Consider the following 55,798-nt stretch of genomic DNA (forward strand, 5'->3'; position numbering starts at 1 on the left):
GCGTTCGTTCAAACGGTCCCAAAGGTGAGGGAGCGTTTGTTCAAACGGCCCCAGAGGTGAGCGAGCGTTTGTTCAAACGGCCCCAAAGGTGAGCGAGCGTTTGCCGGAACCAACGCTCGCTCACATATCCCGCACTTCGGAACAAAAAAACGACGGCGACGCTTCCCAGCACGGAAGCGTCGCCGTCGTCGGCTCTTCGGGTATTGCGCGCGCGCTATTCAGCCGCCGCGGCAACCGCCGCCGTGACTGCAGGAGCGACGCGGGGGTCCAACGGGCTGGGCACGATGTAATCGGCGGAGAGTTCTTCCTCGGCGAGGGCGGCGATGGCGCGGGCCGCGGCGATCTTCATGGCCGGAGTGATCCGACGTGCCCCGGCGTCCAAGGCTCCGCGGAAAATCCCGGGGAAGGCCAGGACGTTGTTGATCTGGTTCGGGAAGTCGCTGCGGCCAGTGGCCACGACGGCCGCGTACTTCACGGCGACCTCCGGCAGGACTTCGGGGTCCGGGTTGGACAGCGCGAACACGATCGAATCCTGGTTCATGAGCTTCAAGTGTTCCTCGGCCAGCTTGGACGAGGAAACGCCGATGAACACGTCGGCGCCGTTCAGGGCCTCTGCGGGTCCTCCGGAAAGGCCGCGGGGGTTGGTCCGCTGGGCGAAGCGGGCCTTGACGCTGCCCGAGTCGGCCACGAGGTCCGCGCGCTCCGCGTTGATCACGCCCTTGGAATCCAGAAGGACGACGTCCTTGACGCCAGCGGTCAGCAGGATCTCGGAGACGGCGATGCCCGCGGCGCCCGCACCGGACACCACAACTTTCAGTCCCTCAAGTTCGCGGCCGGTCACCTTTGCGGCATTCGTCAATGCTGCGAGAACCACGACGGCGGTGCCGTGCTGGTCATCGTGCATGACGGGGCAGTCGAGGGCTTCGATGAGGCGCTCTTCGAGTTCGAAGCAGCGGGGCGCGGAGATGTCTTCGAGGTTGACGGCGCCGAAGCTGGGACGCAGGCGGACCAGGGTCTCGATGATTTCGTCCACGTTGGTGGTGTTGAGGACCAAGGGGATGGAGTCGAGATCGCCGAAGGCCTTGAACAGCGCCGATTTCCCTTCCATGACCGGGAGGGAGGCGCTGGGTCCGATGTCGCCCAGGCCCAGGACGGCGGTACCGTCGCTAACGACCACCACGAGGCGCTCGGCCCACGTGTGCGTCCGTGCAAGCTCAGGGTTGGCGTGGATCGCGCGGCTCACCTCGGCGACGCCGGGGGTGTACGCAATGGAAAGATCCCGCTTGTTCAAGAGCGGCACGGTGCTGGAAACGGAGAGCTTGCCGCCTTCGTGGGCGGCGAAGATTTCCTCTTCGCTCAGCGCCAGGGCAGTCAGATTCTGTTCAGGGGTGATGGTCTCGACGGACACGTCGTTGTCTCCTCAGGCTAGCCGTGAACCCACGGCACAATTCGGGCAGGTATAGAGGCTTCGGTGCCGGACCAAGGGTGGCTGGTCCGTGCTGTGAAGCTCCTGCGGATATGGGCTGCTAGCCGCTTGGCTCCTGTCTTCGTAGACAAGGGCTTGATAGGAAGACTAGAGACATCCAGCCATAAACTCATACTTTTGGTCGTAGTGGTCTAGACCAATTACGTTGATTCCCGTAAAAGCTACGCGTCCGCAATCAACTTGCAGGCGTTCTTGAGGTCCTTCTCCGCGTCGAAAAGTGAGATCCGGCGGCAGTTGACGGACTGGACCAGACCACTGACGACGTGGAGCAGAATCCGGGCCCTCCCAGCGTCACCGATCGCAGCAGCCACCATCTCGGCCGAGAGCGCTTCGATATCCCGCAAGAGCACGGGGATGTCGCCATCGCGGGTATCCCACGTGCGGGACAAGCAATGCTCGACGGCGGGTTGCATGACCCGCATGTGGAAAATCTCCATCCCGAGACCCGTGAGCTCTTGCTGGCTGCACCTCGAAGACGCCGGCTTGGAGTCGTTGAGTTCCCGCAGCTGCTGCCGGTAGACGGCAAGCATCAGGTGAACCGTGGACGGAAAGTATCGGTAGAGCGTCCCGAGCGGAACGTGGGCCCTGGTGGAGACGTCGGAAAGGCTCACAGTATCGAACTGGCGCTGGGCGAATCCGGCGGCAGTCTTCAGTATCCGGGCGTAGCGCAATAGCTGTCTCGGCGTCGTGGGAGCAGCCGCCATTTGGGGCAACCCCGCGGCCAGATCCAGCGAATACGGTTCCAAGGAGTTCGGTTCGGACATTTCCGGCGTTCTGTTGGTTTGGGCTTCGTTCGGGGAGATTGCGCGGCCCCCCAAAGACCGAGCGCGTCCTGACAATGATACGGCAGCAAGTTGTCAGTTCCCTGAGAACCGATTCCCGGAGGCTACGCAACGCCCTTGATCTTCACAACGAATACGGCACCCAGCAGACCGACGACAGCTGCGGCCACGTACAGCGAAACGTAGCCACCCCAGAACACAACGAAGACGGAGGCAATTGCCGGCGCAATCACTTGCGGCAAAGAGTTGGCCACGTTGATGACCCCAAGGTCTCTGCCCCGGTCCAACGCCGCAGGCAGCACTTGGGTAATGAGGGCGAAGTCGACCGCCAGATACGCACCGAAGCCCACGCCAAGCACCACGGCACCCGCAATGGCCCCTGTCCACGTGGGTTCGAACGCGAGGATCAACGCGGCTATCGAGATGACGACGGACGAGACAATGACCAACGGTTTGCGTTTGCCCATGCGGTCGCTGATGGCACCGCCCACCACGCTGGTGATGATCACCATGACGGCATACAGGCCCGTCAGGATAAGGACGCCGAACTCCGGCTTGATCCCCTGCGCTTCCTCGAGGTGCACGGCATCCTTGAGGAAGAACAGCAAGTACAACGTGACCATGTGGTTGCCGACATTGACCAGGAACCTCGTCAGCCAGGCCCACGCGAAGTCCGGGTACTTGACGGGCGAGATCCAGAACCCCTTGACGAATGTCCAGAGTTTGAACGGTGGCCTGGCCTCCCGAACGAGAGGCACGTCGTCATTCTTGAATAGATAGAGCACGACCCCGGCCAGCAGCGCGGCAGCGCACACGATGTAACCTAGGGCAAAGTTCCCGGAAACCACGGAAGCAATCACCGCGCCCGCGAGAATGCCCACGGTCTGCCCCATAGCCGCGAGCCCGCCGACCGCGCCGCGCTGAGGAACTGGTACTCGATCCGGAATAGCAGCTGTGATAGCCGCATAGGCTCCGTTACAGCCGGCCTGGACAAGGCACCACAGAATGGTCATGACCGCCACATTGGGAGCGCCCGCCAGGGCCACCAAGGCTGCGGTGCCGAGGATGGCACCGAAGAGTACCCACGGAACGCGTCGCCCAAGGCGTGACGTAGTGCGATCGCTGAACGCTCCGAAAAGGGGATTCGCAACCATCGATACCGCGGCGCCGCATCCCGTGACAAGCGCAAGGATGGCTTCCTTCTGTCCTTCGTCAAAGTGGATGGCCTGCTGTCCGAGCAACACCTGGATGGGCCCGAAGAAAGCGGCGTTGATGCCCACATTGACGAGCACCACTCCGGTGACCCACAGCGAGCGGACGCGCTCCACGGGCTCGGCGAGCGCCGTCGTCGGGCCGTGTGTTCGCGCAGGATCGAGGGCAGGATCCGTCACCGGTCCCTCAGGCAGGGAACCGGGCGGATCGGACGGGCTCATGACGGTTCTCCCCTGGCGTCTGGACGTGTGAATTCAGCCTAGCGCCAAGGCACGTCCGCGCACGTTAGGGTAACTCCAACGGACCGAGGAGGATCAACGATGAACAGCCCAGCGAACCCCATCAACACCGCAGATTTATACGACGAGCGTGCCGAGGATGTTGAGTCGATATCACTGCAGTTCCAGGACCTCGGCGGCGTCTCGCACTTCAACGGCCCCGTTCGCACCATCAAGTGCTTTGAGGACAATGCCTTGGTGAAGGCGGTTCTGGCGACCCCCGGCGAAGGCGCCGTGCTGGTGGTGGACGGCTACGGCTCGCTGCGCACGGCTCTCATGGGGGACATGATCGCCGAGAGCGCCGTCGCGAACGGCTGGTCCGGCGTCGTGATCAATGGTGCCATCCGCGATCGCGTGGCGATCGCGAGGCTGCCGTTGGGCGTCAAGGCCCTCGGGAGCAACCCCAAGAAGAGCTCCAAAGTGGGCCGCGGCGAAGTGGACATCGCGCTGCTGATTGATGGAGTTCACATCGAACCCGGCAACCTGATCTACTGCGATCCCGACGGGATTCTCGTGGAACGGTGACATATTTCTCTCCAATCGGGTAAGACAGGGAATAGAGGAGCCATTAGGATAGTTACTGAAAGCAACTATCCTGCTTAGTCCCCTTTTCATCCACCCTTGGAGAAGCAATGTCCAAAGCCACGCCTGTGCGGGCCGCCGGAGAGGTCCTGACACACCGTCAGACGCTCACCGTCATGGTGGGCCTCATGCTCGGCATGTTCCTGTCCTCCCTGGACCAGACCATCGTGTCCACGTCCATTTACACCATCGCCAACGACCTCGACGGCCTGTCCCTGCAGGCGTGGGCCACTACGGCCTACCTCATCACATCCACGGTAACCACCCCGCTGTACGGCAAGCTCAGCGACATCTTCGGGCGCCGTCCGCTCTACCTGGCCGCGATCCTGATCTTCCTCGCGGGCTCCTTGTACGCCGGTTCCGTGCACTCCATGACCGAGCTGGCCATCGCCCGCGGCATCCAGGGTATGGGCGCCGGCGGTCTGCTGGCCCTCGCGCTGACCATCATCGGCGACATCGTTGCCCTGAAGGATCGTGCCAAGTACCAGGGCTACTTCATGTCCGTCTTCGGCGTTTCCTCGGTCCTCGGCCCCGTGGTCGGCGGTGCTTTCGCAGGCTCGGCCAACATCCTTGGCTTCGACGGCTGGCGCTGGGTCTTCTTCATCAACCTGCCCATCGGCCTGGCCGCACTGGCCGTGGTGTTCTTCTACCTGCACCTGCCCGCGAAGCACGTCAAGCAGAAGATCGACTACTGGGGCGCAGGAGCCATCACGCTGGCCATCGTTCCGCTGCTCCTCGTGGCCGAACAAGGCCGCAGCTGGGGCTGGACCTCCGGCAACTCGTGGATCTGCTACGGGCTGGGCGTCATCGGCATCATCGCGTTCCTGCTGGTTGAGCGGCGTGCCGGGGACTACGCGCTGATCCCCCTGCGGCTCTTCAGGAACATCACGTTCGGCTTGTCTTCCCTCCTGAACTTCATCATTGGTATCGGCATGTTCGGGGCCATCGCGATGCTCCCGATGTACCTCCAGCTGGTCAAGGGCCTCACTCCCACCGAGGCCGGCCTCATGATGATCACCTTCACGGTGGGCATCCTCTTCGGTTCCATTACAGCGGGCCGTACCATCTCGTCGTCGGGCGTTTTCCGGATCTTCCCGATCCTCGGCACGGGCATCCTGACCGCGGCTGCCATCGTCATGGGACTGTCCCTCGGCGTGGACACCGGACTCTGGGTCCCCGGCCTGATCGCCGTGTTCTTCGGCATGGGCCTGGGCTTCTGCATGCAGCCGCTCACCCTGGCCATGCAGGTCTCCGTGCCGTCGAAGGACATGGGCGTGGGCACGTCTACCGCTGCGTTCTTCCGTTCCATGGGCGGTGCCGTGGGAACCGCCGTGTTCATCTCGATGCTCTTCAGCCTGGCCGCCGACAAGATCGCCTCGGGCATGAAGGACGCCATGGGCAGCGCCGATTACCTCAAGGTGCTCAAGGATCCCGCGGTTGCTGCGGATCCCGCCAACGCGAAGCTGTACGACTTCTTCAAGAACGGCGCCACGAACGATTCGCTGAACGACACCAGCTGGCTGCACCATGCAAACCCGGCGCTCACGCGCCCCATCCTTGAAGGCTTCGCACAGTCGATCGACACCGTGATGCTGACCGCCGCGGCCCTCACCGGCCTCGCGTTCCTCATCACGTTCGCTTTGCCGAACAAGAAGCTGACGGATCCGAAGACGGCTGCGAAAGAGTCCGTTTCGGCCCACTAGGCAATATCTCGAACCGCGCCACGGCAGGCAGTCTTTTGGACTGCCTGCCGTTGTCGTTTCCAGTGTTCGTGCGGGCAAGCGTCCGACGGCGGCGCAAAAGTCTGCGTGGCGTGACACCTCCTGCGTGGCCGGCCGCGTTGACTGGAAGTCACGCTGGCAGCGTGCCACACTGTGTAGCGCGAGTGCCCCGACGTCCCCGTCGGAACCAGGCGCCGACGAGGACCGCGCCGCACAGTCCACAAATTTTCCCAAGGGAGAGCCATGCCCGATTCCAGCTCAGACAGCCGCTCCGGCGTCCCACGCAAGGTAATCGGCCTGGCCGTTGCCGGGGCGGTAGGCGGTTTCCTCTTCGGCTTCGATTCCTCCGTCGTCAATGGGGCCGTCGATGCGATGAAGGACGAATTCATGCTGAGCGAGGCCGTCACTGGCCTCGCTGTGGCGGTCGCGTTGCTCGGCTGTGCAGCAGGGGCCTATCTCGCGGGCAAGGTGGCCGACCGATACGGCCGCATCCCCGCCATGAAGCTGGGCGCCGCTCTCTTCCTGGTCAGTTCCATCGGGACGGGCTTGGCTTTCGGCATCTGGGACCTGGTCTTCTGGCGCTTGGTTGGCGGCCTCGGCATCGGCCTCGCCTCCGTGATCGCGCCGGCCTACATCTCTGAAATCTCCCCGCGCCGGGTCCGTGGCCGGCTCGCATCGTTGCAGCAGCTAGCGATCACCACCGGTATTTTCGCGGCCCTGCTGTCCGACGCCGTCCTGGCAAACTCTGCGGGAAGCGCCCACCATGCGTTGTGGCTCGGCATTGAGGCGTGGCGCTGGATGTTCATCGCCTGCGCCGTGCCCGCCGCGGTATACGGCGTGATCGCCTTCCGGCTGCCTGAGTCCCCGCGCTTCCTGGTCCTCAACGGCAAGGAAGATACCGCACGCAAAATCTTCGACACCCTGATGCCCGGCGACGACACCGAACGCCACATCCGCGAGATCCGCGACTCGATCAAGGAGGACGAGCTCTCCACCAAGAAGGGCTCGCTGCGTGGAAAGGCCTTCGGCCTGCAACCCGTGGTGTGGATCGGCATCATCCTGTCCGTGCTGCAGCAATTCGTCGGCATCAACGTGATCTTCTACTACTCCACCACCCTGTGGAAAGCAGTCGGCTTCCACGAGCAGGACTCCCTGACCATCTCGGTGGCAACGTCCGTCACCAACATCCTGGTGACCCTCGTGGCCATCGCACTCGTGGACCGCATCGGCCGGCGGCCCATCCTGCTCGCGGGCTCGATCGGGATGGCCGTGTCCCTTGGCGCCATGGCGTTGGCCTTCTCCTCCGCCACCGGGTCGGGATCCTCGGTGTCCTTGACCGGAGCCTGGGGTCCGGTTGCCCTGGTAGCAGCCAACGTGTTCGTGGTGAGCTTCGGAGCTTCGTGGGGACCGTTGGTGTGGGTGCTCCTGGGAGAGATCTTCCCCTCACGCATCCGTGCCCGCGCGCTGGGCCTGGCCGCTGCAGCCCAGTGGATCGCCAACTTCGCGGTCACTTTGAGCTTCCCGGTCATGGCGGCCGGTTCGCTGCCGCTGACTTACGGCATGTACGCACTGTTCGCCGCGGCGTCGTTCTTCTTTGTCATGTTCAAGGTGCCCGAAACGAACGGCATGTCCCTCGAGCAGGCCGACACCTTGTTCGTCCCGAAGGGCTCCAAGCCCGCGGAGTTCGCGGTCACGGAACCCAAGTAGCCTCCCGGGCCCAAGTGACTCGCAGTTGTTGTCGTTTTGGAGGCTCATAACGACAACAACTGCGAGCTGATTGGGGCCGCCTACACGAGGTGCGGTTCGTGCGACTTCAGGTATCGGCGGCCACTTGCGGCTACGAGGATCGCGAACCCGAGGGCGACGGCGGCAGCGAAGAACGGGACCTGGGGACCGAAGTGCTCGCCCAGCTGCGCAGCGACAAACGGAGCCAGCGCGCCGCCCATCCAGCGCACAAAGTTGTACCCGGCCGAGGCCACGGGACGCGGCGAATCGGAGACCTCCATGGCCAGTTCGGTGTACAGCGTGTTGTTGATGCCCAGCAGGGCGCCCGCCACAATGACGAGCACGACGACGGCAGTCACCGAGTGCCCCGCAGCCAGTCCCAGCCCTACGAGGTCCAGCAAAAGCGCCCCGAGTGTGCCGACCAGGACGTTGGTGGTGCCGAAGCGACGCTGCAGCAGGGGTGCGACGAAGACCGAGAACACGGCCACGGCTACGCCCCAACCGAAGAACACGGCACCGATACCGTAGGCGTCCATTCCCAGGATGAAGGGCGTGAAGGCAAGGATCGTGAAGAAGCCGTAGTTGTAGAACAGGGCACTGGCCGCAGTGGTGCGAAGGCCTTTGTGGCCCAGGGCGAGGAGCGGGTCACGCAAACGGGCCTTCGTGGCCGGCTTCGGCGTCTTGGGCAGCAGGGCCAGCAAGGCGATGAAGGAGACGGCCATGAGGACCGCGGTGCCGAAGAACGGTGCGCGCCACTGCCAGCCGCCGAGCAGCGCGCCGAGCAAGGGGCCGAGGGAAATGCCCAGGCCAAGGGCGGCTTCGTAAAGAATAATCGCGGTTCCGGTTCCACCGCTTGCGACGCCGACAATCACTGCGAGCGCGGTGGCCACGAAGAGAGCGTTGCCAAGTCCCCAACCAGCGCGGAATCCGACCAGCTCACCCACGCTTCCGGACAAGCCGGACAGCGAGGCGAAAACGACAATCAGGGCCAGGCCGATCATCAGCGTCTTTTTGCCGCCGATCCGCGACGAGACGAAACCGGTCACGAGCATCGCGACCGCGGTCACCAGGAAGTAGCTCGTGAAGAGCAACGACACCTGGCTGGGGCTGGCCTGGAGGTTCTTGGCGATGGCCGGCAGGATCGGGTCCACCAGGCCGATACCCATGAAGGCGAAGACGGCGGCAATCGCCGTGGCCCAGACAGCTTTGGGTTGCTTGAGGAACGAAGCCTTCTCGGCCTCGAGGGTTTCTTCCGCTGGCTGCAGTTGCTCTGCGAGCTGGCCTTTCATGGACTGCTCTCCTAGTTCTTGGGCTTCTTCAGTTGGGTTTGTTCAGTACTGGACTGAGTGGTTGATCTTGTCGAACACCGGAAGTGCGGCTTCCACGGCGTGGCGTTCTGCTTCGCTCAGCGTTCCGAGGATCCCGGCGATGAATTCGTTGCGGCGGCGGTCTGCGTTCTCGACGGCGGCACGTCCCGCCGCGGTCGCGGCGACGCGGACGGCACGGGAGTCGTCCGGATCCGCTTCCCGTTTGACGAGGCCCGCGCGCTCAAGCTTGATGATCTGCTCGGTGGCGCTGGGGACCTTGACCCCCAGGTTCCGGGCGATCCCTCCGACGCGGGCAGCGCCGTCGAGCGCCATCTTGAGGACGCCAAGCTGGGCGGAGCTGAGTTGCTCCTCGGAATCGAGGCGGCGCATCACATAGACGCTCTGCCGCAAGGCTTCCCGGAATGATTGGGCGAGGGCGAGGAGCGCTTCGTCAGCTTGATTGTCGTTCATACTTAGGTATCCTAACAGTTAGGTTACCTAAATATCAAGGATAAGCATTTCCCTTTGCGCTCTCCGGCGCTACAGCGCGAGCTTCATTCCCTCGTGACTGGCCACGAAACCAAGCCGCTCATAGAAGCGGTGGGCATCCGTGCGGGACTTGTCGCTGGTGAGCTGGACCAGGGTGCAGCCGCGGTTCCGAGCCTCTTCGATGGCCCACTGCATCATGGCCGCCCCGACGCCATGGTCCCGCAACTCTGCGGCGACGCGCACGGCCTCGATCAGGCAGCGCAATGAGCCCTTCCGAGCCAAACCCGGGATGAAACTCAGCTGGAAAGTCGCCACGCAAGCGCCATTCAAATGGCCGACCACCAACAGTTGGGCCGGATCCTCATTGATCTGCTGAAACGCCTGCAGATAGGGTCCGACATCGTCGGCATTTTCACGGGAGCTGCCCAACTGATCCGCGGCGAGCAATCTGAGAATGGCGGGCAGGTCCTCCCAGTGTGCCCGGCGGAGCGTGAAGACTCCTTCGTCCAGAACCATGCTCAACAGCGGCTTCACCCCTGGATTTGTGTGACTCATAGCACCAGCCTGACACAAGCTGGAAGATTCGTTTTACGCGCTTTCATGAATTCTGGGTGAAACGATCAATCACAAATTATTGGATGCTTCAAGTTACTTTGGACTAGCAGATTTGTTAGCCACGTCACCATGCGGCGAATCACCCGAAGGATACAGATATGTCTCACCAGACAACAACGGGGCACCGCACAGCCTCCAGCAAAGACAGCGAGCCGCATCTGGCGCGCTCACTGAGCAACCGCCACATCCAGTTGCTTGCCATCGGCGGCGCCATCGGCACGGGCCTGTTCATGGGCTCCGGAAAGACCATCTCCGTCGCCGGCCCGTCAGTGATCTTCGTGTACATGATCATCGGCTTCATGCTGTTCTTCGTCATGCGCGCCATGGGCCAGCTCCTGCTGTCCAACCTGAACTACAAGTCCTTCAGCGACTTCGCCGGCGACCTGCTTGGTCCTTGGGCGGGCTTCTTCACCGGCTGGACCTATTGGTTCTGCTGGGTGGTAACCGGAGTGGCCGATGTAATCGCCATCGCGGGCTACGCAAATGAGCTCTGGCCGGGGGTGCCGCTCTGGATTCCGGGCCTCGCGACCATCGCCATCCTGCTCCTCCTGAACCTCCCCACGGTGAAGGCCTTCGGCGAGACTGAGTTCTGGTTCGCCCTCATCAAGATCGTTGCCATCGCCGCTTTGATCATCGTGGGTATCGTCATGATCTCCACCGGCTTCACGTCCGACGCCGGAGCCGCCAGCTTGACCAATCTCTGGAGCCACGGCGGCTTCTTCCCCAAGGAATTCATGGGGTTCGTTGCCGGCTTCCAGATCGCGGTCTTCGCGTTCGTCGGCATCGAACTGGTGGGCACCGCCGCGGCCGAGACCAAAAACCCGGAGCACAACCTGCCCCGCGCCATCAACGCCATCCCGGTCCGCGTCATGCTGTTCTATGTCGGCGCGCTCATCATCCTGATGTCCGTCATCCCGTGGACGGAATTCAAGGCCGGCCACAGCCCGTTCATCGCCATGTTCTCCCTGGCCGGACTGGGCATCGCGGCCACCGTGGTGAACCTCGTGGTGCTGACCTCTGCCATGTCCTCGGCCAACTCGGGTATCTACTCGACGTCGCGCATGGTGTTTGGCCTAGCCAACGACGGCGATGCCCCCAAATTGTTCGGCCGCCTCTCGAGCCGCAAAGTCCCGCAGAACGCCCTGTTTCTGTCCTGCGTGCTGCTCCTTGGCGGCGTCGCCCTGCTCTACGCGGGCAAGGACATTGGAGCAGCCTTCGACATGGTCACCACGGTCTCCGCGGTCTGCTTCATGTTCGTATGGTCCATCATCCTGGCGAGCTACCTCGTTTTCCGGAAGCGCCGGCCCCAGCTGCACGAGGCATCGACCTTCAAGATGCCCGGCGGGATCGTGATGGTGTGGGTGGTCTTCGCCTTCTTCGGCTTCCTGGTTTGGGCCCTGACGACCCAGCCGGACACCCTCACGGCCCTGCTCGTCACGCCCATCTGGTTCGCGATCCTCGCCGTGGCCTACGCCCTGGTCCGGAAGTCGCCGCTGCACCAGGCCCGCGTGGCAGAGTGGAAAGCCATGGCCGAATCCGAGACGACCGCCGTCGACACCGCCGCCCGCTAGGACGCCCGCTCACATATAACGGCAAAACCCGAAACCCTCCTTCACATCATTCATGTGAAGGAGGGTGAGCGAGCGTCCGGGAAAAGCCTAGGACTCGGCCTTGCGGTCTTCGATCAGCTTCAGCACCTGCGGGAACAACGGATGCGACGGCGGCAGGTCGGTAATGCGCTCGACCGCCTCGGCGGCGTCCATCTCGGAAAGCATCCGGGAGAGTTCCACGGCTTCGTCGTCGGCGCCGTCGTCGAAACGCAGGGCTGCGGCCATCGCATCGAGGAGGGCAACCGGCGTGACTCCGCGCTCCGCGAGTTCCGCGGCCGGCCCGATGAACCGTTCGTGCCGGCCCAACTTCCGGAGCGGAGCACGGCCCACCCGGTTCACCGTGTCCGGCAAGTACGGGTTGGTGAAGCGGGACAGGATCTTCTGCACGTACGCTTCCTGCTCTGCTTCGACGAACTCATGTTTGGCCACGAGAAGCTGCTTGGTCTCCTCCAACACGGCCCGCACCCGGGCGGCCACGGTGGCGTCGGCCATGGCGTCGGAGATCTTCTCCAAGCCGGCGCTATAGCCGAAGTACGCTGCCGAGGCATGTCCCGTGTTGACCGTGAACAGCTTCCGTTCGATATACGGAGCGAGTTCGTCCACGAAGGTCGCGCCCGGGATCACCGGCGCCTCCCCGGCGAAGGGCGTGCGGTCGATCACCCACTCGTAGAAGGTCTCCACAGTCACGTCCAGGCCTTGGCCCGGCGCTTGGTTGGGGACAATCCTGTCCACCGCCGTGTTCGCAAACACAGCAGCGGAGGAAAGGTCACCGGCGGCACCGTCCCACGCGGCTTCCACTTCGGAGTGCAGGAGGTCCGTGGCGTTGATCGCGTTCTCGCAGGCCATGACCTGGAGCGGAGCCAACAACGGCGAGCGGCCGGCGACGCCCCGCGCGATCACCGGTGCCACGAACTTGAGGATGTGGGGCCCCACTGCAGTGGTGACGAGGTCCGCCGTCGCGATTTCCGCGACGACGGCAGCCTCTTCGGTGCCCGAATTCAGGGCCCGGAAACCGGACACGGTCTTGACGGCGGCGTTCTCGCCGACCTCGTGGACCTCATAGGAGGATGCGGAGGCGAGCTGGCTGATCAAGGCCTCCGCGACATCGGCGAAGACCACCTCATATCCGGCCTCGTGCAGCAGCAAGCCGACGAATCCGCGTCCGATGTTCCCTGCCCCGAAATGGACTGCCTTCACTATGCGTTGACCTTTCCGAACAGATCCAGCACTTCCTGCACCGACGTGGCCTGCTCGAGCTGGGCCACTTGCGCCTTGTCCGTGAAGATCTTGGCGATGGAGGACAGGATGTGGAGGTGCTCGTTGTTGATGCCGGCGACGCCGACGACGAACTTGACCTGCTTGCCGCCCCAGTCGATGCCCTCGGGGTAGCGGACGATCGACACACCGGAGTGCAGGATGTGGTCCTTGGCAGCATTGGTGCCGTGCGGGATGGCCAGGAAGCTGCCCATGTACGTGGACACGGATTCCTCGCGCTCGTGCATCGCGTGAATGTAGCCCATGTCCACGGAGCCGCGGTCCAGCAGGAGCTTGCCGGCTTCGTCGATGGCCGAGTCACGGTCCGTCGCGGAACCATTGAGGATCACGCTTTGGGGGAGCAGGACATCTTTGCCCTCGGCGGCGGCAGGCTGGGCGGCGTGGGCACCGGCGGCCGGTTCGGCAACCGCCGTCGAATCTTCAGTCCCGGGCTCAGCGTTGCTGCTCTTGACCAGTTCCACGATCTCCTCGTACCGGGGACTGTTCATGAAGTTGTCCACGGAGACGTGCACGGCACTGGAGGTGACCGGCCGGGCGCGTTCTGTCAGGTCCTGGTGCGTGACCACGACGTCATACGTGTCGCTGAGGTTGGCAATGGCCGAATTGGTGACCTTGACGTCCGGGAACCCGGCTGCCTTGATCTTGTTGCGCAGGACCGAGGCCCCCATGGCGCTGGAGCCCATGCCGGCGTCGCACGCGAACACGATGTTCTGGATAGGACGGGTCAGGACGGCGGTACCGCCACCGGCGCCCAGGAGGGCGGAGGAAACGGAACTCTTCTTGCCCTTGAGCTCTTCCATCCTGGACGTTGCCTGGCCCAACGCGTCCACATCGGTGGTCTTGCTGGTCCGCAGGATCACCGAGGCGATCAGGAAAGATACCGTGGCTGCGAGGAGGACGGAGAGCGCCACACCGAAGTAGCTGTCTTTCGCTGTTGCGGCAAAGACCGCGAGGATGCTGCCCGGGGCTGCAGGTGAGCGCAAGCCCGCACCGGTGACCACCAAGGTGAAGATACCGGTCATGCCGCCTGCGATCGTGGCGAGGATCAGGATCGGCTTCATGAGGATGTACGGGAAGTAGATCTCGTGGATGCCGCCGACAAACTGGATAAGCGCAGCGCCAGGAGCAGAAGCGCGTGCCAGGCCCTTGCCGAAGATCATGTACGCGAGCAGGACGCCGACGCCCGGGCCGGGGTTGGCCTCAAGCAGGAACAGGATGGACTTGCCGTTTTGCAGTGCTTGTTCCGTGCCGAGCGGAGTGAGGATGCCGTGGTTGACGGCGTTGTTGAGGAAAAGGACCTTGGCGGGTTCGATGAAGATGCTGGTCAACGGCAGGAGTCCGTTGTGGACCAGGAATTCGACGACGTTGCTCGCACCGTCGCTGAAGGCCTTCACTACCGGACCGATCACCAGCATGCCGAAGATGGCCAGGGCGGCACCGACGATGCCTGCCGAGAAGTTGTCGATCAGCATCTCGAAGCCCGGCTTGACCCGGCCTTCCCATACCTTGTCGAGCTTCTTCATGATCCAGGCCGTGAGCGGGCCCATGAGCATGGCGCCGATGAACATCGGGATATCCGTACCCACAATCACACCCATGGTGGCGACGGCTCCCACCACGCCGCCGCGGATGCCGTGAACGGCCCGGCCGCCCGTGTAGCCAATCAAGAGCGGCAACAGGTACGTGATCATGGGGCCCACGAGTTTGGCCAGGTCCGCATTGGGCAAGAAGCCTGCCGGGATGAACAGGGCCGTGATGATGCCCCATGCAATAAAGGCCCCGATGTTGGGCATGATCATGCCCGATAGGAACGTTCCGAACTTTTGGACACCAACGCGCACGCTGGTGCGCGGTTTCGCAACTGACGCTGTTGCCATTGTGTGAATTCCTAACGTGAGCCCCGCATCAGTGCGGGATCAGTCGATATCTATCGAAGGAGGACAGCTCTAGGAGCTGCTGGAGATACGGTGAAGCCATTCAAGGAAGAGCTTCAGTTCCGAACTGGATAGCTGGTCTGAATGCGAGGCTTGGAGTGCCGCATTCAGCGCGATTGCCGCAACAACAACGGACGACTTGCCGGAGTCGTCTGCTGCGGCGCCACGGGCAATTTCCGTGGACACGGCGAAAATCATGGAATCCCGGGTCATGGTGGAAAGTTCGAGGTTCCGGTCTTCCAAAGGCTCTGCAATGAGCATGAGCGTGACGCCGACGTTGGCCGCCAGGATGCTCCTGGCCGCCTCGCGCGGGGGTACGTTGATCTGCCCGGCAATGGCCGCCTTGCTCAGCATCTCCTCCAGAAGCGACTCGGCATCAGCCACGATGGCCGGCCTGCTTTCCGGACGGATGTTGCCGAACATCACCAGGTAAAGGTGCGGTTGGGTAAGTCCGAACTGGACGTGGTTGTCCCACATCCGGCGGACGTCCTCCAGGGGTTCCCCAGAGGGTGCGAAGTCCCGCTCTCCCGCCACGTACTCCTCGAAGCCGGCTGAAACGACGGCATCGAACAGCCCCTCCTTGTCGCCGAAGTGGTGGTAAAGCGTGGGCGCCGTGACGCCGGCAAGTTTGGTGATTTGGCGCGTAGAGACCGGTGACCCGTCCGAATTCGCCAGCAACTCGGCAGCTGCACGGAGCAGCCGAGTTTTGGGCGGAAGCTGGTCATCGAAACTCATAGCCGCTACCCTAGCACCTATAGCAACGCTATATGAAGTGAGTCACAGGAGATTTTTTCGGACCCCGAGGCGCCGCAGCCGGTGGGTCCGATCCGAGAGCAGGAACAGAGGATTTCAGTGCAGAATTTCCAAGGAGTAGGCGTTAGCCCGGGCCGCGTCATTGGCACTATCCGTCAGATGCCCAAACCAGTCAGCGAACCGCCGTCGGGCGAACAGCTAGCCGCATCCACCACTGCGGAAGACGCCGTCGCTGGCCTGAAAGCGGCGGCCCAATCGGTCCACGACGAGCTCAAAGCACGGGCTGACAAGGCCAGCGGCGACGGCAAGGCGGTGCTCGAAGCCACGGCGCTCATGGCCAAGGACACCATGCTCCTGAAGTCGGCCACCAAGCTCATCAACAACAACGGCAGCTCCGCCGAACGCGCCATCTGGGAAGCCGGAGCCTCCGTCTCCGAAATGCTCCACAACCTGGGCGGATACATGGCCGAACGCGCCACCGACGTCCTGGACGTCCGCGCGCGGATCGTCGCCGAACTCCGCGGAGTCCCCGCCCCGGGGATCCCGGCGTCGGACACTCCGTTCATCCTGGTGGCCGAAGACCTCGCACCCGCCGACACCGCAACGCTGGACCCCGCCGTCGTGACTGCACTGGTCACCTCGGGCGGCGGACCGCAGTCCCACACCGCGATCATCGCGCGCTCGCTCGGCTTGCCCGCAGTCGTCGCGGCCCGCGGAGTGGACGAAATTCCTGACGGCGCCGAAGTCTTCGTGGACGGCGCAGCCGGCTCACTCTCCCTCGAACCCAGCGAAGAACAGCGCGCGGCCGCCCTCGCGTGGGTCGAAAATGCCGCCACCCTTGCGGCTTTTGACGGAAACGGCACGACGGCGGACGGCCACTTGGTGCCCCTCCTCGCCAACGTCGGCGGAGCCAAGGACGCTGCCGCGGCCGCGGCGCTGGGCGCCCAGGGCGTGGGCCTTTTCCGCACCGAATTCTGCTTCCTGGAACGCGACACCGAACCGACCGTGCTGGAACAGGCCGCCGCGTACAGGGGCGTATTCGACGCGTTCCCGGGCAAGAAAGTGGTGCTCCGGACCCTCGACGCGGGCGCCGACAAGCCCCTTCCCTTCCTCACCGACGCCACCGAACCCAACCCGGCCCTCGGCGTGCGCGGTTACCGCACCGACTTCACCACACCCGGTGTTTTGGACCGCCAGCTCGAGGCAATCGCCATAGCGGCCGACGAAACAGAGGCCGAGGTGTGGGTCATGGCGCCCATGATCTCGACTGCGGCCGAGGCTGCCCATTTCGCGTCGATGTGCGATGCCGCGGGCATCAAAAAACCCGGCGTGATGGTGGAAGTTCCCTCGGCGGCATTGACCTCGGCGTCGGTCCTGCGCCACGTGGGTTTCGCGTCCCTCGGCACCAATGACCTCACGCAGTACGCCATGGCGGCCGACCGGCAACTCGGGCCCCTCGCCGAACTCAACACCCCGTGGCAGCCCGCCGTCCTGCGCCTCGTCCAGCTGACCGTGGCTGGCTCGGTCGAAGAGGGCAGCGGCAAACCCGTTGGCGTCTGCGGTGAGGCTGCCGCGGACCCGGCCCTCGCCGTCGTGCTTGTTGGCCTGGGCGTGTCCACGCTGTCCATGACCGCGCGGTCGCTTGCCGCCGTCGGAACCGTGCTCAAAACGGTGACGTTGGAACAGGCGCAGGAGCTGGCCCGGCTGGCGCTCAGCGCACCGGATGCGCTCGACGCAAAGGCCTGGGTCCGTGCCAAACTGCCGATCCTCGAGGAACTCGGGCTCTGAGCCCGGCTGCACTGTCCTACCTGAACCCAAGGAGAAACCATGCCCGAACGCACAGCCACCATCGCCAGCCGCTCCGGATTGCACGCCCGCCCCGCGGCAATTTTTGCCGAAGCCGCGGGAGAATCGCCGGTTGAAGTGACCATCGCGATGGCCGGTTCGGCTGCCGACGACGCGCTCGACGCCGCCAGCATCCTTTCCCTCATGACGCTCGGCGCGGCCAAGGGCGACGTCGTGGTGCTTCGTGCGGAGGGCGACGGCGCCGACACTGCCCTCGATTCCCTGGTGACACTCCTGGAAACCGACCTCGACGCCGAGTAGGCGGCCTCTTTTCCAACGCCCGCTCACCTATGAGCGCCTCCCGCCGATGGGGGGCTCGCTTACCGTCGATGAGCCGAAAAGGACCGAAAATGCGCAAGCCCGATGCCGCCGTCGCGTTCTATGCGCTCAGCATTGCGCTGCTCCCGGTGTCGCTACTCGGCTATGTGATCTGGGTGGGAAAGCTTTTGTCTGCGAGACCTTCTGGCGTGTCGACAAGTGCGCAGGCCCCGCTCTCCGCGAGGTGGGCGATGCACAAATTCGGCGTGCGCGAAGACCAGGCCGCCATCCGGTTGTTGCCCCTGCTTCCCGGCGTTCCCTGGTTGGGCATGCGTTTGGCATTCTGGCCGACCGTCTTCGCGCACCGCGTCACGGGTTTCGTCCCGAAGACGTTCCGCTACCCCTTTGAGGGCGAGATACCTCCACAAGCGGAGGCATCGGCGAGGGTCACGTTCTTCGACAGCGCGGTAGACCGCACCCTTCCCGGGATCGACCAATTGGTCATCCTCGGCGCGGGTTTCGACACACGCCCGTACCGCCTCGCGCCGGACACGCCCGTCAGTTCCTTCGAGGTAGATGCCGCAAGGACGCAGGCGGTCAAGCGCGAAATACTCGACAGGGCAGGAATCGACACGCACAAGGTAGCGTTCGTGTCCGCGGACTTCGAGAAGGATGATTGGCTCGCCAAACTCGTCGACGCCGGGTTCGACGTCGGGCGTCCGGCGCTTTTCCTCTGGGAGGGTGTCACGATGTACCTCGACCGGAACGCGATCGAGGACACGCTCCGGAAGGTCGCGAGTTGCGCCACGGGGAGCTTGCTCGCCTTCGACTACTTCACAACCGAGGCCCTTGAATCGAGAACGCCATATTGGCGATTCGGGCGGGCGGCGGCCACCGCAGCGGGCGAGCCATTGAGGTTCGGCGTGGACAGGACACCGCCTTCGCGGGAGCGCCTGGCCGAACTTCTCCGGTCCAACGGGTTGGCTCTCCTCGAACAGCGTGGACTTGGTCGCGAGAAACGCGCGTGGGGCGGCTTCGCGATCGCCGTGGTGGAGTAATGATCTGAGCGGGCGTTCCGCCGATTGGGCTCATATCCGAGCGCGCGTCTGGGATTTTGGCCATATAGGTGAGCGAGCGTCTCAGGAGGCGCGGTGCGGGACGCCGCTCTACGCGAAGGCGGAGATGCCCGTGATCGAGCGCCCGATGATCAACGCTTGAACCGTCTCTGTGCCTTCGTAGGTATGGATGCCCTCGATGTCGGCGAAATGCCGGGCCACGCGGTTGGCCAACAAGATCCCGTTGCCACCGAGCAAATCGCGGGCGTTCGAGGCGATGCTGCGGGCAGTGCGGGTGCACGTGAATTTCGCGAGCGCCGCCTGTGCTGGAGTCAGCACGCCCTCCTCGTCCAGCCTGGTCATCTGCATGACCATGAGCTGCATGGTGGCAAGCTCGGAGTGCATGCGGGCAAGGCGCTCCTGCACAATCTGCGAAGCGGCCAGCGGGCGGCCGAACTGCCGGCGTTGGGCGGCATACTGCACCGCCGTTTCGTAGCAGGCAGTGGCATGCCCGACGGCGGACCAAGCCACTCCGAGCCGGGTCGCCAGGAGCACCCGGGCCGTGTCCTTGAAACTCCGGGCGCCCGGGAGCACGTTTTCCGTCGGGACGAAGACATTCTCGAGGCGGATGTGTGCCTGCCAGATGGCCCGGAGTGAGAGCTTGCCGTCGATGGTCGTGGCGGAATATCCGGGCGAATCCTGCGGGACAAGGTATCCGTGAACTTGCCCATCATCACCACGGGCCCAGACGACGGTCAGGCCTCCGATCGAGCCGTTGCCGATCCATTTCTTTTCACCGTTGAGCACAAAGCCGCCCTCGACGGCCGTTGCTGTCGCCTCGAGTCCCACAGAGTCGGAGCCGTGGGCCGGCTCGGTCAGGGCGAAGGCGCCGTATTCCTCGGCCCGGGAAAGCGCGGGAAGCCAACGGGCCTGCTGCTCGGGGGAACCGCATTCGGCCACGGACCGCAATGCCAATCCGCCCTGGACCGCGACCACCGTGCCGATGGAGCCGTCCCCGCGGCTCAGTTCCATCGTGACGAGTCCGGCGGCGGTTTTGCTCATGGCCGGGAACCCGTCGACGTCGATTCCATCGCGCAGGAGGTCAAGCTCACCGAGACGCTTCACCAGGTGCAGCGGATACTCAGCGCGCTCCCAGTACCCCGCGATGACCGGGAGCACTTCGTCCTGCACAAAAGTCCGCGCACGGTTCCAGTAAGCGCGGTCTTCGCCGCTGACGTCCTTGAAAACGGAGGCAGGATCCGGGTCCAGGGATTCGTTCAGGACATATTCGGGCTCCATGGTGCCGGCCGGGAACCCAGCATCCAGTTCCTCGGAAGTGCTATCGGACATCATCGTCATGGGGAATCCTCGCTTTGGACTGCGATCTGCGACTCCCAGCATGCACTGACACTCAGTTTCATGTCAAGGAACTCGATGTCAGCGAGGGAAGAATCAAGCCAGGGCATCCCGGACCGCTTGAAGGATTTCTTCCGTGCCCGCTGCCGGATCCAGGACAGCAACCACGACGGCGGGGCGCCCACTTGCCGCGGGCGGCGCACCGACAGGCCCTCCACCAGTCTCGGCGGCTGAAGCACGAGCAAAGGTATCGGCCAAGGCACCCAATTCGCGCCCGAGCCGGGCGGCCAACCCGGGGGCCTCAGCTTCCCGCGCCTCGCGCTGCACGCTCCCGACGCGCTCCGCACCCGCCGCGCGTTCTCCGGCAGAAACCGCCCGCAGCCATTGGCGCAGGACGCTGTTGTGCACCGCGACCACCGAAGCAGCAAAGGCCACAGCCATGGCCTCCCGGCTTTCGCCTTCGGGCAACGCGGAAAGAAGATGATCCCGAAAAGCCCGCTGATAGCGATGCGTCATCACCAGTTCGCGGTCACGGAGGGCCGGCACTCGATGGAGGAGTTCGTAACGCGCCAGGGAAGTTTCCCGACTACCCACGTGGTGGTTGAAGACAAGGAGAGCCGCGTCCACGACGGCACGGAACGGATCCGCCGTCGTTCCGGATAGGAACTCCTGGACCCGCGCGAGAATACGGTCGTGATCGGCGAAAACGATGTCCTCTTTGGAACCGAACTTGCGGAAAAACGTGCTCCGGCTGATCCCGGCGGCTTCGGCGAGGTCGTCCACGGACGTCGCGTCGTAGCCCTGCCGCACCAGCAGTTCGATTGCCGCGGACACGGCGGGGCCGGGATCCGGATTGGCGGGGTAGTTGACCATAGGCGTGAATCTAACACGGCGGCGTAACCGCACGGCCCCGAGCGCGGCTAGGCTTCTGCCATGGCATTGATAGCTCCCCGCGTGACGCCTGGCTTGACCGCGGACGACGCCCGGAACCTGGCGCGCTCCCTCCAAGACAGCAACGACATCACCGTCTTCGTCGACGGCACAGTCCACCGCCTTCCGGACGAGGCGAGGGACGCCGTCGTCGACCTCCTTGGCAGGCTCGGCCGGGGCGAAGCGGTGACCGTCAGCAGCGTCGAGGAAATGCTCACGACGTCGCGGGCGGCTGAGCTCGCGGGAATATCGCACACCTACCTGCGGAACATGACCGACCGTGGCGAAATCCCGGTCGAATACCGCGGCACGCATCGCCGCATCAGGCTCGCGGACATCATGGCGTGGCTGGAAACCCAGAAGAAGACCGCCACAGCAGAAGAGGAAAGCAACAAGTAGAAAGCTAGGCGAGGGGCGCCTTCCCGCGGACGAGGACGGCCGGCCGCTCACCTGCCGGGCGCCGTGGAACGGGGCTGTTCTTCGTGGGCGGGGTCGGGCGCGTCGCCGAAGACGTCGCGGGACTCATCGCGGGGCGGAGCCGACAAAAACCGGTCACCCAGCCCGTTATCCAAATGTGACTTTGCATGCCGGCTGTTGTACCGTCGAGGGGCGACCCAGTCCCCACCGGGCCGCTTCCGGGTTGACGCCGAGCTCTGCCGCAACCCGGAATCCGCCAGACCCGCGGCAGAGACGGGGGACCCAGAGTCTCCGGGCCTATTTCTCCACAGGCCCTTGGGGTGAAGCCGCCAAGCGCGGCCGGACGGCCTCGTCCGAACCCGACAGCTAACCTCGAAGGCGTTGAGAGGCAATCACCATGTCCCCAACCATGGATCAGCCTCGCCGTGCCCAAGTGCCGAGCGAGAGCACCAAGCCAACCGGACGTCGTCGGGCCAAAGACGGCGGACCGTTCGTTGCGGCACCCGCTTCTGAACCTTTGAGTTCGACGCCGGAGCCCACCCCCGCGGCAACCCCGACGACGGCGGTGCCCACCACGCGTGCGGCCGCCCGCGCGGCCGAACGCGAGCGCGCTGCCCAAGCCAACGAAACCGCAGCGATTCCGACGGTAGCTCCTGCGACGATCGCTGCAGCGACCGCGGCCGCCGCAACAGCAGCCGCCTCGACTGCCGAGCCAGCCAAGACCGAGAGCGCAGCTACAACGGCACTCCCGGCGGCAGCCCGCGCCGGCGTCGGCCCGGCCTCGTTTACCGGCTCGTCATTCAGCCACGAACCGCACGCCGTCCTCAAGAAAGCTGCCAGCATCCGGACGATGAGCAACCGCATGGCAGTGGTTGCAGGCGCCGTAGGCATCTTGTTGACCGCCGGGTCCCTGGGCCAAGCCCTTGAGCTGCCCTTTTTCGGCCAGGAATCCCGCGCGCAGGATGCTTCCAGTACGGACAGCCAGGGTTCCGCGCCGTCCGGCGCCCCTTCCACGACGGCGAGTGCTTCCCCCAGCGCCGCAGCATCACCTTCGGCATCTACCCCAAGCGCCAAGGCCGGCCAGACCACCGCGGACCCCGCCCAACATTCGCCGCAAGGACCCGCCCCAGCCCAACCGTCGGGCGTCCCGGGACCATCGATTTCGGTCCAGGTCCCGTCCGCGATCCCGTCGGCATTGCCCCCGAGCCTCGCGCCGGTGCCCGTTCCTTCCGTTCCGGTTCCGGCCCAGCCTGCCCCTGTGCCCAGCCCGGCTCCCGGCGGGCCGACCACCCCCGCCCCGACTCCAACGCAGACTGACACGCCGTCCCCCGCGCCAACAGGTTCTTGGAGGCCACGGACCCCGGCCAGTCCCAGTCCTGCTCCCACGCCGCAACCCACCCAATCAGGCGTTGATCTTGGGTCGATTTTGGATGCTGCAACCGGGGTCCTGCAATGAGGATGGGACAGCATCGAACACCTGCCGTCGAGTGGCATGGGCGATGCTGCCAAAGCAACCGTACGCAGATGCTTCAGTACCGCCCGGACCGCTGGCGCTGCAGCATTCAGTCGAGGCAGTTCAACAAGTAGGCCAGGGCGGCTTCGGGCCTAGCGGCGTCAAATCCGCGGACGGCCCGCCCAACGGCGCGCTTTGAGCGCTGCGTGGAGTTCGAGCCGGGTGGCACCATTCAGCGGATCGGCGCCGATGAGCTGGCGAACCCTCGCCAGCCGGTTGTAGATGCTGCTGCGGTGCAAGTGGAGCTTCGCGGCCACGTCCTGCACAGAGCCGTCGCTGTCGTAGAGCAGTTCGAGCACGGGCAGGAGCTCTCCGTTTCGATCGGCATCCTCGACCTCTTGGAAATGTGCCGAGCCCGAATCGTCCCAGCCACCGGGCGCCTGAAGCCGTTCGAACAATTGGTAGATACCGGCCGAACTGCTGTCCACCAGCTCGCCCAGCGGAGGGTCGACGGCGGCAGCCTGGGCCGCGAGCTTCGACTGCCGGTAGGCCCTGCCCAGCTGGCGGATGACTGAAAACGGCTCGCTGATGCCCAGAATGACGCGGTCCACTTTCCGGCCGGCGCGCTTGGCGAGTTCCAGCTGATAGTGGACCAGGACCTGGGCGTGTTCTGCCCGCCCGCCGGTTTCGCGGAACAACAGGACCGAGTGAGTCTCGGTGCCGGCGCTGAATAGCACGGAATCGACCCCGATAGTAGCCTGCAGCGCGGCGGAACGGTGCGTCAGGGTCGCCGCGATTGGATCCGAGACCCCTCCACTGTCCGCCGCGTCGAGGACGGTGACCAGCTGCCATGGTCCCCTGCCCTGGATTTCCTTCCATCCCGCCACGGCGGCCACCGCGTTGGACTCGCCCTGGCATGCGGCGAGGAATTCCTGCTCACGTCGACGCCGGAACTCCGACTCGGCCGTGTTGGAATCGAGCAGCAACCCGGCGAGGAGGTCCAACTCGTCCCGGACGCCCGGCAATTCGGCGAGTATCGCCGTCGCGGTCTGCTCGTCAAGATCCTGCTGGACCCAGAGGTACCCGACGCGGAATCCGCGCACCAGCAGCGGGACGCAGACGCGCCCCACCATCCCGAGGTCCGCATTGGCGGGCACGACGACGGGACGCACTGCGGTAGCGATGCCGTGCGAGAGCTGCCAGGCACTGACGTCCACCGGGACACGCTTGCTCAGGAGGAAGTTCACGCGCACCCGGTCGGCGTGGGACTGGTTGGAGCTGTAGGCGAGCAACACGCCGTCGAGGTCCTCCAGGGAGAGGCCGCGGCCCAACTTGAGTGCGACATCCTCGACGATTTTCTCCACGTCTTGTTGCATGGAGAAAACACTACTTTGCCGGACGAACATCAGGCGACACCTGACGCTCTCAATATCGACAAATGTCGAGCCGCGAGCGGTAAAAACCCCGGAATTCCGGGGAAGCCAGCATCCGTGACGATCGCCTTTGCTGTCGCCTGGCTCACAGCGGATTTATTCTGGAATCACAGTCCCCCGCAGCGAAAAAGGCCGTCGAAGCCTTTCGAAGATGGAGCCCAAAATGATCATCGGTGTCCCCAAAGAGATCAAGAACAACGAATTCCGCGTTGCCATCACGGCCGCGGGCGTTCACGAATTCCGCACCCACGGCCACACCGTGCTGGTGGAACGGGGAGCAGGCCTGGGCTCCGGTATCACGGATGAGGAATACGCGGTTGCCGGCGCGGAGATCGTGGCCGAAGCCGACGACGTCTGGGCACGCGCCGACATGGTCATGAAGGTCAAGGAACCCATCAGCGCCGAGTACCACCGCTTCCGCAAGGGCCTGATCCTCTTCACCTACCTGCACCTGGCCGCAGAGCCCGAGCTGACCCAGGAACTCATCAACTCCGGCGTCACGGCCATCGCTTACGAAACCGTCCAGGACGGCCGCGCTCTGCCCTTGCTGGCACCGATGTCCGAGGTCGCAGGCCGCCTGTCGGTCGTCGTCGGCGCTTCCTCCCTCATGGCTCCAGCCGGTGGCAAGGGCGTGTTGCTGGGTGGCGTCCCGGGCGTCCGTCCGGCCAAGGTCGTTGTCCTCGGCGCCGGTGTTGCCGGTACCAATGCTGCCGCGATGGCTCTTGGCTTGGGCGCCGAGGTCACCATCCTCGACATCAACATCAACCGCCTCCGCGAACTGGATGCCCTCTACCAGGGCCGCCTGAAGACGGTCGCATCCAACGCGTACGAGATCGAGAAGTCAGTGGTTGACGCCGACCTCGTCATCGGTTCCGTGCTGATCCCGGGCGCCAAGGCCCCCAAGCTGGTCACCAACGAGCTGGTTTCCCGCATGAAGGCCGGCTCCGTGCTAGTGGACATCGCGGTGGACCAGGGCGGCTGCTTCGAGGACACGCACCCCACCACGCACCAGGAACCCACGTACAAGGTCCACAACACGATCTTCTACTGCGTCGCCAACATGCCCGGCGCCGTTCCGAACACCTCCACCTACGCCCTGACCAACGTCACCCTGCGCTACGCAGTGTCGCTGGCCAACCTGGGCGTCAGGGCCGCATTCGACCGCGACCCTGCCCTGGCCGCCGGCCTCAACATCGCGGGAGGCCACGTGGCTCACCACTCGGTTTCCGAGGCGCACAACCTGCCCCTCGTCGCCGACTGGCACAACCTGGTCTCGGCATAGTTTCTCTCCGCCTCCAAGGGGCGGCTTAACGGGCCCGACGGCGGGGTGCGGCTTCCATGGGAAGCGGCACCCCGCCGTTGTAGTTTTTGTGGAGACGGACGAATATCGGCTTCATCCAAGCCTGGTTAGCCACAAGCGCGCCGGGCTGTTGGAGCCATGGCCGGACCCAACGGTAGCGACCGAGACCGTATGGTTCCCCTTGCCTGACGGGACCGATAATGTGACCTACTGGGAAGGACGGAACGGACGGCTTGAGTCCGCTAGCCCAGGAGTTCGCAGCCATGGGTTGCCTCATCGACGTTCTTTCGCCCCATTTGACGCCGTTGTCCTGCGCTCCGGAAGATCAAGAAGGGATGCAGCTAACGTCGGTGGCACTTTCTTTGCCCTTCCCAAAAATTTTCAAAATTTTTTCGGTTCTTTCGCTTGGACGGGTCTTTTCGGCCCAAAATGTCGTAGGTCCCTGCGAGGCTTTTCTTATGGTCGGTATTCGGGGAACGCAGCTGATCGGATCGGGTGCGCCTTCGGGCGGTGCGGGTCCGGAGGCTGCCGTGCCGGGCGTCCGCGTGCACGAGCTGATCGGCGCCGTTGCTTCGCTTCGGCCAGGTTCCGACCGCGCCGAATTGATCAACCAGTTGCGTGCCCTGGAAGACTTGAAGTCCGCGGCAGCGGCCGCGCAGGCCAGGATCGCGGTGGCGTTCGATGCCGTCCAGCGCAGCGCCGACGCCGCGGCCGGGGTCCCGGCCGACGAACGCGGACGCGGCGTCGCAGCCCAGGTGGCTTTGGCCCGGCGGGAATCCCCCGCCAAAGGACCCCGGCTCCTCGGACTCGCGAACGCGCTGGTCACCGAAATGCCACGCACCCTCGCCGCCCTCGACACCGGGCAGTTGAACGAATGGCGCGCCACCCTGCTCGTGAAGGAAACGGCCTGCCTGTCCGCCGAAGACCGCTGCGCCGTGGACGACGAACTCGCCGCCGACACCGGCACCTTCGACGGCGCCGGAGACAAAGCCATCCTCGCGGCCGCCCGGGCCGCGGCCTACCGGCGGGACCCCCGCACCGTCACCCAACGCGCCAGCCACGCCGCCACCGAACGGCACGTCAGCCTCCGCCCGGCACCGGACACCATGACCTACCTGACCGCGCTGCTTCCCGTCGCCCAAGGAGTGGCCGTGCACGCTGCCCTGTCCCGGCACGCCGACACCCTCCGCAACGCCGGAGAGGACACCCGCACCCGGGGACAGATCATGGCCGACACCTTGGTCGAACGCACCACCGGCACCCCCGCAGGGATCAGCGGGGTCGAGGTCCAGCTCGTCATGACCGACCGCACCCTCTTCCAAAGCGACGCCGAACCAGCCCGGCTCCCCGGCTACGGCATCGTCCCCGCCGGCTGGGCACGGAAACTCCTCAACGACAGCAGCGGCCATGGAACGTCCGCTCCAGGTCAGACCGAGGACGGCCAAACAGGTCCCGGCCACAATCACGAATTGAAGGTCTGGCTCCGGCGCCTCTACATCGCACCCGCAACCGGGGAACTGGTCGGCGTCGACTCCCGCGCCCGGCTCTTCCCGCCCGGGCTGCGGCGCTTCATCCAGGCCCGCGACGACACCTGCCGCACCCCCTACTGCGACGCACCCATCAGACACATCGACCACATCATCCCCTGGCACCACGGCGGCACCACCAACCTGACCAACGGGGCAGGACTCTGCGAAGCCTGCAACCACACCAAAGAACTCAACGGCTGGACAGCAACAACCGGTATCGGGAAGCGGCATGTCCTCGACATCCGCACCCCCACCGGTCATACCTACCAATCAACAGCCCCGCCCCTGCCAGGAATCGGGATACAAGGCACAAACCCTCCGCATTCCGGACGCCACCGACGCCGGCTACGACACCAAGCAAAGGCACTGAAGTACGCCCACGTCACCGAACTAAACGCCCCTGAGCGGCTCAGGCGCGCGGGGAGTGTCTGAATAACGGTGGATTCAGGGTTGGCCTGACACGCCGGGCAGCGTGCCTGGCGGGGAGGACTGACTGTGAGCGAAACACTGGATCCCATGGCGACTGATGTGGATCAGCACGAGTTGGCGCAGCAGCTTCTGGCCCAGGCCAAGGAGCAGGGAATTGAGCTCGTCGGACCCGACGGGCTGTTGAACCGACTAACGAAAAACGTCCTTGAAACCGCCCTGGAGGCGGAGATGGAGGACCACCTGGGTTACGAGAAGCACGATGTAGCCGGGCGCGGGAGCGGAAATTCCCGCAACGGCACACGCACGAAGACGGTGCTGACGGAGATCGGGCCGGTAGAGATCGATGTGCCGAGGGACACCGGTTCGACGTTCGAGCCGCAGATCATCAAGAAACGGCAGCGGCGCCTGACCGGGGTGGACGAGATCGTGTTGTCGCTGAGCGCGAAGGGGCTCACGACCGGGGAAATCGCCGCCCACTTCGATGATGTCTACGGCGCGAGAGTTTCGAAGGACACGATCTCCCGGATCACTGAAAAGGTCATTGCCGAGATGGTCGAGTGGCAGAACCGGCCCCTGGACCGGGTCTACCCGGTGGTGTTCATTGACGCGATTCACGTCAAGATCCGCGACGGGCAGGTCACGAACCGCCCGGTCTATGTCGCGATCGGGGTGAGCACCGGCGGTGAGCGGGACATCCTGGGCCTGTGGGCAGGCGACGGCGGGGAAGGCGCCAAGTTCTGGCTCTCCGTGCTGACTGAGATCAAGAACCGGGGCGTAGAGGATGTCTGCATCAGCGTCTGCGACGGGCTCAAAGGCCTGCCCGAGGCCATCAACACCGTCTGGGAGCGGGCCGTGGTCCAGACCTGCATTGTCCATCTGATCCGCAACACCTTCCGCTTCGCGGCCCGGCAGTACCGGGACGAAGTGGCACGTGACCTGCGCCCGGTCTACACGGCACCGTCCGAGGCCGCAGCCAAGGAACGTTTCGTGGAGTTCTCCGCCAAATGGGGTCGGCAGTACCCGGCGATCACCCGGCTGTGGGAGAACACGTGGAGTGAATTCGTGCCGTTCCTGGACTATGACGTCGAAATCCGGCGGGTCATTTGCAGCACGAACGCGATCGAATCGCTCAACGCCCGCTACCGGCGCGCGGTCCGGGCCAGAGGTCACTTCCCGACGGAGCAGGCAGCCCTGAAGTGCCTTTACCTGGCAACCCGGGCACTGGACCCGGCCGGCAAAGGCAGGGCACGATGGGCCATGCGATGGAAGCCGGCCCTCAACGCCTTCGCCATCACCTTCGAAGGAAGAATCAACTAAATGCCAATCCCGAATCCACCGTTAAACGGACAGTCCCGGCGCGCGCGCCGCCGGCTACGGCTTGACCGGGTTGCCCGGGAGGATCTCGGAGGGAACGGGCTGAGGCAACGGCAGCGTCGGCGATGGGACCACCGGCGTCGGGATCGTGATGGGTCCGGAGCGGCCTTTGGCGACGTCTTGCAGTCCCTTGCGCGGATCCGAGTCGGACCCTGAAGCGATATGGCTGGGAGTCGCGCGTGGCGATGGATGCGTGTTGTTGCCTTGTACATCAGGGCTGGACGACTCCGGGGAAGGCGACGCAGGATTGCCCGCCCCCCGGGTAGGCACAGGACCTGGCTCCGGGCGCGTTCCCTGCTGTTGCGGAGCGTTCCCGCCCGATCCAGGGGTGAGCTGGGCGACGACCGACCCCACCACGGCGCCCAAGTGTTCAATCGTTCCTGGAATGCCGCCCTCGGACGCAGCCGCGGCGGTAGCCCCGGCGGCGAGGGAAGCCGCAACGGCAACGGCGGCGAAGGTCAAACGGCCCTTTTTGCGGCGACGAGCGGCCAGTTCATCTACAGGAGCAGCCGCGGCGCCGGAAGCCGTCTCTCCAGAGGTAACGGCCTCGGCCGCCCCGGCATCGGAGACAGGCATGATCGCCACGCGGCCGGGAGCCATCAAGGCTTGCACAGCTGCCGATGGCTGCGGCCGGGTGCTCGCCAGGGCGCGCAGTTCCAGCAGCTCTGTCCGGATCTCGTATGCTTCGTCGAGCCCGGCTTCAGCGAGCAGGCGGTCAACGCCTTGCTCCCCGAAGGATGCGGATTTTTCGCTCATGATGTGCCATTCCTTAGTAGTGCACGTTCTCTTAGTGCACTCAATGCCCTGCGCTGCAACTGCTTCACGGCTCCTTGGGACTTGCCCATGATGGCCGCTGTTTCTTCCAACGACAGGTCGGCAACGACCCGTAGTGCAAGGACCTCCCGGTAGTCGGGGTTGAGGTCGGCCAGGAGCTCCGTCACTCCCAGGCCTTCCCCGTGCCCGAATGCCTGGTCCTCGGCCGAAGGCGCGCTTCGCGCATCCAGGTCGGCTTCATACGGGGCGGAATCAGGTGTGCGTTCACGCTTGCGGTAGTGATCCACCATTCGCGCGTGCGCTATGGAGAAGAGCAAGGTCCTGGCCCCCTGGAGTCCTCCTCGGAGGGAATCCAGTTTGGGATAGAGAGCCAGGAACACGTCCTGGGTAACTGCTTCCGGATCGTCTACGCCGCGGGCGCGCAGGTATCCAAATACCGGTCCGGAAAACTCGTTGTAGGCAGCCGTGAAGAGCAGTGCGGGATCTTCTTCATCCGCCTGCAAGTATTCATCAGCCAAAGGGTCAAGCACCCGCGACCCCTCCATCCCACGCAGCGGGGTCATCGTCCCTGGCCTGGGAAACGACCACCGCCGCAGTCTGTTGCGTCGCGGGGCTCCTTGTCATTTAGCCAAGGAGCCCCGCCGTTCAAGCGTAGCCGCAGTGTTACGGGCTGACAGAATCGGACGGCACGTGCACCGGTGCGGTCGGAACGTGGGACGGCACAGCCGGGACGGCCGGTACAGCGGGGACGGCCGGTGCAGACGGAACTGCGGGAACAGCAGGCACAGCAGGCAATGCGGCGTTTCCATTTGCGTCGACCTTGGCGGAAGCGGATCCGTCAGCCTTCAAGCCGGCAGCCTTGCCTTCGCTCACCACAGTGGCGCAGTGTGCGTTGACGTTGGCCTCTCCGCCAGCTGCAACGACGAGTGACGAGTAGCCAGGCACCTTGGTGTCGGCCTTCACGCCGCCGTTGAGGAGAGCGGTGCAAAGACCGAACGCGTCCGGCGAGGTGGCCTTGGCAGACGCAGCTGCTGCGGCAGCCTTGGACTTTGCATCATCGACGGCGTCCGTGGCCTTGGACTTGGCGTCGGCAGCAGCGTCAGTGGCCTTGGACGTTGCCATCTGTGACGCGTCGGCCGTCTTGGACTCTGCGGAATCGGCTGCTTTTGACGCGGTCGGAGCCGGGGCTCCGAGCAGCTCGTGGGCGCTCTTCTGCATATCGTTGGGAAGCGCTCCGTTGAAGGCTGCGACGCCGGTTCCGCCAACCGCTACAGCTCCGGCGGCAAGGACGCCGGCGGCGATTTTGCTGGTGGCAAGGACAGTGAACAAGGACATGAAACCCTCCGACAAACGTTTTGGGACTGCTCCGGCAGCGGTCGTGTCGCTACTGGATGATCAGTGCGGACGTTGCCCACACTCCCCTTACATCGCTGACGGTCCCGGCGAGGTTACGCCCGATTCAAAAAAACTTTCAGGCCAGTGTCCTGGCCTGCTCAATCAGCTTGAGTACCTCGACTGGGCCAGCCGGATCCACGGGGAGCGGCAAGGCGGAGGCGGCACCGCCGTCGGCGATCTTCTCCCCAAGGATCCGGTAGAACTCCTGGTAGGCGCCGCGCTCGGTGGGTACCGTGCTCCGCACGCCGTCGATTTCCAGGGTTCCGTAGTGGTGCGGATCGTCGACGCCGTAGGCGCCGTCCGTGGGCCGGCCGCCCGACACGATGAACGGTTCCTGCGGATCGATCCCGAACTTCACGAAGCCGCCCTTGCTGCCCAGGACGCGGAAGCGCGGAGCGTGAAGCTGGCTGTTGACGTTCATGGCGACGTGGCTGATCACGCCGGAAGCATGCTTGAGGACCAGGAAGACGTCGTCATCGGCTTTTTCCTGAGGCCTTCGGGCCAGGATTTCGGCATGGATGACTTCAGCAGGCCCGAACATCTGCACAGCCAGGTCCAGCAGGTGGGTTCCGAGGTCGAAGAGCAGCCCACCACCGTCGTCGGCTGTGGCACCAGCCTTCCACGCCTTGCTGATTTCGGGCGCCCAACGCTCCATCGAAGCTTCGCAGCGCATCACCTCGCCCAGCGTCCCGGCGTCGAGCAGCTTCTTCACGGTGAGGGCGTCGCCGTCCCAGCGGCGGTTTTGATAGACAGTAAGCACGCGGCCCAGCCGCGCGGCCAGCTCGATCAGCTCGTGCCCTTGCGTGCTGGTCACGGCAAACGGCTTGTCCACGACGACGTCGAGCCCGGCTTCCAGCGCGGCCTTCGCGAGCGGATGATGGGTCGCGGGCGGAGTGCCGAGCACCACGAGGTCCAGTTCGCCGGCGAGCGCCAAGACGTCCTCCGGGCCGTTCACGATCCTCGTGCCGGGATGCCGCTCCTGGGCTTTGGCCTGACGGCCCGCGTCCGAAGTCGCGATCACCTCGAGCGAATACGCGGGATTGGCCGCGATGAACGGCGCGTGGAAGACGCTGCCGGAAAGGCCATAGCCGACGACGGCGGTGCGGATCGGTGTGAGGGTCATGCCGCTACGCTACCGGGCCAAGGTAGTCGGGCGAAGGTTATGTCAGCAGTCTTTCAGCAGGCGCGTGACGAGTTCCCGCCACGATGCCGCCAGTCGCTCCGCCGGGACTCCATGCGCGCGGAGGGCGTGGAGGATCCGCTCAGGATCGAGGGTGGCGCCGAGCGAAAGAGCCAGAAGCCAAGGATCGCGGTCCAGGCCCGCTTCCCTCAGCAGCATCTCGATGTGCCGGTGCCACAACACGACCGGCGGCGCGTCGTGCCGGTTTTGCGGGGAATGCTCGGCCGCGGCACGGGCCAGCTCTCCGTATTCTTCGACATACTTGATGCGCGCTTCGCCGAAGGCAATGAGGCGTTCACATGGGGGCGCTCCGGGGCCGAGCGGCGGTGGACCGAAGATGAACTCGCGCTGGAATTCCGCTTCGGCGTCGCTCAGGAGGGTCATCATGAGTCCCGCGCGGCTGCCGAACCGGCGGAAGACCGTTCCCTTCCCGACGTCGGCCCGGCACGCGAGCATGTCCATCGTGACGGCATCCACTCCATGTTCGGCCACTAGGTCCCTGGCAGCTCGAAGGAGCCGTTCGCGGTTACGCGCGGCGTCACTGCGCTCCGGCTGTGTCCCGAAAGGCGAACCGGGCCGGATGGGGATGAGGCTCACAAAAACATTCTAGCCTTGGGAATATTAAGCGGACCGCAGTCCGTTTAGAATCTACGAAGGCAGCAAAAGCCTCCACAACCGAGCGCCTGCGGCACCGTCCGCGGCCAGACCCAAGGAGTTCCCATGTCCAAGAACACCGTTCTCGCCCTTGTTGGCAGCCTCCGCGCCGATTCCCATAACCGCAAGCTCGCCGAAGCCATCCAGCTCAACGCCCCCGAAAACGTCGAAGTACAGATCCACGGCTCCCTCGGCAACATCCCGTTCTACAACGAAGACATCGACGTCGAAGGCCAGGTTCCCGCCGAAGCCGCGGCCCTCCGCGCTGCGGCTGCCGAAGCTGACGCGATCCTCTTGGTCACGCCGGAACACAACGGCACCATGCCGGCATCGCTCAAGAACGCCATCGACTGGCTGTCCCGCCCATTCGGCGCCGGTGCGCTGGCAGGCAAGCCCACCGCCGTCGTCGGCACCGCGTTCGGCCAGTTCGGCGGCGTCTGGGCGCAGGACGAGGCCCGCAAGGCAGCCGGCATCGCCGGCGCCAAGGTCCTCGAAGACGTCAAGCTTGCCGTTCCCGGCTCCATGATCCGCTTCGCTGAACTGCACCCGAAGGACGACGCCGAAGTTGTCGAGCAGATCAAGGCCATCTTCGAGCCGCTGACCGCCGTCCAGGAAGAAGTGGCAGCCTAGTCCTCCGATATCCCAAGAATGCCCCGTCCCGCCGTTGATGCGTGGGCGGGGGCATTCTTTGTCGATACGATGTCGGCATGGCCGATTACAACCGCCATGCCGAGGTCGACGCCTACCTTGAGGCCCTCCCGGATTGGCAACGCGACATTGCCGAGCAACTACGGGACCTCATCCATGAAGCCGAGCCCGGCATCGTCGAAACGATCAAGCGTCGCACCCGGCCTTATTTCGTCCTCGACGGCAACGTTTGCGCGCTGCTGGCAGCCAAGGACCACGTCAACCTGTTCCTGTACGACGGCGCAATCGTCCCCGACCCGGACAACATCATCACCTCGGGACACGACAACAAGACCGCCCGGATGATCACCTTCCACCGGCACGAGCCGATTCCGCGTGCGCCCCTCATCACCATGCTGCGGCAGATCGCGGCGAACAACCGCACAGGTGGCTGGAGAAAGATCAAGGGAACGGACTAGCTGGAACGGCTTCGCCACCCAAGCAAAAGCGTCACCGCGCCGCTACCATTCCGTGACGGAGCTGAGGCCGAACCGTCATGGGCGGAGCGGCCCACGCCTGGGCGGCCAGCCGTAACGTTGACTTACAAGCACCAGAAGTGATCAGGGCAGGAGCGGGGCTGTCATGGGGGTCAGGCGCGGCGCGAAAGGCACGACGACGGCGATCGCTGCGCTGTGCCTGTCGCTCGCGCTCTGCCTGGCTGGCTGCGCTTCCCCCGACGGCGGCACTACGGTCGGGTCAGGCTCCGCGCAACCGGCCTCACCCGGCTTCGTCCACGGGACGCAAAAACCGGTCATCGGCCCGGTTCCCGCCCCCCTCCCCGCCCCTCCCCCGTATTTCAACCCGCCACCCGCGGCGTCGCTGCCAACCAAGGCGAGCCCGCAGGAACCGGCAACAGGGCCGGTTCCCGCGCCCCTCCCAAGCGTCGGCGAATCGACCGGAACCACCGTGTTTTTCGTGGCTATCGGCGACGGCGGCAACCACGGTGCGCGGTTCGGTTGCGACGACAGCCTCGTGGCCATCCAAGTCACCTCCCCTTCCGGCAGCGACCCGCTCGCCGTGGCCATGGGGCAACTTCTGGCGCCCGACGACACCGCGTCCCGGGCAGGCTTGTACAACGCACTCTCGGGCTCCGCGCTGCACTACGTTTCGGGCTACCTCGACGGCACCACCGCCGTCGTGAACCTGAGTGGGTCGCTTCGCCCCGAAGGCTTGTGCGAGCAAACGCGGATCGAAACCCAACTCGCGCAGACCGCAGTGGAGGCCACGGGAGCATCCCAGGCCGCCATCTACATTGACGGGAACACCCTCGCGGACGTCCTGAGTTTGCGCCCAGGCGGCCAATCACTCGAATAGCGCATCCATGTCTGCGTAGCTCCGTGTGCCGGCGAGGCCCGACCAGTTTCCGTCCCCAAGGACCTCCCGGGCAAGCCTCGAGACCTTCGCGTACGCGGCCCTGGCAGTGCTGCCGCCAATGCTGATTCGCCGCACACCGACGTCGTGCAATTCTCCGGGCGACGGCGAACCCAAGCCTGCCAGCGCATTGAGCGGCACGCTGATCCGCCGGGAAAGTTCGTGAAGAATATGGAGATCCGCCAGCCCGGGCACGAATATTCCGTCCGCCCCTGCTCGCTGATAGGCATCCGCACGACGTAGCGTTTCCTCATATGCGCTATCCGGAAACTTTCCGGACCAATATGTGTCCGTGCGCGCGTTGATGAACAGCCCGACACCCGCATCCTCGGCGGTCTGCCTGATCAGCGCGATGCGCCTGGACTGTTCGGCGATCTCGCTCAGCGGTTCGTCCGCCGAGTCCTCGATATTGATCCCGACGGCGCCCGCGTCCAGCACCGCTCGAACCGTGGCCTGGAGTTCCTCGTCAGTACGCCCGTAGCCAGTCTCGATATCCGCGGTCACAGGCAAGCGGGTGGCCCGGGCGATTCGCGACAGCGCTTCCATCGCGAGTTGCCGTGGAAGGTGGTCGCCGTCCCGGTACCCCAAGCTCCAGGAGACGGCCGAGCTGGAGGTGGCCACCGCCGCCGCTCCCGCTTCCTCAACCATCAGCGCAGATGCCGCATCCCACGCATTCACCAGCACCAACGGCGCATGAGGCACGGCGTGCAGCTCGTGGAAGCGGAGCGCCTTGGATTCGAGTTCGGGATGCGTCGTCATGGCTCTATTCCAGCCTTCCTGCGTCCGGACGTAAAGCGCTTCGCACCGGGAATCGCAAATTCGAGATGAAACATCCGTTGCTCAGTTGGCAACTCCGGGGAGTATCCTTTCACTGTGACCCACGAAACATTGGATGCCGGGCCCGAGTTGCCCGCGGAAGCAATCGACGCAATAGAGCGAGCAGCAACTGCCGCCCACCGCCACGAGGATCTTTTCTCGGAGCGCGCCGCCAACATCAAGCAGTCCGCCGTGCGTGACGTCTTCGACATCTCAATGCGGCCGGGACTCGTGTCCCTCGCTGGCGGAAACCCCTATCTGCAGTCCCTCCCCCTCGAGAAGCTCGGCCAAACCGCCGCCCGCATCATTGCGGAAGACGGTATGACGGCGCTTCAGTATGGCGGCGGACAAGGCACCGAGGAACTACGCACGCAGATTTGCGAAATCATGGCCGCCGAGGGCATCTTGGACGCCCGGCCGGAGAACGTGATCATCACCGCCGGTTCCCAGTCGGCGCAGGACGTGGCTACGAAGGTCTTCTGCAATCCGGGCGACGTTGTCCTCGTGGAAAACCCCACCTACGTGGGCGCGCTGAACACCTTCGAGGCGTACCAGGTCCAGGTTGAGACAGTGGACATGGACGACGACGGACTGGTTCCGGAACTCCTCGAAGCCAAGATCGCGGCCCTTCAGGCCCAGGGCAAAACCATCAAGTTCCTGTACACGATCCCCAACTTCAACAACCCCTCCGGCATCACGCTTGCTCCGGCGAGGCGTCAGCGCATCGTCGATATATGCCGCAATGCGAATATCCTGGTGCTCGAGGACAACCCCTACGGTCTCTTGCGCTTCGACGGCAAGCCGCTGGAGCCAATGCGGGCCGCGAATGAACACGACGTCATCTACATGGGCTCGTTCTCGAAGATCTTTGCCCCGGGACTGCGTATCGGATGGGCCTTGGTACCCGAGCACTTGCAGCGGCGTTTCTACCTGGCGTCGGAAGCCGTGACGTTGTGCCCTCCCACCCTGAACCAGATGATCATCTCGGCATATCTCCGCGACTACGACTGGCGCGGGCAGATTGACACCTATCGGGCCCTGTACGAGGAACGCTGCAATGCCCTGTTGGTGGCGCTGGAAGAGCACATGCCTTCCGGCCTTAGCTGGACCAGGCCCGAGGGTGGCTTCTTCGTCTGGGTGACCCTGCCCGATGGCGTGGACACGTATCCGCTGCTCAAGAAGGCCATCGAGGCAGGGGTCGTGTTCATCCCCGGCGCGGCGTTCACGCACTCCGACCAACCATCCAACAAACTGAGGTTGGCTTTCAGCGCAGTGCCACCGGAGTCCATCGCCGAAGGCGTCCGCCGATTGGCGCCGGTTTTGCAAGAAGCCATCGATGTCATCAGCAAAGGAGCAGATATATGAGCGGAATAGTCCTCGTCGGAGTCGACGGTAGCGCAACAGCAAGGCGGGCAGCCGATTCGGCAAAGAATTTGGCAACCGCACTGGGCGCGGAACTGCGCGTCATCACTGCTTTTGAAGGCGCCCACGTGGAGGTCGTCGAAAGCGGCGGCGACAAATGGATCCTCTCCGACGCCGACGCTGCGGAAAAGGTAGCCGCCAAGGTGGCTGCCGAACTCGCCTCCGACCAGCTGACCACCAGCTACGGAGCCGTCTTCGGCAAAGCCGGAGAGGCCCTCGTCAAGGAAGCAGAACGTGTGGGTGCCCAAGTGATCGTGGTAGGCAACCGCCGCATGCAGGGACTGGCCAGGGTCCTCGGCAGCGTTGCCAACACGGTGGCGCACAACGCGCCGTGCGACGTCTACATCGCCAAGACGGACGAACCGTAAGTCGTCAGGATCACGCGTTGTGGTGGGCGGTCTCACCCCGATTTAGGCCGGGCGGCTATGATGCCGCCGGTAAAATTGAAGTGGCCCCCAAGGGTGCGAGCCGCCCATCACAACAACCCGTAGGGGATCCCTTTTGCTTACTCTGCAGCCGCGCCAACGCGTCGGACACGACATTCTGCTCGCGCGCCACGGCAACCACATCAGTTCCATGCGCTTCGACCGGACAAATGACCGCGTCGTGGCACTTCTCGACGACGGCTCGGTAGACAGTGCCCCGAACTTGATTTCCCCGCTGCTCCAGATGCCGGAGACCTTCCGCAGCATCCTTCGCTCCGACTGGAAATTGTTGTTTGTGGTCGCCTCCGCCATGCTCGCAGTCGGAGCCCTGGCCATGGTGTTGTCGTTTGGAATGATCGGCAGCATGAACGACCAGCAACTGCACGACCTCGCGCTCAGCTACACGTCCTACTAGCCAAGCCATCCGCGCAGGGCCCACCAAAGTCCCGCGATGACCACGCCGCCGAACAACGATCCGGCGATGACCTGGGCGGGAGTATGTGCCCGTAGGACGACGCGGGACCAGCCGACGGCCGGGACCAGAAGCAACAGCGGCAACCACGCCGGACCGAACATGAGAGCCGCAATCACTGCGGCCGCGGAAATTGCCGAGGCATGGCCGCTTATTTTCCACACGAGGCTGACGGCGGCCAACACAGCGATGCCGCCAATCAGTGCAAGGATCATCTCTGAGACGCTCGTTGGAGCGTTGATGAGATTGAGGACCAACAACCCCACAACCACGGACACGAGCGCAAGCATCAGCAAGGGCGCACGTTCCTCGCGATCGCTGACGTGGTGGTCGCTGAGTTTTCCGAGCCTCACCATGATCAAGACGTAGGCAAACGGCAGCACGCACACAAAGAACGCACCCAGGACGCCGAACCAAATTGTCCCCGGGAAACCCGGTTGCACCGCAGGGCTGATAAGCAGCAGGACGGATACGACGGCGGGCGGCTGGAAGACTTCCGTCAGGGTCCGGGCAACCCGGCGCCGCTCTCCCCTGACGCCGATCCGCCCTTCCTTGATACCGATTTGCTCAGTCAAGCAGCAGCGCCGGCTCTTCGAGGATTGACGCGACGTCAGCCATGAAACGGGCAGAGAGGTCCCCGTCCACAACCCTGTGATCGAACGAACCGCCGAGCGTTGTGATCCAGCGGGGGATGACCTCGCCGTCGAGCACCCAAGGCTTTTGCTTGATGGTGCCGAACGCGACGATTGCCACCTCACCGGGGTTGATGATGGGCGTTCCAGTGTCGATGCCCAGGGCGCCGATGTTCGTGATGGTCAGCGAGCCCCCCTGCATTTGCGAAGGCTGGGTCTTGCCCGCCCGTGCCGTGCTGGCTAGCTCATTGAGCGCGAGCGCCAGCTCCTTGAGGGAAAGGTCCTGGGCATCCTTGATGTTTGGAACCATGAGCCCGCGCGGGGTTGCCGCGGCAATGCCGAGGTTCATGTAGTGCTTGACGAGGATCTCTGCATTTCCGTTGCCGTCGGCATTGTCCACCCAGGTCGCGTTGACACTCGGATTGCGCGCCGCAGCCCAAATCACGGCCTTGGAGAGAATCAGCAGCGGGGATACCTTGATGCCTTCAAAGTCCCTGGAGGCTTTGAGCCGCTTGACGAATTCCATCGTGCGGCTGGCATCGACGTCAACGAAGATGCTCACGTGCGGTGCCGTGAAGGCCGACTCGACCATGGCCTTGGCGGTGGCCTTGCGGACGCCCTTCACGGGAATCCGTTCCACCCGCTGATCCTGCGGCTTCTTGGATGCACCCCAGAACTTGTCCGCTTGGTCCACCTCGGCATCGCGCTGCGACTGGTAGCTGACCAAGTCCTCGCGGGTCACTTCGCCACGGGCTCCCGTGGGAACGACGTCGGCCAGGTCAATCCCCAGGTCGCGGGCGATCTTGCGCACTGGAGGCTTGGCCAACACCCGGTTGACGATGCCGCTGACCGTGGCGCCGAGGCCGGCGAGACCCGGTGTCTGGTTTGCCGGAGCAGTGGGTTCGACTGCGGGCTCAACGGCGACACGTTCGACGGCGGCGGGTGCCGTGTTCGCCGCGGCCGCAGGGACGGCGGTAGCGCCTTCCGGGCGCTTGCGCGGGCGGCGCTTGACGGCGTCGGCCTTCGGACCGGAGCCAACCAGCGGACCGCCAGCGGGACCGCCGTCGGACGTTCCGGCGTCGGACGTTCCTGCGTCGGCGGGCAACTTGCCGTACATCGAGGCTTCGAAGACCTGTTCCGCCGCAGGCGCGGCGGTTGGGGCCGGTACGGCCGCGCTCGGAGCCGCAGGCTGTTCGGCGAGCGGCGCAGCAAGGGCTGACGTGGACGCTGTCTCGCCCGGCGCATTGTCCGAAATGCCGATAATCGCCGTTCCCACTTCAACCGTGATGCCTTCGGCAACGAGCAATTCCGCCACGGTGCCGGCATACGGGGACGGCAATTCCACGAGGGACTTGGCCGTCTCGATCTCGCAGATGACGTCGTTGATGGCAACGGTGTCGCCGGGCTTGACCTTCCAGGAGACGATTTCTGCCTCGGTCAGGCCTTCGCCGACATCCGGCAGGTTGAATTTCTTAACAGTCACTTAGGTCCTCGATCTCGGCTGGCCCGTCCGCGTTGGGGCGGGTGCAATCAGGGGCGGCTAGTAGGCCAGGGAACGGTCCAGGGCTTCGAGGATCTTGTCGATGTCCGGCAAGTAGTCCTCTTCCACCTTCGCCACGGGATACGGCATGTGGAAACCGCCCACACGGATGACCGGAGCCTCCAGGTGCAGGAAGGCGCGCTCACTGATCCTCGCAGCGATCTCGCCACCGATTCCCCCGAACGTCGGGGCTTCGTGCGCCACGATCAGACGGCCGGTCTTCTTGACCGAAGCGGTGACGGTGTCGAAGTCGATGGGGGAAATCGAGCGTAGGTCGATCACCTCGATGCTGCGCCCGTCCTCTTCCGCGGCCGCCGCGGCGGCCAGCGCCACCGGTACCAGCGGCCCGTAAGCCACGATCGTTGCGTCGGAACCTTCGCGGAGGACGTGCGCCTTGAACGGGTCCGACGCCGGTCCCGGGTTTTCGGTGTCCACCTCGCCCTTGAGCCAGTAGCGGCGCTTGGGCTCGAAGAAGATGACCGGGTCCGTGCAATCAACGGCCTGCTGGATCATCCAGAAGGCGTCGTGGGCATTGGACGGAGTGATGATGCGGAGGCCGGCAGTGTGGGCGAACAGCGCTTCCGGCGATTCCGAGTGATGCTCGATCGAGCCGATCCCGCCACCGTAGGGAATGCGGATGACCACGGGAACAGTCAGCTTGCCGCCGCTGCGCGAGTGCATCTTGGCCAGTTGCGTGGTGATCTGGTTGAAGCCCGGGAACACAAAGCCATCGAACTGGATTTCGCAAACGGGACGGTAGCCGCGCAAGGCCAGGCCGATGGCCGTGCCGACGATGCCGGACTCGGCGAGCGGAGTATCCACAACCCGGTCCGCGCCGAACTCCTTGATCAGTCCGTCGGTCACGCGATAGACCCCACCCAGCGGCCCGATGTCTTCGCCCATGAGCAAGGACTTCGGGTTATTGGTGAGCGACGCGCGCAGGCCTTCATTGATGGCCTTGGCAATGGTCATGGTGGTCATCAGTTGCCCGCCCCTTCTTCCTCGTCGCCTTCGAATCCGGCGGAGTATTCCTCGAACCAAGCAAGTTCCTCGGCTACCAGGGGGTGCGGCTCGGCATAGACCCCGGCGAATGACTCGCGGAAGTGGGGGCCCTGGAGATTTTGGGTGGTGCTACGGACATGGGCAGCGAGTTCATCGCCGTCAGCCCTGACTTGCTCAAAGAAAGCCTCGTCGGCCAGGCCCTCGTTGCGAAGGTATTTCTCCAGGCGATCCAAAGGATCCTTGCCCCGCCAGGCGGTTTCTTCGGCGGATTCGCGGTACTTCGTGGGGTCGTCCGCCGTGGTGTGCGCGCCAACACGGTACGTATAGGCCTCAATGAGCACCGGACCGCGGCCTTCGCGGGCGTGTTCAAGCGCCCACTCCGTGACTGCGTGGACTGCGATGACGTCGTTGCCGTCCACTCGGATGCCCGGGAAGCCGTATCCCTTGGCCCGGTTGAACAGGGGGACCTTTGTCTGGACCTCGGTGGGGACTGAGATGGCCCAGTGGTTGTTCTGGCAGAAGAACACCACGGGAGCGTTGTAGGACGCCGCGAAGACCATGGATTCATGGACGTCGCCCTCGGAACTGGCGCCGTCGCCGAAGTAGGCCACAACGGCAGCCTTCGGCTCGTTGGAACCATTGGCTTCCGCGAGTTTCTGGTCGCGCTGGATTCCCATGGCGTACCCAACGGAATGCAGGGTCTGCGCCGCAAGCACGAGGGTATAGAGGTGGAAGTTGTTCTCGGTGGGATCCCAGCCACCATTCGAAATTCCGCGGAACAGCTTCAGGAGCTCCGCCAGATCCACATCCCGGGTCAGTGCAACGCCATGTTCCCGGTAGGTGGGGAAGATGTAGTCCTGCCGCTGAGTGGCGCGTCCGGATCCGATCTGGGCGGCTTCCTGGCCCGTCAGGGGAACCCAAAGGGCCAACTCACCTTGACGCTGGAGGGCCGTGGCCTCCTGGTCGAAGCGGCGCACCTTGGCCATGTCGGCGTAGAAGCCCCGGAGTTGCTCAGGATCAAGGCGCTTGGCGTAGTCCGAGAAGACCGGATCCGTACCTAGCTTGCCGTCCGGCCCGAGCAGCTGGATCATCTCGGCAGCGGGATCGCTTGAAGCGCCTCCCACGGGAGACTGCCGATCGAGTCCCGTTCCGTTGATCCCGGGGGTGGGCAATTGAGTTGCGCCCATTCCGTCTCCTTGCCTGCCGCAGCCCGATGCTGAGCAATATTCGCTGATATATGCCGATTCCGGAATGCATTCCGGAATCGGCATATCTTGGCTTTCGTCCCTTACTTTATCCGCAGTAAGGGACGCAGGGGCATTTGTTAACCGCTAGGAAGGCTGCGGCGCTTTTGTATAGGACGCACAGAGTTCCAGGAATCGGGTATTGGCCTCGACTTCTCCGATGCTGACCCGGACGCCCTCGTTGCCGAAGGCCCGCACGGACAATGCCCGTTCGCCTGCCAGTCCGGCAAATTCGGCACTATTCTCTCCAAGGTTCAGCCACACGAAGTTCCCTTGAGCCTCGGGCACGAACCATCCCAGCTCCCGGAGTCCTGCGGTCACCCGGTCCCGCTCATCGACCAGGCTTTGTACCCTTTCAACAACTTGGTCGAAATACTCCAACGAAGTAATGGCGGCGCGTTCGGCGATCTGCGAGACGGCAAACGGCGTTGCCGTGACGCGCAGGTACTGGGTGAGATCCGGGCCGGAAATGCTGTAGCCAACGCGCAGCCCCGCAAGGCCATGCGCCTTGGAGAAGGTGCGGAGGACCACGACGTTGGGGTACTTGCGGTACAGCTTGATGCCGTCCACGGCGTTCTCGTTCCGGACGAACTCCTGATATGCCTCGTCGATGACAACCACGACGCCCTCCGGCACTGACTGGATGAACCGTTCGGTTTCCTCGGCGGTGAGGATGGGACCCGTGGGGTTGTTCGGCGTGCAGAGCAAAATCACCTTGGTACGGACGGTGACAGCGGCCGCCATGGCCTCGAGGTCGTGGCGGCCGTCGGAAAGCAATGGAATCTGGACGCTCTCAGCCCCTGCCAGCCCTACGCTGATCGGGTAGGCCTCGAACGAGCGCCACGCATAGATGACCTCATCTGATTTGCCGTCGTGGTTCTGCCCGGCAAAGGTGGAAAGGATCTGGTTCAGGGCTCCGAGGCTTCCGGCACCTGTGACGACGTCGTCAGCGGGGACACCCAGGAAGTCGGCGAGCGCCGTGCGCAGCTTGGTGGACAGCGGGTCCGGGTATCGGTTGATGTCCGACTGGTCAGCAATCGCCTCGAGCACAGCGGGAATCGGGGGTAGCGGGTTTTCATTGGATGACAGTTTGTAACTGGTCAGGCCATCGATCGCTACGGGAGGCTTGCCTGCAGCATATTTGGGGAGCCTGTCCACAACCGGGCGGGGACGCACGCCCTCCGGTGCGTTGTCAGAAGAATTCATGGCACCAGCCTACTTGCAGGCCTCCGGGCCATGCTGGGAAGCTCTCCGGCCGGCGCATGCGAAGGCCGGCGCATGTGAAAGCATGGGCGTATGGGTTCATTCATTGTGCGTGTCCTGATCAACGGGCTGGCCCTCTGGGTTGCCAGCTGGATTCTGCCCGGGTTCAATATCTCGACCTCTGCAACTACCAACGCCGTAAGCAACGCGGGGGTCACCCAGGGCGGCGACACCGTGGGCGTGGTACTTGCCTATCTCTTCATAGGGCTCATTTTCGGGATCGTCAATGCCTTGGTCCGGCCTTTGGTCCGGCTGCTCTCCCTCCCGATCACTACCCTCACCCTCGGGCTCTTCACGATTGTCATCAACGCGGCCATGCTGTCCCTGACGGCGTGGCTCAGCAGCTACACGCCGGTACACCTGACCATCGACCGTTTCTTCTGGACAGCGGTTCTCGCCGCGATCATCATCAGCCTGATCTCCATGGTGGCCAGTTGGATTCCGGGCGGTAGCAGGCGGTAAGGCGCCCGAGGCGAGCAAGCACGGCCACTTCCTCATCGCCCTCCCCGCGGGGCCGTCGTCGCTTCGCGGCTCAGCTTGAACCGGCTCACCTTGGCCACTCCGCCAACGCCAAGTATCCCGCCCAGAGTGGCGGTGGAGGCCGCGAGTGACGGATCGGAACTGAGCTGCACCTGTTTTGCCCCTTCCTCGTAGCGTGAGAGCTTGTGCGCCGGGCCGATACCCTGGTCTTCGCCGGGTGCCAGGCTCACCGGATTGGTCATGGTCACCGTGACCCGGTCTTTGGTATCCGGATTCGCTTTGCCGTCCGCCCCGGGAACCCAATCCTGTTGGTGCTCGAGGTGCAGGCTCCCGATCCCGGCCTGAGGGGTGATCCCGCCAACGGGTGATCCGGCGGTCACCACGAACTTGAGGTCAAACTCGGCGAGGAAGGCTTTGTCCTGACTCAGGTTCATGGCATGGATTCCGCCTTGGCTGTGGCCCACTGCCACCACCGTTTCGCCGGCTGCGGCTCCTGCCTCGAGCAAGGCCTGGCGGATGGCCTTGCTGGTTTCCGCCGAGTTGTAGCCGAGCGCTTCTGCGATCCCGGCCTCGTCCAATGGATTGTTGCCTCCGGGCGGATTGCCCGGCTGGGTGCCCGGAATCAAGACCACCCATGCCTTGCCTTCGCCCTTATCTATCCGCACCACTTCTATTTCGCCTTCTGAAGTGGCACTGACGTGATCCAGTTCCCGGAGCATTCCTGCTGCGGACAGGTCCACGCTCTTGGTGGTGGTCTCTGTCTGGCTGACTGAAATGGGACGAGGCCTGAGGAAAGACAATGCGGGGGCCGCCGCGATTGCCCTCAAGACGGCGCCGACATCAGTGGGCCCGACGATCGCCCCTGCAAGGTTGGCCGCTGCCGGGGGTAGCCCCATCATCTGCTCCAATATCCGGCTCAGATCGCGGACAGCTCCTTCTGTTGCGTCCCTCAGGCCAAGGTCCAAGGCATTTAGGCCGGTCCCGAGGATCGGCACCCCCATGCCCATTCGCAGCCTGATCGCAGCGTGTGATTCAGCAAACCCGTATTCACGGTGGCTTGCCCTGACACCTTTGCCGATCCGCTGAAGCTGTTCGCGGACCCGCCCAATCTCCCGGCCACTCTCCCCGACCGCGATGATTGCGCTGCTCCCGCTCGCGTACGACGATTCCTGGTGTGGGAAGAGGGCCACTTTGACCGCTTCAGCTTCCACTTCAATCGCCTGCAGTTGGAGCACGAGCCCGTCCAGCGCGGCTGCGCCGGCGAGCAGCTCTTCAAATTGGAAGCGGATTCCGCCCACTCCGCCGCGTATCCGCAAGCTGCCATCCGGCTCGGGTGTTCGAGGCTGGGGAGTTCCGCCCGCGCCGACGGGAGCAACCTCGGCCATCAGAGGCCCGGCTGGAGTTTCGACGCCACATTCCGGGAATGGCGGAGGGTCACCGCAGCGGCCTCGCGCAAGGCGTCACGCCCCCTTCGAAGGGATGCGGCCTGTAATGCCAGCGTGGTCCGATAGGCGCGGCCGGCCGGCGACTCCCATTGCTCGAGTTGCAACTGAGCCAGCCTTGCAAGGGCTGCGTCGGCTTGGTCCGCGCAAACGCTCATCCGCCATCCGAGCTTCTGGATTTCCGCGCCTCGTGAAATACATTGCGGCGAATCCAGATCCGTTCCCCCGGCCGCCATAAGAATGCCGCTCAAGATGTTGCCCTCCTCTGTGTCCATTGATGTTGTGGCATTGACGCTACGTTGCGCTCCGGTGGCACGGAACCGATGTTGTCGGCTATGTGGATAACCTGCCGGAAACGCCGGGGTGAAGGGGAAGTCAAAGTGTTTTGCACATAGAGAAGTCCGGCTTAATGGCGTGAGCCGAGTTCATGAAAGAATTGCCTCATGCCTGAAACCGTCGCCGCCGCTGTTACCCGTACGCCCTCTGGACGCGTTGCTCTCGCCGCGTCGCCGGAGCCGATCGCACTGGGCCCCCTGGACGGCCGGTACCAGTCCGCCGTCGCTCCCTTGGTCGACTACTTGTCCGAGGCCGCGCTCAACCGCGACCGCGTGGCCGTCGAGGTCGAGTGGCTCATCCACTTGACCAGCAACAACGTACTTCCAGGCGCCGGTCCCTTGACCGCCGAACAGCAGGAGAAGCTGCGCGCCATCGTCACCGAGTTCGATGCCGCTTCGGTCACGGAACTCGCTGACATCGAAGCCGTCACGGTCCACGACGTCAAGGCCGTTGAGTACTACATCGGTCGCCGCCTCCCCGCGATCGGCATCGAGAACCTCACCGCGATGGTGCACTTCGGCTGCACGTCGGAAGACATCAACAACCTTTCATACGCCTTGGGCGTCAAGGGTGCCGTAGAAGATGTCTGGCTCCCTGCCGCAAGGGCCTTGGTGAAGCAGATCGAAGCGATGGCCGAGGAGAACCGCGCCGTCCCGATGCTTTCCCGCACGCACGGCCAGCCGGCAACTCCCACCACCCTCGGCAAGGAATTGGCAGTCATCACGCACCGCCTGAGCCGCCAGCTGGACCGCGTTTCCAAGACCCAGTACTTGGGCAAGATCAACGGCGCTACCGGCACGTATGCCGCACACGTCGCTTCCGTTCCCGGCGCCGATTGGCAGGCCGTATCCCGTTCCTTCGTCGAAGGCCTCGGACTCACGTGGAACCCGCTGACCACCCAGATCGAAAGCCACGACTGGCAGGCCGAACTCTACGCGGACGTCGCCCGCTTCAACCGCATCCTGCACAACGTCTGCACGGACATCTGGAGCTACATCTCCATTGGCTACTTCCGCCAGATCCCTGTCGCCGGCGCCACCGGTTCCTCTACCATGCCGCACAAGGTCAACCCGATCCGCTTCGAAAACGCCGAGGCCAACCTGGAGATTTCCAACGGACTGCTGGACACGCTGGGCGCCACGCTGGTCACCTCCCGTTGGCAGCGGGACCTCACCGACTCTTCCTCGCAGCGCAACATCGGCGTCGCATTCGGGCACTCGCTCCTTGCGATCTCGAATGTCGCCAAGGGGCTGAAGGCCCTTGACGTCGCCGAGGAGGTATTGGCAGCCGATCTCGACACCAATTGGGAAGTCCTGGGCGAAGCGATCCAGATGGTCATGCGCGCCGAAGCCATCGCCGGCGTCGAAGGCATGGAGAACCCGTACGAGCGGCTCAAGGATCTCACCCGCGGCCAGCGCGTCGATGCCGTCCGCATGCAGGAATTCGTCTCGGGACTGGGCCTGTCTCCCGATGCCGAGGCACGCCTCCTGGCACTTACTCCAGGCAAGTACACCGGCATCGCGGATCAGTTGGTGGACCACCTGAAGTAGAGGCAACATGGACCCTGCGTTTCCGAATCGATGTAAGGAACTGTGTCAGCATGAGGCTCTTGCTTATCCGTCACGGGCAAACCCCCGGAAACGTCCTGGGCCAGTTGGACACGGCGTTTCCCGGTCCGGGACTGACTGATCTCGGCGAACGTCAGGCCGCCGCGCTCCCCGCGTCACTTGCGAACGAGGACATCACGGCCATCTATGCATCCACGCTGGTCCGCACCCAGCTGACGGCCGCCCCGCTCGCAAAAGCCCTCGGGCTCGAGGCCACCGTACTGCACGGCCTGCAGGAGATTGAGGCCGGGGCTTTGGAGAAGCTCACCGACCACGAATCGCACCACCGGTACATGAGCACTGTTTTCGCCTGGACCGACGGTGAACTGGATGTCCGCATGCCGGGAGCCGGTGACGGACACGAGTTCTTCGCCCGCTACGACGCCGCCATTGCCAAGGTGGCAGCGGCAGGCGACCAGACCGCCGTCGTGGTCAGCCATGGTGCCGCGATCCGCTGCTGGGCAGGCCGCCGTGCCGCGGATGTCGGCCGCGAGTTCGCCGCCACCCACCAGCTGCAGAACACCGGAATCGTGGTGCTCGAGGGCGACCCGGAGACCGGCTGGCGCCTGCTGCACTGGGATCAAAGCCCGGTCGGCGGGCTTGCCTTTGCCGACCAGACGGTCGAGGACCCGACCGGCGACGCCGTCGAATGACGGCTGCCTAGGGCCGACCCCAACACCGGGTATTTCTCCGGACGCTTACGCGGAGGAAACACCACGGTAACCCCCGCTTCTTAGGCTTGATTTGCATAACCCCCTCCGGCGAAAGAGGTTCCGATGCAGACCAATCCGCGGCTCAACATCAGACAGGTCACGTGGGCCAATCCGGTGGGTGCAGATCTCCGCGCGGCGCAACAAGCGGAATTGGACGCACGTTTCGGCAATTCAGACCACGAGCCCGGGCCCGCGCCGTCGGAAGCTGACACGGCGGTCTTCGTCGTCGCGTACGAAAAGTGCTCGGGCCAGCCTTTGGGCTGCGGAGGGCTCCGGATTCTGGACGCCGAAACCGCGGAAATCAAGCGGCTATACGTCGTCCCGTACGCCCGGGGCTCAGGAGTGGCCAGTTCCATCCTCGCTGCGCTTGAGGCGCAGGCACATGCCCACGGTTTCAGCGTGATCACTGCGGAAGCCGGGTCGGCCCAATCGGACGGTCGCAGCTTCTACGAGAGCGCCGGCTTCTCGGCCATACCCAATTTCGGGCCCTACATTGGTGTCAGCCACTCGCAGTGCTACGCCAAGCCGATCGATTCGCACAGCGCATCGCACACGGCGATGGCCTAGCGGACAGGCCCGCACCGGGCCGCCCTCTGGATGCAACCGTCACCGGATCAATCCAGGCTGCGTCCGCCCTGTCCCAGGTGAGCTCGATTCATGGCTTCGATTTCTTCATCGCTCAGGTCGTCGAAGCTCTTGGCCTCGTGTTTGTCGCTCCGGGAGAACCGGACGAACATCAGGATGATGAGGGGCAGATCCACGGTCTCAGCCAGGAACCACATCAAGTCTCCGGCGAGTTGCTGGTCGCGCAACGGTGAGGGGAACCAGGCTGGCTGATTGCCCAAAACCGACGTGGCGCCGTCGAGGATTCCCGGACTGAGCCGCATCAGGACCCCGGGCACTGCGTCGGCGAGCAGCTCAATGAATACAAAAATGAATTCGACCACAATGAGCGATCCGGTGCGTCCTGCGCCGTCTTCCATGATCGGCACGGTCATGAGGAGTCCCATGACGGGCACCAGCAGGGTCAGGATGACGTCGGCGGCGGGGTTGGTCCGGAGCACGTAGAAGAACGGGGTCAGGAAAAGCGTGAACATGGCGAGGCCCAGAAGCGCCGCCACGAGCGTGTTGCTGAGCATGCGGACAAGCCGGTGCCGCAGGACGGCTTCCAGCCTTGCCGCCCCCACGGGGCCAAGGGTCTGCCGTGCAAGTGTTAGCGGCTTGCCCAGGCCGATCAACAGCGGAACCACAAAGAGATAGGACGTCACTTTGAGGGTGAAGGCCCACCGCAGATCGTGGCTGTAGGTTCCCGGGAATCCGAAGCTCAGTGCCGCGAAACTGCCCAGGCCGAGGACGAAGAAGGCAAACGAGTTCCACAGGGGCCAGCGGATATCCCGGCGCTTGGCGCCCATCAGGCCCTTTAAATACAGGGCGACCGCGGCTACAAGAATGACCAGGGCGGGCCAGTTCATTGACCACGCGCCCAGCACGGCATCCAGCGGTGGCATGGTCAGCGGCCCCTGCCGGAAGGCAGGGCGCTCAGCCCGGCGCTACGGTGGGTTTTGTCGATCTTCATGGTGTTCCTCCAGCGCATTCCCGGTGTGCCGCATGGTGCGCGAATCGGCGTTTCGTGTTGTGCCCTGAACCGGGTGCACCGTATCCATGTTACGGAGTCCCGCCCAGCATGGCACGCCGCAGGAGACGCGGGCGCCTGGCCTCCGCTAATCTCGCATTATGGAAAAGGCTGACATCACGTTCCGGACCCGCAAGTGGATACGTCCGGAGGACCTCAACGCCAACGGCACGCTGTTCGGTGGAAGCCTGTTGAAATGGATCGACGAGGAAGCGGCAATCTACGCCATCCTCCAACTTGGAAACGGTCGGGCCGTCACCAAGTACATCTCCGAAATCAACTTCGTCAGCTCGGCCGTCCAAGGCGATCTGGTGGAAATGGGCCTCACGGCTGTCCGTTTCGGCCGGACGTCACTGACCATGCGTGCGGAAGTGCGCAACATGATCACCCGCGACAGCATCCTGACCATCGAGGAGATCGTGTTCGTCAACCTCGGGCACGACGGCCGGCCGGAACCGCACGGCTACACGGAAATCACCTACGACCGCGACCGCATCCCCACGCACCACTTGACGCAAGCGCTCCAAGAGGACTGAGCTGGCGGCCGCGAGATTCGCGGCCGCCAGCTTGTTGCGGTCAGCGCCTGTCGAAGGTGAGGCCACCCGGGACCTGGAACGTCGGCATGAGTTCCAGCATGCCCACATTGACGTGGCGCGGGGTTTCGATGGCGTAGTCGAGCGCGTTGACGATGTCGTCAGTGGTCAGCGACTCGTAGCCCTCGTAGTACGTCTTCCATGCTTCTTCCATGGCTTCGGGCGTGCCGCCCATGTTCCGGCCGAAGATCTCGGTTTCCACCCGGCCCGGGCAGATCTCCGTCACGCGGATGCGCTTGCCGACGGTGTCGTTCCGGAGCTGGCGGGAGATCTGGTGCACGGCGGCCTTCGTGGCGTGGTACACCGTGTGGCCGTAGAAGTTGTAGACGCCTGCGATCGAGCTGATGTTGATGATGTGGCCAAGGTCGCGCTCCACCATGCCCGGCAGGACCAGCCGCGTGAGCTGGAGCAGGCCTCGAAGGTTGACGTCAATGAGCTCGTCGATGTCCTGTTCGGACGAGTCCAGGAGGTTGCCGGGCCGGGAAACTCCGGCGCAGTTGACCAGGACATCGACCTTCAGCTCGCTCACGACGGCGGTCAGGGCCGCCGTGTCGGTCAGGTCCACAACGTGCGGGATGGCACCCGTACGATCGGCGAGTTCGCTGAGGCGTTCCTCGTTGCGGGCAACTGCGTGAACAGTCAGGCCCCTCTTGGCCAGCCGCTCGGTGATCGCGGCACCCATACCGGTTGACGCTCCGGTGACGAGGGCGGTGTTGTAGTCGGAAAAAGACATCTGTTCTCCAAAAGGTGGGACTGGAAGGCACAAGCTGTGCCCGGAGGTCAGCGGCGACTAAGCGTCGCGCAGGGGTTCGTGTGCCCGGTCCTTGACCGTGCTCACGGCTGCAAGCGTGCCGAGGGCCGTGATGACCGCGTAGAAGGCCGGCATGTAGATGTTGCCAGTGCTGCTGATAAGCCAGGTCATCAGCAACGGAGCAGTTCCACCGAAGAGCGCGGAGGAAATGTTGTAGCCGAGGCCGTAGGCGGAGTACCGAACCCGGGTGGGGAACAGCTCAACGATCAGGATGTGGATGACGGCCGTGTGGCCCGCGAAGACGATGGCCATGATGGAGGCACCAAGGATGGCCAGGCCCATGTTGCCCGTTGCGATGAGGGCGTAGGACGGGATGCCCAGGATGGTCATGGCGATGGCGGAGCCGGCGATGACCTTCTTGCGGCCGATGCGGTCGGAGAGGGCGCCCATGAAAGGAATGGCGATGCAGATGACAACCAGGCTGCAGGCGGTGATGAACAGCGCCTCGCCGATGGTGAAGTTGAGCTGCTTGCCCTTGAGGAACGTGGGCATGTAAGAGAACAGGACGTAGTAGCCGGAGCCGTTCATGAGCGGGATGAAGAGGGCCAGAACCATGGCCCGGCGGTGCTCAGCGGACTGGAAGGCTTCCTTGAGCGGGTTCTTGGACAGGCCGCCCTCTTCCTTGAGCTTTGTGAAGTTGGGGGTGTCCGCGATGGCCTTGCGGATGTACCAACCGATGATGCCCATGGGAATGGCGACCAGGAACGGAATGCGCCATGCGAAGGAGCCGAAGCCACCGCCGTCGATCGCCGACTGGGTGAGCCAAGGAGACATGGAGAACGCCACGAGGGTGCCGGTGAGCAGTGCTGCGAACGACGCGATCTGTGCGTAGGAGGTGATGATGCCGCGCTTGCCTTCGGGGGCGTGTTCAGCGAGGAAGGTCATGGCGCCGGCGGCCTCGCCACCGACTGAGAAGCCTTGCAGGAGCCGCAGCAGGACCAGCAGGATGGGAGCTGCGATGCCGATGGCCGCGTAGGTGGGCAGGATTCCGATACCTGCGGTGGCGACGCTGATCAGCAGAATGACGAAGACCAGTAGCTTTTGCCGGCCGATCCGGTCACCCAAGTAGCCACAAACAACTGCGCCAAGGGGCCGGACGAAGAACGAGACTGCGTAGCCGGCGAACACGAACAACAGGGCGTTGTCCGGGTTGCCCGGGGCAAGGAACACCAAGGCAAGCGTTCCGGCCATGAAGGCGAAGATGCCGTTGTCATAGAGTTCCACGAAGATGCCAACGCAGCCTGCGGTGACAACCTTGCGCGTTTGACGGCCTGTGAGCCGTTCATGCTGCACTTGCGCAGCGTTGGTGTTTGCGGTCATGACATTTCCTTCTTGATGTTGAGCGTAGCAACGCCTATTGGTTTTGACGACAGGTTTTTAGCTGCATGCCGCAACCGGGAGGTCCTGCCACTGGGGTCGGCATCCAATGCCAAGTAGTCCGAAGACTGTGTTGACGGATTCGCGGAGGGTTTCAAGCTGCGCCCGCGAACGCCGGTGGGCGGAAGTTGCCTCCGCCACTGTTGTTTTCCTGAAGTGGACCTTGTCGCCCGGGCGGGCTTGCGCAAGGACGTCCAGGCCATTACTGGTAACCACTGCGAGGACTGGATAGCCGGCAGTGACGCCGCGTCCCCGATGCAGCACCAGCAACTCTTCCCGGGAAGGAACTTCGACGGCGCCTACCGGGACGCCGCGCGAAAGCACTTCACCGCTTGAGGTTCTTTCGGGGAGTTCGCCGCCGAGCCTCAGGCCGATGTGATTGCTCCGACCACTCACGGCGTATTCCGAGGTGAAGAGCAGCTCGGCGGAACCGCCGAATTCGGCGACATCCGGCCCATCAGTCACATCGACCATCAGTTGCTGCCCCATGCTCGGCCGTTCCAGGCCAAGCCGGAAGAGCGGAAGGTCGAAGTACGGTTGGCGAACAGGGCCCACGCTGCGGCGGGTCAGGAGTGTGGTTCCTTCCTTGAGCTGCAGGCCGAAGCCCACAACGGTGTCCGGAGCACAACTGCCCAACAGCATCGGCGCCTCCACGGAGCCGTGGATGGCCAGGTAGGCACGAAGGCCCCGGTTGATTCCCCGGATGGCCACCGTCTCGCCCGCGCGGACCGAAACCGGTTCCCACTGGGTGCAAGGACGCCCTCCGACGGTGAGCGTCAGCGGAGCGCCAGTGACTGCGATGAGGATGTCCGAGTTCGCTTTCATCCTGAAGTCGAGGGCCGTGATCTCCACCAGGGGATCGTTGTCCAGGTTGCCGGCCAGGATGTTGGCGGCCCGGGCCGAGTACTGGTCCAGGGCCCCGTTCACGGGAAGTCCGAAGCGCGGTCCACGGAACCGGCCAAGGTCTGTGACCACGGCGTTCCCGGGTTGCTGGATGAAAATGTGCCCGCTCATGGCCTTGGTTCCAGTTCCTGGCCGACGTAAGAGTCGAACTCTCCGGCCTCGATACTGCGGAAACGGAGAATGTCGCCTGGCTTGTAAGGCACCAGTGGTTCGCGGCGAATATTAAGGACGGTCAAGGGAGTCTGACCGATCACGCACCAGCCACCGGGCGCTGACGCTGGTGCGATGACGGCTTGGCGTCCGGCCACAGCCACGGCTCCTGCCGGGACGCTGAGCCGGGGATCCTTGAGGCGCGGCACGGGCTTCGGGAACGCGGGGCCATCCATCATCGGCGAGCCGGCCGGCGCGCCGAGGCAGCGGACGGTGTAGGTCTTTTCAGTGTGGAGCCGGATGACTTCTTCGGTGGAGATGCCCTGATAAGCGGCGACATTCTCCAGGTCGGGGCCGAATTCGCCGCCGTACACCACGGGAACATCAAACGCACGGGGTGCCGCTGCGCTGCCGTCTGACCGGCCCATTTCGAGGAGTCCCAGCTTCACGAACGCGCGCACCTGACGGGCAGACACCAGCACAGGGTCGAATTCCACGAGCACGGAGTCGTAGGTGGGTACCGCGCCGTGAAGTCCCTCGGCACCGCAGCTTTCCAGCCAGTCGGCAAGACGGTGGACCGTGAGCCAGTTGTCCTCGCTTGCTTCGGCAAGTGCGACGACGCGCAATGCGGAGTCTCCGGATTCGTAGATCTCGGTGGGAGCCGCCGTGAGAACGGACATGTCAGGCCGCCTTCCTCTTGGCATCCACGACTTCGGTCAACGGGGCGATGCGCACGCCTGCCGAAATGAGCTCCGAGCGGATGAGCCGGGCGAGCCCGACGGCGCCGGGGTTGTCTCCGTGAAGCAGGACAGTGTCCGTGGAGATGTCGATGTCAGTGCCGTTCGCGCACCGGATCTTTCCTTCGCACACCATGCGCACGGTCCGCTCGACAATGGCCGAGGGGTCGTGCAGCACGGCGCCGGGCTGGCTGCGCGGGACCAGCGTCCCGTCTTCCTGGTAGGCGCGATCAACGATGCCCACGATGGCCACGTCGAGGCCGGCGGAACGTGCGGTCTTGGCCAACTCGCCCTCCTGCGCGACCACGATGAGTTCGTTGTCCACGCGGGCGGCCGCTTCGGCCACGGCCGCAGCGTAGTCCTCACGGACGGCGACGAGATTTCCCAGCCGGCCGTGCGGCGCAAGGTGGGTCACCTTGGTTCCATGGAAGGCGGCGAAGCCATTCAGGGCTCCCAACTGGTAGAGCACGTCCGCACGCACCTCGTTGGCAGTCAGGCCCATGTCCCGGCGCCCGAAACCACGCAGGTCGGGGAAGCTCGGATGGGCTCCGATACCCACTCCACGGCGAACGCATTCAGCGACGGTGGCGTCCATGATGTCGGGATCGCCCGCGTGGAACCCGCAAGCGATATTGGCGCTTGAAACGATCTCCAGAAGATCGGTGTCGCTGCCTATGGTGTAGGCACCGAATCCCTCTCCAAGATCCGCTACAAGATCAATTATCGGATTCACGTGGTTCTCTTTCCGTGGTTCTGCATTGGGCCGGTAATTCCATACGAGCGGGTGGAATATCGGAAGAATTGAGCTGCCCGCCCGATTGGAAGTGTTTAGCTGAAATTCTTCAATCAGAGGTACTGCGGTAATTCTTTGGTGATAGAAGTCTCGCACCCAAGAAGTTCGGGCACAAAGACCTATTCGCTATCACGGGATAGCCTCCGGTTATGACCTACGGCACACCTGTCGCCGGCAGGGACCGCTTGCCGCCGCGGG

The 55,798-nt window shown here is 64.2% G+C and carries 54 protein-coding genes and 1 riboswitch; of the genes, 22 read left to right on the forward strand and 32 right to left on the reverse strand.

Going from position 1 to position 55,798, the window contains the following annotated elements; all coding sequences use genetic code 11:
- Positions 1 to 214 precede the first annotated feature (214 nt).
- The 3 genes from KNN17_RS14345 to KNN17_RS14355 all read right to left on the reverse strand — a co-directional run bounded on the left by KNN17_RS14345 (position 215) and on the right by KNN17_RS14355 (position 3,701).
- Entirely contained in the window at positions 215 to 1,408 is a 1,194-nt protein-coding gene (locus KNN17_RS14345) for an NAD(P)-dependent malic enzyme (protein WP_241709706.1), read from the reverse strand.
- Between the two features lie 239 nt (positions 1,409 to 1,647).
- Positions 1,648 to 2,250, reverse strand: coding sequence for a TetR/AcrR family transcriptional regulator (locus tag KNN17_RS14350; protein ID WP_241709707.1), 603 nt, complete (start codon positions 2,248 to 2,250; stop codon positions 1,648 to 1,650).
- A 122-nt stretch (positions 2,251 to 2,372) separates the two neighbouring features.
- Positions 2,373 to 3,701: an MFS transporter gene (locus tag KNN17_RS14355; protein ID WP_241709708.1), complete on the reverse strand. Its 1,329-nt coding sequence runs from the start codon at positions 3,699 to 3,701 to the stop codon at positions 2,373 to 2,375.
- 99 nt (positions 3,702 to 3,800) lie between these two features.
- On the opposite strand from KNN17_RS14355, the gene rraA reads away from it, so the two are divergent.
- From rraA to KNN17_RS14370, 3 genes are all read left to right on the forward strand, one after another.
- Positions 3,801 to 4,283, forward strand: a complete 483-nt coding sequence (gene rraA / locus KNN17_RS14360) for a ribonuclease E activity regulator RraA (RefSeq protein ID WP_241709709.1) — start codon at positions 3,801 to 3,803, stop codon at positions 4,281 to 4,283.
- A 107-nt stretch (positions 4,284 to 4,390) separates the two neighbouring features.
- Positions 4,391 to 6,043: an MDR family MFS transporter gene (locus KNN17_RS14365; RefSeq protein WP_241709710.1), complete on the forward strand. Its 1,653-nt coding sequence runs from the start codon at positions 4,391 to 4,393 to the stop codon at positions 6,041 to 6,043.
- Between the two features lie 261 nt (positions 6,044 to 6,304).
- A complete protein-coding gene (locus KNN17_RS14370; protein WP_241709711.1) occupies positions 6,305 to 7,768 on the forward strand; it encodes a sugar porter family MFS transporter in 1,464 nt (487 codons plus the stop codon).
- A gap of 80 nt (positions 7,769 to 7,848) precedes the next feature.
- On the opposite strand, the gene KNN17_RS14375 is transcribed toward KNN17_RS14370, so the two are convergent.
- The 3 genes from KNN17_RS14375 to KNN17_RS14385 all read right to left on the reverse strand — a co-directional run bounded on the left by KNN17_RS14375 (position 7,849) and on the right by KNN17_RS14385 (position 10,137).
- Complete coding sequence (locus KNN17_RS14375) at positions 7,849 to 9,075, reverse strand: MFS transporter (RefSeq protein WP_241709712.1); 1,227 nt, start codon at positions 9,073 to 9,075, stop codon at positions 7,849 to 7,851.
- Positions 9,076 to 9,117: 42 nt separating this feature from the next.
- Entirely contained in the window at positions 9,118 to 9,564 is a 447-nt protein-coding gene (locus KNN17_RS14380) for a MarR family winged helix-turn-helix transcriptional regulator (protein WP_241709713.1), read from the reverse strand.
- Between the two features lie 69 nt (positions 9,565 to 9,633).
- The gene (locus KNN17_RS14385) at positions 9,634 to 10,137 is read right to left on the reverse strand and encodes a GNAT family N-acetyltransferase (RefSeq protein WP_241709714.1); all 504 of its coding nucleotides are present in this window, start codon (positions 10,135 to 10,137) and stop codon (positions 9,634 to 9,636) included.
- A gap of 158 nt (positions 10,138 to 10,295) precedes the next feature.
- On the opposite strand from KNN17_RS14385, the gene KNN17_RS14390 reads away from it, so the two are divergent.
- Complete coding sequence (locus tag KNN17_RS14390) at positions 10,296 to 11,768, forward strand: amino acid permease (protein ID WP_078107267.1); 1,473 nt, start codon at positions 10,296 to 10,298, stop codon at positions 11,766 to 11,768.
- An 87-nt stretch (positions 11,769 to 11,855) separates the two neighbouring features.
- On the opposite strand, the gene KNN17_RS14395 is transcribed toward KNN17_RS14390, so the two are convergent.
- From KNN17_RS14395 to KNN17_RS14405, 3 genes are all read right to left on the reverse strand, one after another.
- A complete protein-coding gene (locus KNN17_RS14395) occupies positions 11,856 to 13,004 on the reverse strand; it encodes a mannitol-1-phosphate 5-dehydrogenase (protein ID WP_241709715.1) in 1,149 nt (382 codons plus the stop codon).
- Positions 13,004 to 14,959 carry a PTS mannitol transporter subunit IICBA gene (locus KNN17_RS14400; RefSeq protein WP_241709716.1) on the reverse strand — a complete coding sequence of 652 codons (1,956 nt, stop codon included), beginning with the start codon at positions 14,957 to 14,959 and terminating at the stop codon, positions 13,004 to 13,006. Before KNN17_RS14400 ends, KNN17_RS14395 begins: the two co-directional genes overlap by 1 nt.
- 69 nt (positions 14,960 to 15,028) lie before the next feature.
- A complete protein-coding gene (locus KNN17_RS14405; RefSeq protein WP_241709717.1) occupies positions 15,029 to 15,751 on the reverse strand; it encodes a TetR/AcrR family transcriptional regulator in 723 nt (240 codons plus the stop codon).
- A gap of 117 nt (positions 15,752 to 15,868) precedes the next feature.
- On the opposite strand from KNN17_RS14405, the gene ptsP reads away from it, so the two are divergent.
- The 3 genes from ptsP to KNN17_RS14420 all read left to right on the forward strand — a co-directional run bounded on the left by ptsP (position 15,869) and on the right by KNN17_RS14420 (position 18,930).
- Positions 15,869 to 17,557, forward strand: coding sequence for a phosphoenolpyruvate--protein phosphotransferase (gene ptsP, locus KNN17_RS14410; RefSeq protein WP_078107263.1), 1,689 nt, complete (start codon positions 15,869 to 15,871; stop codon positions 17,555 to 17,557).
- Between the two features lie 39 nt (positions 17,558 to 17,596).
- Positions 17,597 to 17,875 (forward strand): HPr family phosphocarrier protein, encoded by a 279-nt coding sequence (locus tag KNN17_RS14415; protein ID WP_241709718.1) that lies wholly within the window; start codon positions 17,597 to 17,599, stop codon positions 17,873 to 17,875.
- Positions 17,876 to 17,964: 89 nt separating this feature from the next.
- Positions 17,965 to 18,930: a class I SAM-dependent methyltransferase gene (locus KNN17_RS14420; protein WP_241709719.1), complete on the forward strand. Its 966-nt coding sequence runs from the start codon at positions 17,965 to 17,967 to the stop codon at positions 18,928 to 18,930.
- Between the two features lie 108 nt (positions 18,931 to 19,038).
- Here the strand turns inward: KNN17_RS14420 and KNN17_RS14425 are convergent, their stop codons facing one another.
- Both KNN17_RS14425 and KNN17_RS14430 read right to left on the reverse strand, forming a co-directional pair.
- Positions 19,039 to 20,280 (reverse strand): acyl-CoA dehydrogenase family protein, encoded by a 1,242-nt coding sequence (locus KNN17_RS14425; protein WP_372489685.1) that lies wholly within the window; start codon positions 20,278 to 20,280, stop codon positions 19,039 to 19,041.
- A gap of 99 nt (positions 20,281 to 20,379) precedes the next feature.
- Positions 20,380 to 21,156, reverse strand: a complete 777-nt coding sequence (locus KNN17_RS14430; protein ID WP_241709720.1) for a TetR/AcrR family transcriptional regulator — start codon at positions 21,154 to 21,156, stop codon at positions 20,380 to 20,382.
- 60 nt (positions 21,157 to 21,216) lie between these two features.
- Here KNN17_RS14430 and KNN17_RS14435 point away from each other — a divergent pair, with 60 nt between their 5' ends.
- Complete coding sequence (locus tag KNN17_RS14435) at positions 21,217 to 21,612, forward strand: helix-turn-helix domain-containing protein (protein WP_241709721.1); 396 nt, start codon at positions 21,217 to 21,219, stop codon at positions 21,610 to 21,612.
- A 262-nt stretch (positions 21,613 to 21,874) separates the two neighbouring features.
- Positions 21,875 to 22,025: riboswitch (cyclic di-AMP (ydaO/yuaA leader) on the forward strand.
- A 19-nt stretch (positions 22,026 to 22,044) separates the two neighbouring features.
- Here the strand turns inward: KNN17_RS14435 and KNN17_RS14440 are convergent.
- Positions 22,045 to 23,016 carry a hypothetical protein gene (locus tag KNN17_RS14440; protein ID WP_241709722.1) on the reverse strand — a complete coding sequence of 324 codons (972 nt, stop codon included), beginning with the start codon at positions 23,014 to 23,016 and terminating at the stop codon, positions 22,045 to 22,047.
- A gap of 228 nt (positions 23,017 to 23,244) precedes the next feature.
- Positions 23,245 to 24,459, reverse strand: a complete 1,215-nt coding sequence (locus KNN17_RS14445; RefSeq protein WP_241709723.1) for a PucR family transcriptional regulator — start codon at positions 24,457 to 24,459, stop codon at positions 23,245 to 23,247.
- 220 nt (positions 24,460 to 24,679) lie between these two features.
- Between KNN17_RS14445 and ald the strand changes: the two genes are divergently transcribed.
- From ald to KNN17_RS14460, 3 genes are all read left to right on the forward strand, one after another.
- Positions 24,680 to 25,798 (forward strand): alanine dehydrogenase, encoded by a 1,119-nt coding sequence (gene ald / locus KNN17_RS14450; RefSeq protein WP_241709724.1) that lies wholly within the window; start codon positions 24,680 to 24,682, stop codon positions 25,796 to 25,798.
- A gap of 476 nt (positions 25,799 to 26,274) precedes the next feature.
- The gene (locus KNN17_RS14455; protein WP_241709725.1) at positions 26,275 to 27,777 is read left to right on the forward strand and encodes an HNH endonuclease; all 1,503 of its coding nucleotides are present in this window, start codon (positions 26,275 to 26,277) and stop codon (positions 27,775 to 27,777) included.
- 84 nt (positions 27,778 to 27,861) lie between these two features.
- Positions 27,862 to 29,091, forward strand: a complete 1,230-nt coding sequence (locus KNN17_RS14460; RefSeq protein WP_241709780.1) for an IS256 family transposase — start codon at positions 27,862 to 27,864, stop codon at positions 29,089 to 29,091.
- A 54-nt stretch (positions 29,092 to 29,145) separates the two neighbouring features.
- Here the strand turns inward: KNN17_RS14460 and KNN17_RS14465 are convergent, their stop codons facing one another.
- The 5 genes from KNN17_RS14465 to KNN17_RS14485 form a co-directional block, all read right to left on the reverse strand.
- Positions 29,146 to 29,904: a hypothetical protein gene (locus KNN17_RS14465; protein ID WP_241709726.1), complete on the reverse strand. Its 759-nt coding sequence runs from the start codon at positions 29,902 to 29,904 to the stop codon at positions 29,146 to 29,148.
- Entirely contained in the window at positions 29,901 to 30,452 is a 552-nt protein-coding gene (locus tag KNN17_RS14470) for an RNA polymerase sigma factor (RefSeq protein WP_241709781.1), read from the reverse strand. The genes KNN17_RS14465 and KNN17_RS14470 overlap by 4 nt, the downstream gene beginning before the upstream one ends.
- Before the next feature lie 133 nt (positions 30,453 to 30,585).
- Entirely contained in the window at positions 30,586 to 31,257 is a 672-nt protein-coding gene (locus KNN17_RS14475; RefSeq protein WP_241709727.1) for a hypothetical protein, read from the reverse strand.
- Positions 31,258 to 31,393: 136 nt separating this feature from the next.
- The gene (locus KNN17_RS14480; RefSeq protein ID WP_241709728.1) at positions 31,394 to 32,440 is read right to left on the reverse strand and encodes a Gfo/Idh/MocA family protein; all 1,047 of its coding nucleotides are present in this window, start codon (positions 32,438 to 32,440) and stop codon (positions 31,394 to 31,396) included.
- Between the two features lie 42 nt (positions 32,441 to 32,482).
- Positions 32,483 to 33,094 (reverse strand): TetR/AcrR family transcriptional regulator, encoded by a 612-nt coding sequence (locus KNN17_RS14485; RefSeq protein ID WP_241709729.1) that lies wholly within the window; start codon positions 33,092 to 33,094, stop codon positions 32,483 to 32,485.
- A 123-nt stretch (positions 33,095 to 33,217) separates the two neighbouring features.
- On the opposite strand from KNN17_RS14485, the gene KNN17_RS14490 reads away from it, so the two are divergent.
- From KNN17_RS14490 to KNN17_RS14500, 3 genes are all read left to right on the forward strand, one after another.
- Entirely contained in the window at positions 33,218 to 33,781 is a 564-nt protein-coding gene (locus KNN17_RS14490) for an NAD(P)H-dependent oxidoreductase (RefSeq protein WP_078107237.1), read from the forward strand.
- A gap of 77 nt (positions 33,782 to 33,858) precedes the next feature.
- Positions 33,859 to 34,257: a DUF1801 domain-containing protein gene (locus tag KNN17_RS14495; RefSeq protein WP_241709730.1), complete on the forward strand. Its 399-nt coding sequence runs from the start codon at positions 33,859 to 33,861 to the stop codon at positions 34,255 to 34,257.
- A 163-nt stretch (positions 34,258 to 34,420) separates the two neighbouring features.
- The gene (locus tag KNN17_RS14500; protein ID WP_241709731.1) at positions 34,421 to 35,152 is read left to right on the forward strand and encodes a GerMN domain-containing protein; all 732 of its coding nucleotides are present in this window, start codon (positions 34,421 to 34,423) and stop codon (positions 35,150 to 35,152) included.
- Here KNN17_RS14500 and KNN17_RS14505 read toward each other — a convergent pair.
- On the reverse strand, positions 35,141 to 35,968 hold the full coding sequence (locus KNN17_RS14505; protein WP_241709732.1) for an isocitrate lyase/PEP mutase family protein: 828 nt from the start codon (positions 35,966 to 35,968) through the stop codon (positions 35,141 to 35,143). The two genes, KNN17_RS14500 and KNN17_RS14505, sit on opposite strands and share 12 nt — an antisense overlap.
- A 114-nt stretch (positions 35,969 to 36,082) precedes the next feature.
- Here KNN17_RS14505 and KNN17_RS14510 point away from each other — a divergent pair, with 114 nt between their 5' ends.
- The 3 genes from KNN17_RS14510 to KNN17_RS14520 all read left to right on the forward strand — a co-directional run bounded on the left by KNN17_RS14510 (position 36,083) and on the right by KNN17_RS14520 (position 38,287).
- A complete protein-coding gene (locus tag KNN17_RS14510) occupies positions 36,083 to 37,390 on the forward strand; it encodes an aminotransferase-like domain-containing protein (RefSeq protein WP_241709733.1) in 1,308 nt (435 codons plus the stop codon).
- Complete coding sequence (locus KNN17_RS14515; protein ID WP_241709734.1) at positions 37,387 to 37,815, forward strand: universal stress protein; 429 nt, start codon at positions 37,387 to 37,389, stop codon at positions 37,813 to 37,815. The genes KNN17_RS14510 and KNN17_RS14515 overlap by 4 nt, the downstream gene beginning before the upstream one ends.
- 133 nt (positions 37,816 to 37,948) lie before the next feature.
- A complete protein-coding gene (locus KNN17_RS14520) occupies positions 37,949 to 38,287 on the forward strand; it encodes a hypothetical protein (protein WP_078107232.1) in 339 nt (112 codons plus the stop codon).
- On the opposite strand, the gene KNN17_RS14525 is transcribed toward KNN17_RS14520, so the two are convergent.
- The 5 genes from KNN17_RS14525 to KNN17_RS14545 form a co-directional block, all read right to left on the reverse strand.
- Entirely contained in the window at positions 38,284 to 38,919 is a 636-nt protein-coding gene (locus KNN17_RS14525; RefSeq protein WP_241709735.1) for a phosphatase PAP2 family protein, read from the reverse strand. The two genes, KNN17_RS14520 and KNN17_RS14525, sit on opposite strands and share 4 nt — an antisense overlap.
- Positions 38,912 to 40,459 (reverse strand): dihydrolipoamide acetyltransferase family protein, encoded by a 1,548-nt coding sequence (locus KNN17_RS14530; RefSeq protein WP_241709736.1) that lies wholly within the window; start codon positions 40,457 to 40,459, stop codon positions 38,912 to 38,914. Before KNN17_RS14530 ends, KNN17_RS14525 begins: the two co-directional genes overlap by 8 nt.
- 57 nt (positions 40,460 to 40,516) lie before the next feature.
- On the reverse strand, positions 40,517 to 41,497 hold the full coding sequence (locus tag KNN17_RS14535) for an alpha-ketoacid dehydrogenase subunit beta (protein WP_241709737.1): 981 nt from the start codon (positions 41,495 to 41,497) through the stop codon (positions 40,517 to 40,519).
- Entirely contained in the window at positions 41,497 to 42,705 is a 1,209-nt protein-coding gene (pdhA, locus tag KNN17_RS14540; RefSeq protein WP_241709738.1) for a pyruvate dehydrogenase (acetyl-transferring) E1 component subunit alpha, read from the reverse strand. The genes KNN17_RS14535 and pdhA overlap by 1 nt, the downstream gene beginning before the upstream one ends.
- A 144-nt stretch (positions 42,706 to 42,849) precedes the next feature.
- Positions 42,850 to 43,968 (reverse strand): histidinol-phosphate transaminase, encoded by a 1,119-nt coding sequence (locus KNN17_RS14545; RefSeq protein ID WP_241709739.1) that lies wholly within the window; start codon positions 43,966 to 43,968, stop codon positions 42,850 to 42,852.
- Positions 43,969 to 44,058: 90 nt separating this feature from the next.
- On the opposite strand from KNN17_RS14545, the gene KNN17_RS14550 reads away from it, so the two are divergent.
- Positions 44,059 to 44,487, forward strand: coding sequence for a phage holin family protein (locus KNN17_RS14550; protein WP_241709740.1), 429 nt, complete (start codon positions 44,059 to 44,061; stop codon positions 44,485 to 44,487).
- A gap of 32 nt (positions 44,488 to 44,519) precedes the next feature.
- On the opposite strand, the gene KNN17_RS14555 is transcribed toward KNN17_RS14550, so the two are convergent.
- Together KNN17_RS14555 and KNN17_RS14560 are read right to left on the reverse strand one after the other, a co-directional pair.
- Positions 44,520 to 45,890 carry a hypothetical protein gene (locus KNN17_RS14555; RefSeq protein ID WP_241709741.1) on the reverse strand — a complete coding sequence of 457 codons (1,371 nt, stop codon included), beginning with the start codon at positions 45,888 to 45,890 and terminating at the stop codon, positions 44,520 to 44,522.
- A complete protein-coding gene (locus KNN17_RS14560) occupies positions 45,890 to 46,198 on the reverse strand; it encodes a hypothetical protein (RefSeq protein ID WP_241709742.1) in 309 nt (102 codons plus the stop codon). The genes KNN17_RS14555 and KNN17_RS14560 overlap by 1 nt, the downstream gene beginning before the upstream one ends.
- Positions 46,199 to 46,390: 192 nt before the next feature.
- Between KNN17_RS14560 and purB the strand changes: the two genes are divergently transcribed.
- The 3 genes from purB to KNN17_RS14575 all read left to right on the forward strand — a co-directional run bounded on the left by purB (position 46,391) and on the right by KNN17_RS14575 (position 49,170).
- Complete coding sequence (gene purB / locus KNN17_RS14565; RefSeq protein ID WP_241709743.1) at positions 46,391 to 47,833, forward strand: adenylosuccinate lyase; 1,443 nt, start codon at positions 46,391 to 46,393, stop codon at positions 47,831 to 47,833.
- A gap of 50 nt (positions 47,834 to 47,883) precedes the next feature.
- On the forward strand, positions 47,884 to 48,543 hold the full coding sequence (locus KNN17_RS14570; protein WP_241709744.1) for a histidine phosphatase family protein: 660 nt from the start codon (positions 47,884 to 47,886) through the stop codon (positions 48,541 to 48,543).
- Between the two features lie 123 nt (positions 48,544 to 48,666).
- On the forward strand, positions 48,667 to 49,170 hold the full coding sequence (locus tag KNN17_RS14575) for a GNAT family N-acetyltransferase (RefSeq protein ID WP_241709745.1): 504 nt from the start codon (positions 48,667 to 48,669) through the stop codon (positions 49,168 to 49,170).
- 47 nt (positions 49,171 to 49,217) lie between these two features.
- On the opposite strand, the gene KNN17_RS14580 is transcribed toward KNN17_RS14575, so the two are convergent.
- Positions 49,218 to 50,111, reverse strand: a complete 894-nt coding sequence (locus KNN17_RS14580) for a cytochrome c oxidase assembly protein (protein ID WP_241709746.1) — start codon at positions 50,109 to 50,111, stop codon at positions 49,218 to 49,220.
- A 226-nt stretch (positions 50,112 to 50,337) separates the two neighbouring features.
- Here KNN17_RS14580 and KNN17_RS14585 point away from each other — a divergent pair, with 226 nt between their 5' ends.
- A complete protein-coding gene (locus KNN17_RS14585; protein ID WP_078107214.1) occupies positions 50,338 to 50,772 on the forward strand; it encodes an acyl-CoA thioesterase in 435 nt (144 codons plus the stop codon).
- Positions 50,773 to 50,812: 40 nt separating this feature from the next.
- On the opposite strand, the gene KNN17_RS14590 is transcribed toward KNN17_RS14585, so the two are convergent.
- The 5 genes from KNN17_RS14590 to KNN17_RS14610 are packed head-to-tail and all read right to left on the reverse strand — an operon-like array spanning position 50,813 to position 55,540.
- Positions 50,813 to 51,562, reverse strand: a complete 750-nt coding sequence (locus KNN17_RS14590; protein WP_078107213.1) for an SDR family oxidoreductase — start codon at positions 51,560 to 51,562, stop codon at positions 50,813 to 50,815.
- Between the two features lie 57 nt (positions 51,563 to 51,619).
- The gene (locus tag KNN17_RS14595; RefSeq protein ID WP_241709747.1) at positions 51,620 to 52,960 is read right to left on the reverse strand and encodes an MFS transporter; all 1,341 of its coding nucleotides are present in this window, start codon (positions 52,958 to 52,960) and stop codon (positions 51,620 to 51,622) included.
- 57 nt (positions 52,961 to 53,017) lie between these two features.
- Positions 53,018 to 54,031: a biotin-dependent carboxyltransferase family protein gene (locus KNN17_RS14600; protein ID WP_241709748.1), complete on the reverse strand. Its 1,014-nt coding sequence runs from the start codon at positions 54,029 to 54,031 to the stop codon at positions 53,018 to 53,020.
- Positions 54,028 to 54,750 carry a 5-oxoprolinase subunit B family protein gene (locus tag KNN17_RS14605; RefSeq protein ID WP_241709749.1) on the reverse strand — a complete coding sequence of 241 codons (723 nt, stop codon included), beginning with the start codon at positions 54,748 to 54,750 and terminating at the stop codon, positions 54,028 to 54,030. The genes KNN17_RS14600 and KNN17_RS14605 overlap by 4 nt, the downstream gene beginning before the upstream one ends.
- 1 nt (position 54,751) lies before the next feature.
- Entirely contained in the window at positions 54,752 to 55,540 is a 789-nt protein-coding gene (locus KNN17_RS14610; protein WP_241709750.1) for a LamB/YcsF family protein, read from the reverse strand.
- Positions 55,541 to 55,798: the final 258 nt, after the last annotated feature.

This window comes from Arthrobacter bambusae (assembly GCF_022606295.1).
Classification (GTDB): Bacteria; Actinomycetota; Actinomycetes; order Actinomycetales; family Micrococcaceae; genus Arthrobacter; species Arthrobacter bambusae_A.

Excerpts from the sequence above, each read along its gene's own strand:
- KNN17_RS14605 (WP_241709749.1), bottom strand. The coding sequence starts at position 54,750 with ATGTCCGTTCTCACGGCGGCTCCCACCGAGATCTACGAATCCGGAGAC.
- KNN17_RS14495 (WP_241709730.1), top strand. The coding sequence starts at position 33,859 with ATGGCCGATTACAACCGCCATGCCGAGGTCGACGCCTACCTTGAGGCC.
- KNN17_RS14425 (WP_372489685.1), bottom strand. The coding sequence starts at position 20,280 with ATGATGTCCGATAGCACTTCCGAGGAACTGGATGCTGGGTTCCCGGCC.
- ald (WP_241709724.1), top strand. The coding sequence starts at position 24,680 with ATGATCATCGGTGTCCCCAAAGAGATCAAGAACAACGAATTCCGCGTT.
- KNN17_RS14585 (WP_078107214.1), top strand. The coding sequence starts at position 50,338 with ATGGAAAAGGCTGACATCACGTTCCGGACCCGCAAGTGGATACGTCCG.
- KNN17_RS14570 (WP_241709744.1), top strand. The coding sequence starts at position 47,884 with ATGAGGCTCTTGCTTATCCGTCACGGGCAAACCCCCGGAAACGTCCTG.
- KNN17_RS14580 (WP_241709746.1), bottom strand. The coding sequence starts at position 50,111 with ATGCCACCGCTGGATGCCGTGCTGGGCGCGTGGTCAATGAACTGGCCC.
- KNN17_RS14375 (WP_241709712.1), bottom strand. The coding sequence starts at position 9,075 with ATGAAAGGCCAGCTCGCAGAGCAACTGCAGCCAGCGGAAGAAACCCTC.
- KNN17_RS14380 (WP_241709713.1), bottom strand. The coding sequence starts at position 9,564 with ATGAACGACAATCAAGCTGACGAAGCGCTCCTCGCCCTCGCCCAATCA.
- KNN17_RS14400 (WP_241709716.1), bottom strand. The coding sequence starts at position 14,959 with ATGGCAACAGCGTCAGTTGCGAAACCGCGCACCAGCGTGCGCGTTGGT.
- KNN17_RS14435 (WP_241709721.1), top strand. The coding sequence starts at position 21,217 with ATGGCATTGATAGCTCCCCGCGTGACGCCTGGCTTGACCGCGGACGAC.
- KNN17_RS14475 (WP_241709727.1), bottom strand. The coding sequence starts at position 31,257 with ATGTCCTTGTTCACTGTCCTTGCCACCAGCAAAATCGCCGCCGGCGTC.
- KNN17_RS14385 (WP_241709714.1), bottom strand. The coding sequence starts at position 10,137 with ATGAGTCACACAAATCCAGGGGTGAAGCCGCTGTTGAGCATGGTTCTG.
- KNN17_RS14365 (WP_241709710.1), top strand. The coding sequence starts at position 4,391 with ATGTCCAAAGCCACGCCTGTGCGGGCCGCCGGAGAGGTCCTGACACAC.
- KNN17_RS14575 (WP_241709745.1), top strand. The coding sequence starts at position 48,667 with ATGCAGACCAATCCGCGGCTCAACATCAGACAGGTCACGTGGGCCAAT.
- KNN17_RS14455 (WP_241709725.1), top strand. The coding sequence starts at position 26,275 with ATGGTCGGTATTCGGGGAACGCAGCTGATCGGATCGGGTGCGCCTTCG.
- KNN17_RS14480 (WP_241709728.1), bottom strand. The coding sequence starts at position 32,440 with ATGACCCTCACACCGATCCGCACCGCCGTCGTCGGCTATGGCCTTTCC.
- KNN17_RS14390 (WP_078107267.1), top strand. The coding sequence starts at position 10,296 with ATGTCTCACCAGACAACAACGGGGCACCGCACAGCCTCCAGCAAAGAC.
- KNN17_RS14445 (WP_241709723.1), bottom strand. The coding sequence starts at position 24,459 with ATGCAACAAGACGTGGAGAAAATCGTCGAGGATGTCGCACTCAAGTTG.
- KNN17_RS14595 (WP_241709747.1), bottom strand. The coding sequence starts at position 52,960 with ATGACCGCAAACACCAACGCTGCGCAAGTGCAGCATGAACGGCTCACA.
- KNN17_RS14555 (WP_241709741.1), bottom strand. The coding sequence starts at position 45,890 with ATGGCCGAGGTTGCTCCCGTCGGCGCGGGCGGAACTCCCCAGCCTCGA.
- KNN17_RS14490 (WP_078107237.1), top strand. The coding sequence starts at position 33,218 with ATGTCCAAGAACACCGTTCTCGCCCTTGTTGGCAGCCTCCGCGCCGAT.
- KNN17_RS14415 (WP_241709718.1), top strand. The coding sequence starts at position 17,597 with ATGCCCGAACGCACAGCCACCATCGCCAGCCGCTCCGGATTGCACGCC.
- KNN17_RS14465 (WP_241709726.1), bottom strand. The coding sequence starts at position 29,904 with ATGAGCGAAAAATCCGCATCCTTCGGGGAGCAAGGCGTTGACCGCCTG.
- KNN17_RS14370 (WP_241709711.1), top strand. The coding sequence starts at position 6,305 with ATGCCCGATTCCAGCTCAGACAGCCGCTCCGGCGTCCCACGCAAGGTA.
- KNN17_RS14405 (WP_241709717.1), bottom strand. The coding sequence starts at position 15,751 with ATGAGTTTCGATGACCAGCTTCCGCCCAAAACTCGGCTGCTCCGTGCA.
- KNN17_RS14515 (WP_241709734.1), top strand. The coding sequence starts at position 37,387 with ATGAGCGGAATAGTCCTCGTCGGAGTCGACGGTAGCGCAACAGCAAGG.
- KNN17_RS14430 (WP_241709720.1), bottom strand. The coding sequence starts at position 21,156 with ATGGTCAACTACCCCGCCAATCCGGATCCCGGCCCCGCCGTGTCCGCG.
- KNN17_RS14535 (WP_241709737.1), bottom strand. The coding sequence starts at position 41,497 with ATGACCACCATGACCATTGCCAAGGCCATCAATGAAGGCCTGCGCGCG.
- rraA (WP_241709709.1), top strand. The coding sequence starts at position 3,801 with ATGAACAGCCCAGCGAACCCCATCAACACCGCAGATTTATACGACGAG.
- KNN17_RS14505 (WP_241709732.1), bottom strand. The coding sequence starts at position 35,968 with ATGACGACGCATCCCGAACTCGAATCCAAGGCGCTCCGCTTCCACGAG.
- purB (WP_241709743.1), top strand. The coding sequence starts at position 46,391 with ATGCCTGAAACCGTCGCCGCCGCTGTTACCCGTACGCCCTCTGGACGC.
- KNN17_RS14355 (WP_241709708.1), bottom strand. The coding sequence starts at position 3,701 with ATGAGCCCGTCCGATCCGCCCGGTTCCCTGCCTGAGGGACCGGTGACG.
- KNN17_RS14545 (WP_241709739.1), bottom strand. The coding sequence starts at position 43,968 with ATGAATTCTTCTGACAACGCACCGGAGGGCGTGCGTCCCCGCCCGGTT.
- KNN17_RS14460 (WP_241709780.1), top strand. The coding sequence starts at position 27,862 with ATGGCGACTGATGTGGATCAGCACGAGTTGGCGCAGCAGCTTCTGGCC.
- KNN17_RS14550 (WP_241709740.1), top strand. The coding sequence starts at position 44,059 with ATGGGTTCATTCATTGTGCGTGTCCTGATCAACGGGCTGGCCCTCTGG.
- KNN17_RS14590 (WP_078107213.1), bottom strand. The coding sequence starts at position 51,562 with ATGTCTTTTTCCGACTACAACACCGCCCTCGTCACCGGAGCGTCAACC.
- KNN17_RS14420 (WP_241709719.1), top strand. The coding sequence starts at position 17,965 with ATGCGCAAGCCCGATGCCGCCGTCGCGTTCTATGCGCTCAGCATTGCG.
- pdhA (WP_241709738.1), bottom strand. The coding sequence starts at position 42,705 with ATGGGCGCAACTCAATTGCCCACCCCCGGGATCAACGGAACGGGACTC.
- KNN17_RS14600 (WP_241709748.1), bottom strand. The coding sequence starts at position 54,031 with ATGAGCGGGCACATTTTCATCCAGCAACCCGGGAACGCCGTGGTCACA.
- KNN17_RS14500 (WP_241709731.1), top strand. The coding sequence starts at position 34,421 with ATGGGGGTCAGGCGCGGCGCGAAAGGCACGACGACGGCGATCGCTGCG.
- KNN17_RS14350 (WP_241709707.1), bottom strand. The coding sequence starts at position 2,250 with ATGTCCGAACCGAACTCCTTGGAACCGTATTCGCTGGATCTGGCCGCG.